The organism is Marinobacter sp. (assembly GCF_041690615.1).
Classification (GTDB): Bacteria; Pseudomonadota; Gammaproteobacteria; order Pseudomonadales; family Oleiphilaceae; genus Marinobacter.
In genome coordinates this window covers 1-56,590 of sequence record NZ_JAWLGY010000013.1, presented here as the reverse complement: position 1 = coordinate 56,590, position 56,590 = coordinate 1, and the positions used below count along the sequence as shown (strand labels likewise).

Sequence of the window (56,590 nt, the reverse complement as noted above, 5' to 3'; positions counted from 1 at the left end):
TGAACGGCGCCAGTCTGACCATTGGCGATGTAGACGGTAACCGGTTTAATGTTCATCTGATCCCGGAAACCCTGCGGGCCACCACCTTCTCCAATATCCGCGAGGGCGAGCGGGTAAACATCGAGGTGGACAGCCAGACCCAGACCATCGTCGACACCCTGGCCAGGATGGGCTACGACCGCCCACCAGCCTGACGAGGGCCTGCACACCGGAACACCACAAAGCGTGGGGACGCATGCAACTGCTCCACCTCCGTGAACGAAGCGCGCAGGCTGTGGTGGTACCCCAAATGACGGTTACCCACCACCAGCAGTTCGCCATCGGCGGACAGCTCCCGGGACGCCTCCCGGAACAGCCGCAGGGCAATGTGATCCCCCACGGCGCCACCCTCATGGAAAGGCGGGTTCAGCAGGGCCAGTCGGAAAGGTCCTGACCCGGCCGGTACCCCGTCGGAGTGGTAATAGCGACACCGCCCGGAAACCGCGGCCAGCCCGGTGGCGGCCACATTGGCCCGGGTGCTGATCATGGCCTGGGATGAAATATCCGCAAAGCTGACAGCCAGGTCCGGGCGCACAGCCAGGGCTGTCAGGCCGAGCAGGCCATTGCCGCAGGCCAGGTCCAGTACGTTCGCCTCCCCGGGCAGGGATGAAACGGCCTGCTCGATGAAGGGCAACAGCTCGAGGCTGCCAATATCCAGGCGCTCCCGGGCAAAAACCGCGGGCAACCCCTGTACCGGCGCTGCCCGTCCCGGAACGCTGTAGCCCCGCCACAACCGGTCCCAGCCCGTCAGGGTTGCGGTTCCAGGCCGGCACAGTACCAGGCGGGCCTTTTTCTTTGCCGGCAGTACGGCTTCAGTTTCCACCAGCTCCTGATAGACGCGGACAGCCTGGTCCGGCAGGTGTTTGATCATGCCCCCGGTCAGCAGCCAGCCACCGGGCCGGAGCACCTGGTTGCACCATCGCAACAGGAATGCCAGGTATTCCAGTTGTCGGGGCACCTTGAGAATCACCGCGTCATAATCGCCCGTCCCCGGCGCGGAACCGCTTTCAGATTGATGGGCTTCCAGTACCGATTGCCAGCTGATAACGGCAGGTACCGGCAGGCCGTTGGCCCTGGCATTAACGGCCAGTCCCTCCGCCAGTGCCGCACTGTCAGCCACCACGTCCGGCTCAAGGCTCGCGAGTCCCAGTGCCAGCGCACCGAAACTGTCATCCACCACGGCAACCCGTTGCCCGGGTTCGAGCCTGGACAGGGCTTCGGCAACCAGCTGTTCATCGGCAGCGTCCCAGGCTCTGAGACTTCGGCCGCCGCCATGGGGCCGGCTCAGGGACAGCTGCCTGTTGCCTGCCGGAAACCCGGCGCCGTTGTCATCAGGACGTGTCAACGCGCCCTCCCCCGGGCAGTTTTTTCCCGAAAAGCCTGGTAAACGGTAAAGCGCCTGTCTTCGGACAGTACCTCACAGGGCCCGATGTGCGCCCTGATCAGCTCCCGATAAGGCAGGAACCGGTTGGCCACCAGCCGCAACTCTCCGCCTGGCTGCAGATGACGCCGCACCTGCCGCAGAAAGGTCTCGGTCATGGACGTATCAGTCCGGACACCACTGTGGAAGGGCGGATTGGTGACAATCGTCTGATAAAGCCCCAGTTCTTCCGGCAGGCCATCGCTTGCGACGATGCGGCCGCCTGCCCGGTTGCGGTCGTAGGTCTGTCGGGCGCAGAACACGGCCTGGGCCTGGACATCAACACCATCCACGGGCCCGCAATCGGCGAACCGGGACTGAAGCCAGGCGCCGATGACGCCGGCGCCACAGGCAAAGTCGAGCACCGGCCCCCTGACGGGGATCTCCGCCAGGGTCTCCAGCAGCCGGGCCGTGCCCTCATCCAGGCGACCATCACTGAAGATGCCCGGCATACCGGCAACAGCGACCTGAGTGCCTGCACAGGCAACGTCATGCCAGCGCACCCATTGCCGGACATCAAAGGATTCCTCCGCCACCGGCAGCCGGGCTGTCCACACCTGGCAATGACGGGCACTGTCCACTTTTTCCGCCGCCGGAGCCAGCGCCTGCAGCTGGCGGGCGGCGCCGGCAATACCTTCGCGTTTTTCTCCGACCAGTATCACCAGCCCCTGCTCCACCAGCAGGTGGCTGGCCAGGGCCAGCTGCATGGTCAGGGCTTCACGGGCCTTGGGCACGAAAATCACCAGTGTATCGAGCGAGCGCCGGTCCGCCTCTGGCAGCTGGTAGCCAAACTGCACCCGGCAACCGCCTTGATGCTCCAGCGCAGAAGCCACGCCGGCATGCTCGGTGATCACCAGCGGTGGGGCAGCGGATGGCACGGCGGGCAGCACGGGGAGCGACAAACCCAGCAATCCGGTACGACCCCTGAGCAGGTTGGCGTTTCGCTCCAGCGCCGCCAGGGCGTTCACCCCTGGGGACTGGTCCCGGTTGGATGCCTTTCTTGCCGTCATGTGCTTCCCTCAGCCTGTGACTCTGGAAGTCAGCGCGACATGACGCCTGGCCGACCTCCGGGTGGGGCGAATTGAACGGCATTCATGGCAGAATCGCAACACCCGGAAGTACCACCGCGGCCCGGCAGCCACAGGAACGGCATGCGGGCTCAGTCGGTCAGGGGCGCGTGTATGCTGCTTTGCGCCAGGTCCAGCAGCTCCCGCAGGGCCACCGAAAACATGGCATACTCCGGCTGCCGCGCACTCTTGAGCTCGGCCAGCATGGTTTTCCAGCGGCGGACCATGGTCTCGTGCTGGGTCATCCAGCTTTCCACGCATTCGTCCACCTTGTGGTGGTCGTCCGCCATCCTCAGCACCCCGGTGGTCAGGGCCCGCTGCTGCCAGTCCAGGTCTTCCCGGAAGCTTTCACGGGCCAGGGCCTGCCAGTGGGACTGGGGCTTGAGGTTGGCGATGGCGGCGGCGAACCAGTTCAGGTCCAGGCGCTCCCCCAGCGTATAGTAAAGATTGGCCACGGTCTTGAGGGGCACGCCGGCCGACTCCTGGGCCTCGATTATCCCCAGGGCGGAGTATAGGTACGAACTACCCGATACCACCGCCGCCAGGTCAGCGGGAACGCCCTGTTTTTCCAGTTTTTCCAGCTCGCCTTTCCAGTCCTTTTCGGCCCCCTGTCCCAGGTAGTCCGGCAGGTTGGCAGAAATTCTGGCAATACTGTCGGTAAACCGGTCCAGGTGTGACTGGATATTGAGTTCACTGCGACGGTTGCGCAGCAGCCAGCGAACCGCCCGGCGCACCAGACGCATCAGGTCGTTCATCAGGCTGATCTGCAGGCTGGCCGGCACCTGATAATCCAGCTCCTCGATCTTGCGCCACCAGGTGTCCAGGCTGAAGACGTCCCGGGCGATGATCCAGGCCAGGGCGATGGCCGGGGCATCGGCGCCCGTGGACTGGGTGAGCCGGTCCACAAAGGTGATGCCCATGTGATTGATCATATCGTTGGCAATCTGGGTGGCGATGATCTCACGCCGCAACTGGTGGGCCTCCAGCTCTTTGGGGAATTTTTCCACCATGGGCCGGGGGAAGACCTTGTACATCTCTGATACCAGCAGCGGGTCGTCCGGCAGGTCACTGTCCACCAGGGTCTGCTTCAGGTCGCCTTTCACGTAGGATATCAGCACAGACAGTTCCGGCCGGGTCAGCCCCTTGCCAGCGGCCTTGCGCTCCTCCAGGGCCTCGTCATCCGGCAGGAACTCCAGTTCCCGGTTAAGCTTGCCCTCGGCTTCCAGGCCATTGATCAGGCGCCGGTACTCTTCCATGCGGCTGGCAACTTCATCATTCGCCACACTCAGTGCCTGGGTCTGACGGTAGTTATTGGCCAGGACCAGGTCGGCGACTTCTTCCGTCATGTCCTCAAGCATGCGGTTACGCTGTTTTTCCGTCAGGTCGCCGGCAGCCACCACCCGGTTGAGCAGGATCTTCATGTTGACTTCATGGTCAGAGCAATCCACGCCGCCGGAGTTATCAATGAAGTCCGTGTTCAGGCGGCCGCCGTTGAGGGCGAATTCAATGCGCCCCAGCTGGGTCATGCCCAGGTTGCCCCCCTCGCCGATAATACGGCAGCGCAGGTCGCGGCCGTTGATCCTCAGGCCATCATTGGCCTTGTCCCCCACTTCAGCGTTGGATTCGTGGGCCGACTTGACGTAGGTGCCGATGCCACCAATCCACAACAGGTCCGCCCGGGCCTTGAGAATGTGACCGATAAGCATGTTCGGCGGTACCCGGTCCGATTTGATGTCCAGCAGTTTTTTCATCTGGGGACTCACCGGAATCGACTTGGCGTTACGGCTGAACACGCCGCCGCCTTCGGAAATCAGGGACTCGTCATAGTCAGACCAGGCCGACCGCGGCATTTCGAACAGACGCTTGCGCTCGGCAAAGCTTTTCGCCGGGTCCGGATCCGGGTCCACAAAGATGTGCATATGGTTGAAAGCGGCCACCAGGCGTGCCTTGTCGGAACGCAGCAGGCCGTTGCCGAACACATCACCGCCCATGTCACCGATACCAATCACCGAGAACGTATCATTGGCCGGGTTGATGCCCAGCTCCCGGAAGTGTCGTTCCACCGACACCCAGGCACCCCGGGCGGTAATGCCCATTTTCTTGTGGTCATAGCCGTGGCTGCCCCCGGATGCGAAGGCATCACCCATCCAGAAGCCGTATTCCGCCGCCAGACCGTTGGCGATATCGGAGAAGGTGGCCGTGCCCTTGTCAGCGGCCACCACCAGGTAGTGGTCATCACCGTCGCGGCGAACCACGTCCTGCGGCGGCTGTATGCCGTTATCCACCAGGTTGTCAGTAATGTCCAGCAAGCCGCGGATAAAGGTCTTGTAGGCCTCGATACCCTCTGCCTGGAAGGCCTCACGGTCGGACGGGTCAGGCAACCGCTTGGCCACGAAGCCCCCCTTGGCGCCCACCGGCACGATGACCGCGTTTTTCACCTGCTGCGCCTTCACCAGGCCCAGTATTTCAGTGCGGTAGTCCTCAAAACGGTCCGACCAGCGCAGACCGCCCCGGGCCACCTTGCCACCCCGCAGGTGGACCCCCTCCACCCGGGGGGAATAGACAAAAATCTCGAACATTGGCAACGGCAGCGGCATGTCCGGAATTTTCGTGGGGTCCAGCTTGACGCTGATATAGGATTTGGGCTGACCATTGCCGTCCCGCTGGAAAAAGCTGGTGCGCAGGGTGGCCCGGATCAGGTCCAGGTAGAGCCGCAGCACCCGGTCTTCACTCAGGTTGTCCACCTCGTCCAGTCCGGCGTTGAATTCCAGTTCCAGTTTCTGCTGAGCTGCATCGCTTTTCGCCTGGCTTTGCTGGCGCGCCGGGTTGAAGCGGGTGTCGAACATCTGCAGCACCAGGTTGGCCAGCTCCACATGGTTGACCAGGGTATTGGCGATAAAGGTCTGACTGTTACTGAAGCGAATCTGCCGCATGTAACGGGCATAGGTACGAAGGATGGCAATGTCCCGCCAGCCCAGGTAGGCCGACAGCAACAGCTTGTTGAACGCATCGTTTTCCGCTTCGCCGAACCAGACCCGCTCGAAAAGCTCCTCGAAAATCGGCCGGATGCGATGAATATCCACCACTGTCCCGGCCCGGGCCTGTAACGAGAAGTCGTGGATCCACACCACGTTCCCTTCATGGTCCTGGATCTCGAAAGGGTGCTCGCCGATTACCCGGAATCCCAGGTTCTCGAAGATCGGCATGACATCGGAGAGGGGCAACTGCTCGGTGGGATTGAACAACTTGAAGTGTACCGTGCTTTCATCCTCTTCCAGCGCCCGATAGAAGCTCATAGCCAGGGGACGCCCCTCGGAGACCGCACAGATGTGTTCCAGGTCGATGGCCGCCCGCCGGGGTGAGAACATGTCCTGGTAGCTGGCCGGGAAGGCCGACGCATAGCACCGCATCAGCTCATTGCCACGCTCTTCGCCCCAGGTCTCGTGGAGCGCCTCGGACAGGCCATCACGCCAGGACTGGGCCAGTTCGATCACCCGCTCCTGGATTTCCGCAACCGGCAAACGCCGGTTACCGGCCCTGGGCACACGGATCGTGAACTGGACCCGGGCCAGCACGGATTCGGAAAAGTGGGTGACAAAACTGATGTCTTCAGCCTCAAGACGCTCACACAACACCTCCTCAACGCGCAACCGCAACTCGGTGTTGTAGATGTCACGGGGGAAGAAGGCCAGGCAGGTGACAAACTGACCGTACACGTCTTCACGCATGAACAGCCGGATCTGACGCCGTTCCTGGATGTAGAGAATGTCCAGGGCGGTCTGGTATAACTCGTCCCGTTCGATCTGGAACAGCTCATCCCGGGGGTAGACCGTCAGTATCTGGTCCAGCTCCTTGCCGGCGTAGTCATCTTTCAGGAAGCCGGAGCGTTCCACCACCGCCTTTACCTTGCGACGCAACAACGGGATATCTTCCGGCCGACCACTGTAGGCGCGGGAGGTATACAGCCCCAGGAAGCGGCGTTCACCCACCACCTGCCCCTTGCTGTTGAATTTCTTTACCGCGATATAGTCGGGGTAGGCGGGACGATGTACCCGGGACCGCTGGGCGGATTTGGCAAAGATAAACAGCTCATCGGTGCGGGTCATCTGGCTGCGGGTACGCCGTGGCAGTTCACGCATGGCCACCTTGGCACTGCGTTCATTGTTGACCCGCAGAATGCCCAGTTCCGAGTTTTCCACCCGGCATACGTTGGTGCCTTTCTTGTCGCTGACGAAATCGTACTCGTCGTAACCCAGGAAGGTGAAGTGATCGTCAATCAGCCAATCTACGAAGGCCCTGGCCTCCTGCACATCGTCCGGTGTGATATCCGCCGGGGAACTGTCCAGCTCACCGGCGATTTCCAGGGCTTTTTGCTTCATGGCATCAAAGTCTGACACCACAATGCGAACCTCATGCAGTACCTCCTGCAGAAGGTGCTCCAGGTTGGTCAGGTCCTGCTGGTCGCTGTGCCGGTCAATCTCCAGTACGATAAAGGCTTCGTGGCGGGCCTCGTCGTTTTCACCCGGTGCCGCCAGCGACACCAGCGCACCGTCGCTGTCCCGTTCTACCGCCAGAATCGAGTGATGAATGGTATGGGTGCCAATATCCCGCCGGTTGATGGCCATGCGAACCGAGTCAATGAGAAACGGGATGTTCGGGTGCAGAATAAAGATGACGGTGTGTGTGGACTGCCAGCCATCGCTTTCGAGATCAGGATTGAAGACGCTGACCGGGGTCTTGCCCTCCGGTCGCTTCTGCAGGAACTGCCAAGCTGCGAGCACCGCACCGTAGGTATCGTGGAAGGTCCGGCTGAGCAGCTCGTCCAGGGGCAGATGCATCAGGTGCTGACGACTGAAGTGCCCGATCCGTTCCGCTTCCTTCTTCGGCAGCTTGCGGACTAATTCCTCATCCAGTTGCTCAAGGAACTGTTCCTTGCTGGTTACGGTCAGGGTATTCATCAATCACCTCTGTGGTCCGGGTGCCCGGCTCTGGATGCCGGCACTGATGTGAACGAATGGTAAGTCCAGCATAGTCAAACCCTTGATAATTTGCTGTAAATTGGCGAAAACTTCATACGGTAAAACCGAGACAGCACCACTTCCGGAGTAGCCCGATCCATGTCCTCCCTGCAACAGATTTTTGGCGAACTCAAACAGCACCTCACGGAACAGATCATTGGTCAGCACGCCCTCGTCGAGCGCCTGCTGATCACCCTTCTGGCGGACGGTCACCTGCTGGTCGAGGGAGCGCCGGGACTGGCCAAGACCACCGCCATCAAGGCCCTGGCCGGCCACCTCACCGGCGACTTCCACCGGATACAGTTCACCCCGGACCTGCTGCCATCCGACGTCACCGGCAGCGAGATCTTCCGCCCTGAAACCGGTCAGTTCGAATTCCAGCCCGGCCCGGTGTTCCACAACCTGGTGCTGGCGGACGAAATCAACCGGGCCCCGGCCAAGGTACAGTCGGCCCTGCTGGAAGCCATGGGCGAGCGTCAGGTAAGTGTGGGCATGCGTACTTTCCCGTTGCCGGAGCCGTTCATGGTGATGGCCACCCAGAACCCCATCGAACAGGAAGGCACCTACCCATTGCCGGAAGCCCAACTGGACCGCTTTCTGATGCATGTCACCATCGGTTATCCGGAACCGTCCGCCGAGCGGAAAATTCTCCACCTTGTGCGTCAGCAGACGAGGGAGCCCCAGACCTCCACTCCCACGCCGGTAACAGCTGAACAGGTCAGCGAAGCCCGCTCAGCGGTAAGTGATGTTTTCATGGCGGATGCGGTGGAAGACTATTTGCTGGCGCTGGTACTGGCAACCCGTGATCCCCTGGCCCTGGACGACGACCTGGATCGCTGGCTGTCGTTCGGCGTCAGCCCCCGGGGCACCATCGCGCTGGATCGTTGCAGCCGAGCGCTGGCGTGGCTGGACGGCCGTGACTATGTGACGCCGGACGACGTCCGGGCGGTCGCACCGGATGTCATGCGTCACCGCCTGATACTCACGTTCGAGGCGGAAGCCGCCGGCATCACCCCGGACCAGGTGGTTCAGCGCCTGCTGGAACGGGTTCCGGTGACTGCCTGAGGTGTACAGACAGCCATGAGTACCCATACCCCCGCCCAGCAGCAGGCTGACCGGAACCTGGCCTATATCGGGCTGGACGACCTGCTTCGCCTGCAGGCCCAGGCGCGCACCCTGCAATTGCCCGCTGCCCGCCGCGCCATCCGCCAGCGGCGGGGTGGCCATCAGTCCGTACTGCGTGGCAGGGGCATGTCGCTGGCCGAGGTCAGACCCTATCAGCCGGGGGATGACGTACGCCGTATCGACTGGCGGGTTACCGCCCGCCGCCAGCAACCCCACACGCGGGTCTATGAAGAAGAGCGGGAGCGTCCGGTGCTGGTGCTCTGCGACCTCGGTCCTACCCTGTTCTACGCCAGTGAGGGCAGTTACAAGCAGGTCCGTGCCGCCGAGCTGGCGACATTGCTGGCCTGGGTTGCCCACGGCTCCGGAGACCAGGCCGGGGGCATTGTGTTCGGTGGGCCCCGTACGGCCATAGTCCGCCCCTCCCGGCGTCGCCGCTCGGTCCTGCAACTGCTTGACGCCCTGGCTGCCAATCAGCGCCGGCAGCCAGCCACAGACAGCGCCCCCAGCAAGCTGAACGAAGCCCTGACGGAAGCCCGGCGCATCGCCCATACCGGCAGCCGGGTGTTCATTATCAGCGATTTCCTCGGCGCCGGTGAAAACACCCGTGCCCTGCTGGCGGGACTGGCCATGCACAACCAGGTAACGGCCGTGGTACTGACCGATCCGCTGGATGACCACCTGCCGGCCCAGGGTGATTACGCCGTCTCCGGTCCGGCCGGCACACTCTGGTTTAACGGATCCGACCGTGCCCTTCAGCGGGCCTGGCAGGAACAGGCCCGGGCCCGGAATTCAGCCCTGCGGCACCTGTTCCGGCAGGCCGGCGTCAACGGCCTTGCGCTGGATACCGGGGAAGACCCGGTCGGCCTCATGCATGGGCTGACCTCGGTGGGAGGACGACTGTTGTGATTCCTGAGGAGGTACTGTCACAACTCCGCGACATCGAAACACCACCACCAGCTGGCCTCTGGCCGCCGGCACCAGGCTGGTGGATAGTGGGCGCACTGGCCCTGCTGATCCTGATTGCGGGCACATACATGGTATGGCGTCGCCACCATCGCAGGGCGCCCCGACGGGAAGCCCTGGCAAGGCTCGCTGCCTTTGGCATTCCGGAACAGGCCGGAACAGACTGGTATGCGGCTCTCAACCGACTGCTGAAACAGGCGGCTTCGAACCTGTACCCCGATGATCGCCCGGCGGCTCTCAGTGGCGACCAGTGGCGGGACTTTCTGGCACGCACCTCCGACACGCCCGGCCACACCTGGCAGCAACTGGTGAGCGCCTGCTATCGACCCGACAGCAACATAACACCCGGGCAGGCGCACCAGCTGGTGGAGCAATGGATACGGAGGCAGCCATGGTAACCCTGGCCTGGCCCTGGCTGCTGGTACTGCTGCCCCTGCCCTGGCTGGTAAGGCGGCTTTGGCCGGCCGCCACCTCCGAAGATGCCGTGATCGCCCCGGCCCTGCCGATACAATCCCGCCTGAGCGGCATGCCCGGGGTTGGCCGCCGGGGTGGTGCGGGACGCCGCTGGCTGAACCTGCTGTTCGCCCTTGCCTGGGCACTGTTGGTGCTTGCCCTGGCACGCCCCCAGCATGTGGGTGAGAATACGCAGGTGCCGGTGACAGGCCGCGACCTCATGCTGGCCGTGGACATATCTCCCAGCATGGAAGAACGGGACATGGTGCTGCAGGGTCGGGCCATGAACCGGCTGGAGGCACTGAAGGTGGTGCTGGATGATTTTATTGTCCACCGGGAAGGTGACCGCCTGGGACTGTTGCTGTTCGGTACCGAACCCTATATCCAGGCACCGTTGACCTTTGACCATGACACCCTGCGGACCCTGTTGTTCGAGGCCGGCCTGGGCATGGCCGGACGGGCCACTGCCATCGGGGATGCCATCGGCCTGGCGGTGAAACGCCTGCGGGAGCGCCCCCAGGAGCACCGGGTGCTGATCCTGCTGACCGATGGTGCCAATACCGCCGGCAACCTTTCTCCCCGGAAAGCCAGGGACATCGCCGCTGACAGCAACGTACGTATCCACACCATCGGTATCGGCGCTGAAACCGCTGTGCGCCAGGGCCTGTTTGGCCGTCGCCGGGTCAACCCGTCCAGCGACCTGGACGAGGCACTGCTTCGGGACATATCTGCTGCCACCGGGGGTCAGTACTTCCGGGCCCGCAGCATCGAGGAGCTCCAGGGCGTCTATCAGGAGATCGACCGCCTGGAGCCAATGGAACTGGAAGGCAGAAGCTGGCGGCCTGTAACCGAACTCTACGCCTGGCCGGGGGCTGCGTCCCTGGCCCTGTGGCTTGCCGGTTTTGCCTTTATCAGAACGCCGGGGCTGAACAGGATGGGGCCAGGCCTGTGGCGGAGGCTGCCATGATGGATTTCCAGTTCCTGCGCCCCCTCTGGCTGCTGGCCCTGTTGCTGATACCTCTGCTGGTCTGGCTGCAGTATCAGGCCGGCTCCGGCCAGAGCCAGTGGCATCGGGTTATTCCCCGGGCACTGTTGCAACCGCTGTTGCCTGCCGGAACCGGCAGCCCGTACTCCGCCACCAGGACCCGGCTGGTGGCTCCGGTGCTGCTGGCAGTAGCTGCGATAGCCCTGGCCGGGCCATCGTTCCGTTCGGCACCCTCTCCTCTCCAGCAGCAGGATGACTCTCTGGTGGTAGTGCTCGACCTGTCTCTGTCCATGCTGGCCACCGATGTGGAGCCGGACCGGCTGACCCGGGCCACCCGCAAGATACGCGATCTGCTCACTACCCGGGAGGGCGCCTTTACCGGCCTGGTGGTATACGCCGCCGATGGCCATGTGGTCTCCCCGCTGACCGATGACCGACGCACGGTTGAAGGAATGCTGGGCGCCCTTGACCCGGTCATCATGCCCGCCGCTGGCAACCGGGCAGACCTGGGCATCGCCCGGGCAGTGGAACTGCTGGAACAGGGGTCGCCCGGACGCGGTCGTATTCTGCTGATTACTGACAGCCTGAACCCCCGCTACGCAGAACACATTCGCCAGCAACTGGCGGATACGCCCTGGCAACTGAACGGCCTGATGGTGGGTACCGAAAACGGCGCGCCCATCCCGCTGCCGGAGCGGGGCTTCATTCGTGACGGTGACCAGGTGGTCATTGCCCGGGCCAGTATCGACGAATTGGCTGAGGCGGCGTCGGCCACCGGTGGCAGCGCCCTGACCATCACCACCACAGACCAGGACATTGCCCGGCTGGGACTGCGGGCCCAGGACCATGACCAATGGCGGCAGGCTGCCCGGGAACGTACGACCGAGCGCCGCCAGGACGACGGTTACTGGCTACTCTGGCTGGCATTGCCCCTCGCCCTGTTCGGCTGGCGCCGGGGCGTGCTGGCGCTGGTGGCCTGCACCCTTTGGTTGGGTCCCACCGGGCCCGCCCAGGCTGCCGACTGGAGCCGGCAATGGCAGAGCCTGTGGCAGACCCCTGAACAAAGGGCACCGGAGCTGATCGAGGACGATCCCGCCAGCGCAGCCAGCCAGCTGGACGACCCCATTTGGCGGGGCACCGCCCTTTACCGGGACGGCCAGTACGAAGGGGCGGCGGACGCCTTTGCCCGGGACGATTCCGCTACTGCCCACTACAACCGGGGCAACGCCCTGGCCCGGGCCGGCAAGCCGGAGGCGGCGCTGGACGCCTGGCAGCAGGCCCTGGCGCGGAACCCGGACCACGAGGGTGCGCAACAGAACCAGCAAATTGTCAGGCGATACCTGGAACAACAGAAACAGAAGCAGCCATCCGGCGATCACCAGCAAGGCGATTCCGACGGCGAGGGCCAGGGTGAGCAGGGAGCAGAGGGCGAGGGCGAAGGCGCCCCGCCCTTTTCCCCGGGCAGCCAGCGGGATAACGGGCGGTCAGGGACCGGAGCGCAGGGCTACCAGGACGATCCAGGCGAGAGTCGCCCACCTCCGGCCGACACCGGCGAACCGGGGGACCAGCGGCCCTCCGGCCGGCCAGCGGGCTCCGGTAAACCTCAACCGGGTGACCAGCCCGCTGACAGCAACGAGGCCCAGGGCGATGATTCAGGCGAAACCCGGGCTGATGCACTGGGTCAGTCACAGGAACAGTGGCTGCGGCAAATACCGGATAATCCGGGAGGATTGCTGCAGCGGAAGTTCCTGCAGCAATCCCGCAGCCGCAACGTACAACCGGACGAGAACGACACGCCATGGTAATACCCACCGACTGCCTGAGGCACCGCCTGCTGGTGACGCTGTTCGCCTGCCTCCCGCTGCTGGCCTTCGCCCAGCAGGAGGAAGACCGGCAGGCCTTCATCGAATTGTCGGCCAGTGACGACGAGCTCTATGTTCAACAGCAGCTGCATTTGCGGGTCAGACTCTATTACACCAACAACGTGATCCAGGGCCACCTGAAAGACCCGGAGCACCCGGATGTGATGATCGAGCAGCTCGGGGAGCAAAAGCAGTATCGTGAGCTTCTGGATGGCGAGCGCTACCGGGTGGTGGAACGCAACTTCGTGCTGTTTCCGCAAAAGCCCGGCGAGCTGCAGTTGCCGCCCATTGATTTTCAGGGCACCGCCCGCCACCCCCGGGGCCATCAGTACCGTATTACGGATTCGGCCACCCTGTTCCCGCTGAAGGTCCGGGATATACCGGACAGTTTCAGTGGCAGCACCTGGCTGCCCGCCAGGTCGGTTGAACTCAGCGAGCAGGGACTCGACCAGAGCAACCCGGTGGCGCCCGGCGAGAACCTCACCCGCACCCTGACCCTGACGGCGGACGGCCTGCCCGCCACTACCCTGCCCGACCCGGCACCGGTCTATCCGGATGCCCTGCGGGCCTACCCGGAGCCGGCCCAGCGGCAGTCTTCCGCCAGCGAAGAGGGGGTCAGCGGACAGCTGCAACAGACCGTGGCCCTGGTGCCGGTACCTGCACACGGCGGCGAGATTACCCTGCCGGAGGTCCGGATACCCTGGTGGGATGTGGATGAGGACCGGGAAAGGGTGGCGGTATTACCGGCGCGGACGCTGCAGGTCGCCGGCCCCGTTCGCATCGCTGATGCCGAACCGGAGCAATCCCGGACTGACGAATCCCGGGACTCCCTTACCCCGCCCGGGGACGGCGACAACTCAGGAGAAGTCCACTGGGTATGGCCACTGCTGGCCGCCATATTTGCCCTGGGCTGGCTTACCACGGCAGTCGCCTGGTGGTTGCGGACGCATCGGAACCAGGTCGGCTCAGGCGCCGGTACCGCAGCCGGGAAAACCGGCGAGCCAGCCCGATTTGCCAGGGTTTGTGAACAGGCCAGGAAGCTGGATCCAGCCTTCTTCAGCGAGTTTCCCACATGGACCGGGGAACTGACCGGCCGCAGCTGTACAACCGTCGAAGGTGCCCTGGAACAACTGGATGACGAGGCACTGCGACAGGCGGTCACTGAGTGGCAAAGGTATCTTTTCGGAAGAAATGGTGTTCAGCCCCCCGACGGACCTGCCCTCGCAGGCACCCTCAAGGACACCCGCAAGGCCTGGCGGCAGAGCAGGCGGAACACCGGCCAGGGAAGCCCGCTACCGGACTTCTATCCGGAAGGCATCAGGCCCTGAGGGGCCTGCAGGGCAGCATACGGGGGAGTCAGTGCGCGCCCGACCGATGAAGCCGTATGCCGGGCGCCCTTGCATCAGTGCAGCTGTTCGTCGATGGTCAGCACCACCGGGTCGCTGTCGCCGCTGACTACCGGTACTGGCTCATCCCGGATCCCCTGGAAATCTCCGGGCTGTGGGGTAGCAGAGCCCGAGGGGCTGATCCGGGCCGCGATCACCACTTCGTCGGCGCCGGAGATTCTTGACTGGGGCGCCATGGCAAGGCGGTCATCCAGCCTGAGTTCGGTGGGCAACTCTCCGGCCTGAAGCCTGGCGACGGCAAGCGGCGCTGACTGCAGATCCGGCGTGCGGGCATAGACAAACAGGGTGGTCTCCGGGTCCACCTGATCGGTAAATGCGTCGTCCAGTTCCACCCGCACCGTAACCCCGCGGTCGGACAACTGCTCGCCACCCGCGGCCGGTTCACCACGAATCTCCTCCGGCACGTCCATGCCCAGTTGCTGGTAGGCCCGGGCCACACCCTCACGTATCGAAGGCAGCTGCGGGTGATCCGGCGCCACCTCGATGATCTTCTCCCAGTGGCGGATAGCCTCCTCGAAGTTACGCTGCTCAAAGGCGTGGATGCCCAGCAGGCCCAGGGTGTTCACTTCATTGGGGTTGTACTCCCGCGCACGGTCCATGGCGCGGGTGACCTCGTCGGTCATGGCGCCCTGGCTTTCAAAGAACCAGGCCTGGGCCGAGAGGCCCCAGGCAACGGCCTTGTCAGCATCGCGACCGGCCACGTCAGCCAGCCTTTCAAAGGCCTGCGCCGCGTCCGGATAGCGCTCCATCCGCATGTAGCTGCGCCCAAGCATGGCCCAGCCATCCGGGTTATCGGGGTCAGCTTCCAGTCGATCAGACAGTTGGCGGGTCAGATCCGTCATCTGAGCCATACGGTCCCCCCCTTGCTGCTGCAGCTCCTGCATGGCCTGGTATTGTTCCACCTTGCCCAGGGCACCCCACTCCTGGTAGAGCAGAAACACACCTGCCGGCAGCAGCACGACGGCCACTACCACAACCGCCCAGGTGCTGCGGCGCCGGTGATCCATTCTCAGGTCGGTCGCCCGCACTTCTGCAGCCGGCCGCTCCTCACCCACGTCATCCAGCATGGCTCCGGCAAGTTCCTCCCGTAGCATGCGGAAGTTTTCCTCGTCGATATTGCCCTGCTGATATTCCTCCTCAAGTTCTGACAGACGCGTACGGTAGGCCAGCAGGTTCTGGTTACGAATGTCTGACGATACGCGTTTCTCAGGACGGGAGAAAAACAGGGGGTAAAGTACAAACAGAAAGGCCATGACGATCAATATCGCCGTGATGATCCAGAAGGTATTGGTCATAAAATTCAGTCAGTTGAATCCGCAAGTGGGTTCATGTGCCAGTCACTGGCGCCGTAAAAGCTCATCCGCCTGGCGGCGCTGTTCATCGGTCAGGCCCGCGCCATCATCGTCACCGCCATTGCCGGAGCGACGCACGATCACCACGATCACCACCAGACCGATCAGGATCACTATGGCCGGTAACAGCCACAGGAGGGCGGTACGGGCATCAAACGCCGGCTTGTAATGCACAAATTCACCGAAGCGATCCACCATGGAGTCGACCACGGTCTGTTCATCCGCGCCTTCTTTTACCATGCGGTAGACTTCCTCCCGCATGTCTTCCGCAATGGGCGCATCAGAGTCGGCAATGTTCTGGTTCTGGCACTTCGGACACCGCAACTCGTCCAGCAGGCGGTCAAACCGCTGCCGTTCCGCCTCCGACGCCAGCGGATAGATGTCCTGGGCCGAAGCCGACGACTCTTCCGACTGGGCCAGTGCGAGGGGTGCGACCAGCGCCAACAGTAAAGCGATCAGCCAGTGCTTCATGAGCCCTCCTGCTGGTAACGACGAACCACCGGCCCCAGTTTCTCTTCCCAAACTTCGGGGTTGACCACCCCGACATGGCGATAGCGAACGATGCCCTGCTTGTCGATCACGTAGGTTTCCGGCGCACCGTAAACGCCTAGGTCGAACCCGAGTTTGCCCTGGGGATCGAACAGGGTGATCTGATAGGGGTCGCCCAGGTCCTGCAACCAGCGCAGGGCCTGGTCGCGGTTGTCCTTGTAGTTCAGGCCAATCACCGGAATGCCTTTCTCCTCCGCCAGCCAGATGAGATCGTCGTGCTCGTCGCGGCAGGCCGGGCACCAGGTGCCCCAGACGTTGAGCAATGACACCTGGCCCTGAAACACCTCCGGCGTCAGGGTCCGGTCCGGATGCTTCAGGTTCGCCAGCTCAAACGCCGGCACCGGTTTGCCAATCAGGGCCGAATCCAGTTCCTGTGGATCCTTGCCCAGACCGGTATACAGAAAGATGCCGAAGGCCACGGCGATAACCACGGGCAAAAACAGCAACGCACGCTTCATGCCCCCGCCTCCACTGGCCGGCCACCTGCGCCGGTGCTGCCACTGACCGCAGCCTTGCGGAGCTCGGTTGCCTCGTCCTTGATACGATAGCGACGATCAGCAATTGCCAGGAACCCCCCCAGGGCCATCAACAGGGCACCCAGCCAGGTCCACCGAACCAGCGGCTTGTATTGCAGTCGAACGGCCCAGGCGTCGCTGGACACCGGCTCCGCCATGGCAACAAAAATATCCCTCAGGAAGCCCGCATCGATGCCCGCCTCGGTCATCACATTGCGCTGCACCACGTAACGACGGCGTTCCGGATACAGTGTGGCCACTGGCTTGCCATCCCGGGTGATTTCGAAGGTCCCCACCACCGCAGTGAAATTGGCCCCCTCACGCTCGCCCACAGAGGCAAAACGAAACTGGTAGGCACCCGCGGTGGCAGTGTCACCGGGGCCCATGCGCACGTTGCGCTCGATGCCGTAGTTATTCACCACCGTGGCCCCGGCAATGACCATCGCCAGGCCAAGATGACCCAGCACCATGCCGTAAAAGCTGCGGGACTGGCGACGAAGGCCATGCAACCGGCCGTGGCGTGAGCCGGACTTGTTCCAGACGTCCTGCAGGGTGGCTACCGCACACCAGCTGGCTGACAACACGCCAAAAAATGCCCACAGACTGAAGTTGCTCCAGAAACCGGTGCCCCTGGGCGCCATGGTGTTGCCCAGGATCAGCACCACGGCAAAGGCGATGACCAGGCTGGCCACGGTGGGCACGATCATTTTGCGCAGCAGGTAGCCCTCATCGGTCTTCTTCCAGCGGGAAAAGATACCCACGCCCAACAGGAGGCCCACCAGCACGGCAATGGGGCTGAATGTCAGGTTGAAGAAGGGCTCGCCGATGGAGATATTGCCCAGCTCGAAATAGTCCGCGATCAGGGGGAAGATGGTTCCGACGAGGACCAGCAGCATGGCCGCCATCAGCAGCACATTGTTCATCAGCAAGAACACTTCCCGGGACAGGGGGCCGAACTTGGCCCGGGTATGTACCACCGGCGCCCGAAATGCGTACAGGGTCAGGCTGGCGATCACGCTGATGGCCAGCAGCATCAGCAGGAAGGCACCACGGGTCGGGTCGGAGGCGAAGGAATGCACCGACGTGATGACCCCGGAGCGCACCAGGAAGGCCCCCAACAGGCTTAGCGCGAACGTGAGGATCGCCAGCAATACCGTCCAGCTCTTGAACACACCCCGTTTCTCGGTCACCGCCAGGGAATGCATCAGTGCGGTACCGGAAATCCAGGGCAGCAGGGACGCGTTTTCCACCGGATCCCAGAACCACCAGCCGCCCCAGCCAAGCTCGTAGTAGGCCCACCAGCTGCCCAGGGCGATACCCAGGGTCAGGAAACCCCAGGCAACCGTGGTCCAGGGTCGGGACCACCGCGCCCAGGCGGCATCCAGACGACCGTTGATCAGCGCTGCGATGGCGAAGGCGAAGGCCACCGAGAAGCCAACGTATCCCATGTAAAGCATGGGTGGGTGCACGATCAGGCCGAAATCCTGCAACAGCGGATTCAGGTCAGCCCCGTCTGCTGGCACATTTGGGAGGGTGCGATCAAAAGGATTGGAAGTCATCAGGATGAACAGCAGAAAGCCCACTGCCACCATACCCATAACGGAGAGCACTTGGGACACCATCACCGACGGCAACCGGCGACTGAAGGTGGCAACCGCCAGGGTCCAGCCACTGAGCATCAGAATCCACAGCAGCAGCGACCCCTCGTGACCACCCCAGACGGCGCTGAATTTGTAGTACCACGGCATCAGGCTGTTGCTGTGGTTGGCCACATAGGCCACGGAAAAGTCATCCACCATGAAGGCGTTGGTGAGAATGCCGAAGGCAATGGCGATGAACACAAACTGCCCGGCCGACAGCGGCCGGGCGAAGGCCTGCAGACTGTCCCGGGCCGTCAGCGACCCGTACAGGGGTACGACGGCGAGCAGCACTGACATCAGCAGCGCGATAATAAGGGTGACTTGTCCGAGTTCGGGAAACATGGTTCTCTCCGTTCTGGAGTCGGGTAAATGGCTTCAGGTGATCAGTACTGGGGCATTTCCCGGCCCTCTTCCCGGGCACGGGCCGCAGAGCGTTCCAGGGCCTCACTGACTTCCGGCGGCATATACTGCTCATCGTGCTTGGCCAGTACCTCACTGGCGACAAACTCCCGGTTCTCGTTGAGCTGTCCGGTGGCCACTACGCCCTGTCCCTCAGCGAACAGGTCCGGCAAGATGCCCTCGTAGCGCACGGTCACCGAGGATGAGTAATCCGTCACCCGGAACTGTACGTTGAGACTGTCCGGATCCCGTTTTACCGAACCTTCTTCCACCATACCGCCCGCACGGATACGGACGTTGACAGGGGCCTCGCCCTCGGCAATCTGGCTGGGATCGTAAAACAGGTTGATGTTCTGCCTGAATGCATAGGTCGTCAGGCCCACGGCGACGGCCACCCCCGCCAACAGAAACAGGACAATGGTGAGTTTGCGTTTGCGTACTGGGTTCATGACTTGCTGGTCGACTCGCTTTGGGTAGTTGGAATTCGCTGGAAACCGCCGGTGCGGTCCCGGGTGCTGGCGGAAACCCCGGGAGAAGTTGCCCTGGCCTGCTCCTGCTGTTGGCTGAGCACCACCCGGCGACGGTCCCTCACGGACAACCAGGCGATCACGGCAACCAGCAGGAAAAACACCCCGTAACAGGTCCAGACGTAGGGACCATGGCCCTCCATCAGGATAAAGGCATTGAAGGAATCAAACGCCATGGTCTCAGGCTCCTCCCGATTTCAGGTGTGAATGGCCACCCGCGGCAATGACATCACGAACCCAGCGGGTCCGGTGCTCCCGTCTCAGAACCTCAGTCTGCATGCGGTAAAGGGCTACCCAGCCGAAAAGCAGGTAGGTTCCCAGTACGGCCAGCAACAGAGGCACCCACATCTCCGGCACCATGGTGGGCTTTTCCGTCAGTTTGAAAGTGGCCGGCTGGTGCAGGGTGTTCCACCACTCCACCGAGTACTTGATGATGGGAATGTTCACCACCCCCACCACGGCCAGTACGGCGACCGCCCTTGCGGCGGTCTTTTCGTCCGAATAGGCGTGGCTGAGGCCGATAATACCCAGGTACAGGAACAGCAGGATCAGCATGGACGTCAGCCGCGCATCCCAGATCCACCAGGTGCCCCAGGTGGGTTTGCCCCAGACCGCCCCGGTAAACAGGGCCAGCACGGTCAGAATGGCGCCAACCGGTGCCGCCGCCCGCACGAAGACGTCCGCCAGTTTCATCTTCCACACCAGGGTGATCACCCCGGCCACGGCCATCATCATGTACACCGACTGAGCCAGAAACGCGGTAGGCACGTGGATAAAGATGATCCGGTAGCTGTTACCCTGCAGATAATCCTGGGGGGCGAATGCCAGCCCCCAGACAATACCTGCCAGGGACAGCACCAGCCCGAGCCCCAGCAGCCAGGGCATGAAGCGGCCGGCGATGCCATAGAACCACTTCGGTGATCCCAGCTTGTGAAAGAATTGCCACATCGGGAATATCCCCTGATTGTATACCTGTGAGCGCCGTAAGCCTGCGTGCTGAATGGTCGCAGTCAGGACGCCGATAAACTGATTTTCAGTGCCACCGCCGCTGCCAGCGGCGCCAGGATCACCGCCAGCACCAGTATGGCGGCCATCAGGGCCAGGTGCCCGGACACATCCGAGCCGCCGGCCGCAGCCATGACGGTTCCGGTGCCAAAAATCAGCACCGGAATATACAGAGGGATCACCAGCAGCGACAAGAGTACGCCGCCGGCCCGCAATCCCACGGTCAGCGCTGCTCCCACCGAGCCGATCAGGCTCAGTACCGGCGTTCCGATCAGCAGCGTTAGACACAGAACGGCAACAGAGTTCCCGTCCAGGAACAACATCATCCCCAGCATGGGGGTGAGAATCACCAGCGGAAGGCCGGTAACCAGCCAGTGGGCCAGGGTCTTGGCCAGCACCAGCACAAAAAGTGGTTGTGGCTGCAAGGCCATCTGCTCCAGGGTGCCGTCTTCGTAATCGAACCGGAACAGGTGGTCCAGGGACAACAGCGTGGCCAGGAGGGCACCGACCCACAGAATGCCGGCCCCGGCTTCCCTCAGGAACTCCGACTCGGGGCTGACCCCCAGCGGGAACAGCGCCACCACCATCACAAAGAACAGCAACGGGTTCAGCAGATCCTGTTTCTGGCGCACACTCAGGCGCAGATCCCGCCGCAGCACCGCAACCATTGACTGCCACAGGCCAGGTGACGTGGTGACCGGATCCAGTACCGGTACCGACAGGGGTTGCTGCTGTCCCATTCAGCTCGCCTCCCCTGCCACCCGCGCAACCGGTTCCGGCTCGCCGGCGCTACCCAGGCGGATGCGACGCATACCCTGCATCGCCGGTTCGTGGTGCGTGGTCATGACTACCGCCCCGCCCTGACGTACCCGGTCCTCCAGCAGTCCCTCAACGGCCGCGACCGCGTCCACATCCAGGGCCGTGAAGGCTTCATCCAGCAGCCATACCGGCTCATCGGCGAACAGTAACCTGGCCAGTGCCACCCGGCGTTTCTGGCCAGCGGACAACTGACCACAGGGCACGTGGGTCCAGGGCCCGAGACCCACCTGATCCAGCGCCTGGACCAGAACCGTCTCAGACACAGCCTGGCGGCCGGCCACCAGGGCCTGGAGATTTTCCAGCGGCGTCAGCAGCATCTTGATACCGGGGCGGTGACCCAGATAGAGCACGTTACGGCGCACCTGGTCCCACTGTTTCTGTCGGGGTTCCCCGCACCAGAAGACCTGTCCGGACCAGTTGTCGTTAAGGCCCGCCAGGATGCGCAACAGGGTTGTCTTGCCGGAACCATTGGGGCCCTCGACACGGGTGAGGGTTCCCGGCACTATGGAGAAACTCAGGTCACTGAAGAGCATCCGGCCGTCGCGCTCGCATTCCAGGCCCTCGGCCCTCAGCAAGTGGTCAGCGTGTTGCAGCGGCTCAGTCATCAAGGCCCCGGGGGTATGAGGGGCAGCAACGGCTACCCGGATAATGCGTTTTGCCGGTTTTTCCGACTGTTACCGGGTGAACTCCCGGTGCGGTGGCTATTATATCGAAACGGGTCATTGATTACTCTTGCCTGACATCAAAACCACACGTTGTACTTAACAAAAGCCATGAAATTACCGCACGGTAACCCGATCCCCCCCCAGCCGTCGAACCGGCCGGCCACCGCACCGGCCGGTGCCCGGCAGGACCCGGTGCAGCAACTCAGGCAATTGCAGCTGGAGAACCGCCAGGCCGTGGTCGCCCGGGTCGCCGAATTGCTGACCCAGAGAGGCAGCCAACAGGCGGTACTGGACGTGCGCGGACAGCGGGTCACCGTGGAGTTGCCCGTCAACGGCCCCGAGCTGAAAGCCGGTGACCTCATCCGCCTCATGCGCGAAGGCCAGTCCCTCACCCTGCTGGACAAACTGCCGGCCACCGCAGAGACCCGGCTGGGGCAAGCACTGCTTCGTCACCTGCCCTGGCAGCAGAACCTGGACAGCGGTCTGACCCGGCTGCTGGCTGCCCTGAGCGGCGGCATGAAAGGTGCTCCGGCGACGGGCCTGCCAGGAACCAGCGAGTCCCTGCCGGCCCCGGTCCGGGAAGCCCTGCAGGCGATCGCCCGACTGATGCCGGGCGCATCCACTGACCACGGGTTACCGTCGTTCAGACCGGTCGCCGGCCAGCCCCTGACCAGTTCCGGTTCCGGCGCCGCCGCCACGGGCCAGGGGGCGCCACTGAACAGCGCCCTGGATGCGACCGCTGTCAAGCAGTGGCTTGCCTCCAGCGGCGTGCTTGCCGAAGCCGGCCTGGCCCGGGGCATGGACCAGGTCGGCCCCACTGACCTTAAACTCGCCCTTGGCCGGCTGGCCTTGACCCTGTTACAGCACCAGAACCTTGGCAGCGACCAGTTTACCCGCTTCACACCCATGCCCAGCCAGGAGCTGATTACAGCCCCCCTGCAGTTTCCCTCGCCGTCCACCCCGCCCGTCACCATGGCCGAGGCCCGGGAACCGGTTTCGCCCGGCCAGATGCTGAGGCTGCTTGCCGGCATGCTGAACCGGATCACCGTCAATCAGCTGCACAGCCAGCTGCTGACCACCCGGGCCGGCGGCGATGCCGGTACGCCCGCCAGCACCCTGATTACTGACCTGCCCTGGATGGCGCCCGGGGGCGAGGTCAAAACCGCCCAGCTGCGCATCGACCACGAAAAGCCTGACCAACAGGGGCCCTCCAGCCCCCGCAAAACCGGTGTGGCCGAATGGCGCCTGTCGCTGGCCATGGACCTGGACGAGGCAGGCAGGGTGTTCTTTGACGTGGCCCTGCGCCAGAGCGCGGTATCAGCCCGGGTATGGGCAGAACAGCAGGACACCGCCAGGCTGGTCACCCGGCAACTGGGGGATCTGCGCACACGCCTGACAGAGCTGGGACTGGAAGTCTCGGAACTGGAATGTCGACGGGGCCAGCCGCCGGTCACACCGACCCGACTGGAACACCGGCTGCTGGATACCCGGGCATGAGTCACGACAAGGGGTTGGCAGCATGACTGAGCAGAGCAAACCGGGCCGGGAAACCGCCGTGGCCCTGAAATACGACGGCAAGCGGGCGCCCACCGTCGCGGCCAGTGGCCTGGATGAGGTGGCGGAGGAGATTATCCGTATCGCCCGGGAGCACGACGTGCCTCTTTATGAGAACGCGGAGCTCGCCGGTATCCTGGCGCGGCTCGACCTGGACGAGGAAATTCCGGAAACCCTGTACCGGGTCATTGCCGAAATCCTGGCGTTTGCCTTCCACCTGCAGGGCAAGACGCCAGGTGACGCAGGCTGAGCCGGTCGTTTATGCCGCCCGCTGCTGGCGTCGGCGCAGGGCTGAGACCAGTTCCGCCTCGGGACGGGAAATACCGCAGGTATTCATCAGGTCATCCACGTCCGCACCCAGGTCCACCAGGCGGGAGGCTTCATCGTAGGAGACTCGCAGCGGGTCATTCTGGCGCATCTCGTCGAACTGGGCACGCAGCTCATGGAGCTGCCGCTCGCAGGCAATCACCCGGTTGCCCACCCCGATGCTGCCACTGCTGGTGGCATGGAGCTCACGCACCAGGTTTTCGCTGTTGTCCCGCAACTGCTGACGCAGGCGCGCAATTCGCCGGGCATTAATCAGCCCCTGCACGCCCAGCAGAAGTAACGCCAGAACGGTCAGGGCCCAGGGAGCCAGGGTGGTCCAGTCGGTGGTCATCATCACTCAGTCCTCGTCAGGTGGTGATCACGCCAGGCGGTGGACCGGCCCTGACCGCTGTTTTCAACCGCCTTTCCGAGGGAAAGGCGATCATGCTCAGGGTCAGAGTGCGGCTATTTCCGCCCACTCGTGATCAGACAGCATCTTGTCAAATTCCACAAGAATGATCAGTTCACCATTCTTGTTACAGACACCCTGGATGAACTTGGCGCTTTCCTCGTTCCCCACGTTGGGTGCTGTCTCGATCTCACTGGCCTTCAGGTACACCACCTCAGCAACGGAATCCACCAGGATACCCATCACCTGGCTGTCAGACTCCATCACCACGATGCGGGTGGCATCCGTCACCTCCGCATCCGCCAGGCCGAACCGGCGGCGGGTGTCAATCACCGTTACCACGTTACCGCGCAGGTTGATGATGCCCAGCACGTAGTCCGGGGCACCGGGAACCGGCGCGATCTCGGTGTAGCGCAGCACTTCCTGGATCTGCATTACATCGATGCCGTAGGTCTCGTCATCCAGACGGAAGGTGACGTACTGAAGAACCTTGTCGTCTCGGGCCTGACTGTTCTGTCCGTTATCGGATGCCATAGTGCCTCATCTCCTGGCAGGCCATCCGTCAACGGGACAGCCTGATGTCAAAAAACCATCGTCAGTGCCCCATACTATAGTCAGGGGCATAAACCGTGCCAGAGTGGTACGGTTTCATTTGGTAACTGCCGGCGGGTGTGGTTATGCCGGTCTGAGGTGGGTATCGGCCGGCGTCGGAGAAAACTTGAGGATTCCCCTGGAATGCATGGGATATTCGGCTACTCCAGGTCCAGCCTCTGTTCTTTCTCCGCCCTCGCCAGCATCCGGGCCATGGCCCCCACGTCAATCAGGGCGCACATATGCTGCACCACCGTACCTGCCAGCCAGGGGCGTTTGCTACGGGAAGTACGCCAGCGTACCTGATCCGGATCGAGGGTGAAGGACTCCGCCACTTCGTCACAGGCCAGTGACCAGTCGCTGTCATCCAGCCGGATCACAAACCGGTATCCATCCCGGGCGTCCGCCGGCGCTCGGTCGGGCATGATCCAACGGGCTGAGTCCACCACCTTCAGGTTCACCCCCCGGTCCGGCAGCATGCCCATGTACCAGGGCGGGCGCCCGGGAATCGGTTTGATCCGGTCTTCAATCCGGTGGATGGCGCCCAGCAGCACCAGGGGTACCGCCAGCTGCAGGCCCGCCACCCGGAATATCAGGCATTCGAACGGCCGTTCTGCCCAGTCCGGGCGCCCTTCCGGCAGGGCTTCAGGCTCGGGCTCAACCGGGGCTTGTGTCTGTTCGTGGACAACCGGTTCGGCAACCGGCACTGGCGCCACCGGCGCAGCGACCCGGGGCCCGGGGTCCGGCGTGGCCGGGGGGATATCCGGCACAACCGCCTCATCGGGCCGGGTTACCGGGGGTGACGGGTCAGCTTCCGGCCTGGCATCGGGCACCTCTTCCAGGGCCGTCGACGTTGCCGTATGTAGCAGGTCATCGAGATAACTGGCCAGCGCCGCGGAAGGATCTGCCAGGTCGGCCTGCCTGCGTTGCTTACGTTCAGCCGACATGGTACCTCCCGCCGGGAATCAGACCCGGCGCCGGAAATTCGTCACCGGGATACCTGGGCAGCAGAGGGTTGCAGAGGCCTAGTTGTGCTGCCATGAGGTAGTACCCTCCTGCAGGTCCTGCAACAGCCGCCGGTAGGCCCGTACGCCCTGGGTATCCGGATCCAGCCTTGACGGCACCACGCCCGCCTGGCTGGCATCCCGAAACCGGGTATCCACGGGAATCATGAAACGCCACAGCTCTTCCGGATAGGTACGGCGCAGTTCGTTCAGGCTCTTCACCGATGCCTGGGTACGTTTGTCATAGAGTGTCGGCACGATGGTGTATTCCAGCCGGTTCTTCTGGGAGCGCATGATCATCTGCAGGGTATGGAGCATGCGTTCCAGCCCCTTGAGCGCGAGGAATTCTGTCTGCACCGGGACAATCAGGTGCTGGGCGGCGGCCAGGGCATTGACCATGAGCACCCCCAGCGAAGGCGTGTTATCCAGCAGCACATAGTCAAAGTCGTCCCACAGCCGGGCCAGTGCGCGGGACACAGTCAGCCCCATCCCCTCGACGCCCACCATCTTGCGCTCCAGGGTGGCCAGGGCTGTACTGGCCGGCAGCAGTGACAGGTTCTCACAGCTGGTCTCGGTGACCAGCTGCGCCGGCAGGTCCTCGGGCACCTTGCCGCCATGCTGGAACAGGTCAAACACGCTGTGGGCAAGGCGGTCCGGATCATAGCCGAACCAGCTGGTCAGGGAGCCGTGGGGGTCCAGGTCCGCCACCAGTACACGGTGCCCCTGCTCGGCCAGCAGGCCACCGAGGGTTACCACTGACGTGGTCTTGCCCACGCCGCCTTTCTGATTCGCTACTGCCCAGATCCGCACAAACGCTTCTCCTGCTCAGGCTTCCCGGCGGGAAAACCCTTCTTGCCTGAATATTTTCTCCGGGCCCGGGAGGCTGCCGACGGCAATCGATTGCCGGCCCGGGCCGGTTCCGGGGTCTTGTCCAACCTTTTCAGAGAGTAATACAGATATCATGCCACCCTTGTCGGCTCACCCTGACCCGGCCAGTCACGGTGAGCGCACCACGCCCCTGATCGCGGCATCCCGGGAAATCAGCAACACCACCCGCCGGTTACGGCGGCGGCCCTCTTCCGTATCATTGCGGGCCACCGGCTGGTAGGCACCGTAGCCGATGGCCGCCATTCGTGACGGATCAACGCCTTCCCCCGCCAGCATACGAACCACCGCAGCGGCCCGGGCCGACGACAATTCCCAGTTCGAGGGGTAACGACTGGTGCGGATAGGCCGGTCATCGGTGAAACCTTCCACCCGGATGGCGTTGTCCTCACCCCGCACAATACCAGCAATCCGCTCCATCACCGGGAAGGCATCATAATGGGGTTCTGCCTCGCCGCTGCCGAACAGCAGGCTGTCCCGCATGCTCAGCTCGATCCACTTGTCACTGCTGTGCAGGCTCACCACACCCTGGTCGATCAGGCTGTCGAATTCCAGGGCAAACCGGTTGGCCATGCTCTGCAGTGTCTCACTGCGCTGCGCCTGCTCCCGGAGGGTGGTGGACGGCTCTCGCGAGGGCGCCGGCTCCGGGGCCACCGGTGGAGGGATCACCTGGTCGCGGGCGGGCTCCACCAGGCCGGGCTGTTCGCCCACGGGAATGGGTGTTATCGACCTCTGGGGCGCATTGAACACCCCGGTAAGGGTTTCCGAAAGCACCTTGTACTTGCCTTCGTTGACGGAAGACACCGAGTACATCACCACGAAGAAACCGAACAGCAGGGTGATGAAATCCGCGTAGGAAATCAGCCACCGCTCCCGGTTCTGGGCCACCTCAGCCCGCCTGGATCGACGCCTCATGGGTTCCCCCTGCGCAAAGGCTCATGGTTGCACAAACCCTCGCAAACGCATCTCGATGGAGCGAGGATTCTCACCCTCGGCGATGGCGATGATGCCATCAATCATCATGTCCTCGTACCGGCTGCGGCGGCGCACGATCTCCCGCATCTTGTTGGCAATGGGAAAGAACAGCAGGTTGGCCAGTGCCACGCCGTAGATGGTGGCCACGAACGCCGTCGCAATGCCGGCACCCAGGGTGGACGGGTCGGTCAGATTGGTCATGACCTGGATCAGCCCCATCACCGCCCCGATAATGCCGATAGTGGGAGAATAGCCCCCCATGGCCTCGAATACCTGGGCCGCCTCCAGGTCACGCTGCTCCCGGGATTCCAGGTCCACCTCCAGCACGCTGCGGATGGTCTCGGTTTCGGCACCATCCACCAGGAGTTGCAGGCCCTTGCGGGCAAAGGGCTCGGGCTCTTTCTCGGCAATACCTTCCAGACCGAGCAGGCCCTGCTTGCGGGCCTTGACACTCCAGTCCATCACCTTGCCCACCCCATCTTCCAGCCCGATATAAGGCGGGAAAAACACCCAGCGAGCCTGGCTGAAGGCGCGGCGCAGAAGGCCGGCGGAGGTCTGCAGGATGGTAGCCGCCAGGGTACCGCCGATTACGATCAGCCCCGCCGGCAGATTGAACAGCGAGGCCAGGCTGCCCCCTTCCAGCATATTCCCCCCCAGCAGCGCGGCGAAGGCGAGGATAATGCCCAGCAGGCTGAGGATATCCATCAGTGCACCCCTTCAACCAGGCGCGGCCCGACCTCGTCCAGGGACAGGATTTCATCACTCAGGCCGGCCCGGGCAACGGCCATGGGCATGCCGTAGATAACCGACGATTTCTCGTCCTGGGACCAGATCACCGAGCCGGTCTGCTTCATCATCCGGCAACCTTCCTTGCCGTCGGCCCCCATCCCGGTGAGGATCACGCCCAGGGTCTTGCCGGGAAAACTGCGGGCCAGGGAGCCAAAGGTGACATCCACACTGGGTTTGTAGTTGAGCCGGTCATCGCCGGGAAGGATACGCACACGGCCCTGACCACCACGGTTCTCGACCATCATCTGCTTGCCACCGGGGGCCAGCAGGGCAAGGCCGGGGCGCAGCATGTCACCGTCCTCCGCCTGGCGCACCTGGATACGGCAAAGCTTGTTCAGTCGTTCTGCGAAGGCCGGCGTAAAGCTGCCAGGCATATGCTGTATCAGTACCAGTGGCGCCGGGAAATTGGCAGGCAGGTTCACCAGCACCTTTTGCAGGGCGATAGGCCCGCCGGTGGAAGTGCCGATGGCCACCACATCATAGTGTCGGCTGGCCGTCCGCCGGCGACTGATCCGGGCGGGAGACTCCGGCTCCTGGCGGGGCGCACGGGCATCGGCCGGTGCCGGACGCGGCGTTACCGGGGGCGGTTCCTGACGGGAAGCGGCCGGGGCGGCCGGGCGCGGACCGGCCAATGCGCGCTGGGGCGCCGCTGGCGCCGAGCCGCCCCGGCCGGCCCGAGGGCTGCTGCGGGCCACGTCCAGAATGCGCTCCCGCAGGATGCGCTGCAGCTCCGAGCCATCTTTTGCAATGTCTTCAAAGTTCTTGGGCAGGAAGTCGACGGCCCCGGCCTCCAGTGCATCCAGGGTCACCCGGGCGCCTTCGTAGGTCAGGGAGGAGAACATCAGCACCGGGGTCGGGCAGCGGCGCATGATCTCCTTCACCGCCGCGATGCCATTCATCACCGGCATTTCATAGTCCATGGTGATGACGTCCGGCCGCAGCTTTTCCGCCATTTCCACGCCTTCACGGCCGTTAGTGGCAGCGCCCACTACCTTGATGGTGCCGGAAGCGTTGAGAATTTCCGTCAGTCGCTTGCGGAAGAACCCGGAATCATCAACGACCAGGACAGAAACCGTCATTCACTCCCCCTCTTCAAGGCCCGCCGGCTCAGCCGTAATGCTGCAACAGGCTGGGCACATCAATGATCAGCGCAATGCGACCATCGCCGGTAATCGTGGCGCCCGCCATACCCGGTGTGCCCTGCAGGGCCCGGCCCAGAGGCTTGATAACCACCTCTTCCTGGCCGATCAGCTGGTCCACTACAAAGCCCACCTGGCGGGTCCCCATGGCCACGATGACCACATGGGCATTCTCAGGTTCAGCAGTACCTGTGTCCGAGGGCACCAGCCAGCGCTTGATGTGGAACAGCGGGAACACCTTGTCCCGCACCACGATGCATTCGCGGCCATCCACCACGTTCTTCTTGCTCAGGTCCAGGTGGAAAATCTCCACCACGTTGACCAGCGGCAAGGCGAACGACTGGTTGCCCAGCATGATCATCAGCGTCGGCATGATGGCCAGCGTCAGCGGCACCTTGATGCGGATCGCGGTGCCCTTGCCCGGCTTTGACTCCACGTGGACCTGGCCGTTGAGCTGGCTGATCTTGGTTTTCACCACGTCCATGCCCACGCCGCGGCCGGACACGTCCGAGATCTGGTCCTTGGTGGAGAAACCGGCGGCAAAGATCAGGTTGAAACACTCGCTGTCGGTAAGGCGGTCCGCCGCATCCTGGTCGTAGATGCCCTTCTCCACCGCCTTGCGGCGCAGTTTGTCCGGGTCCATACCACCGCCATCGTCTTCGATGGACAGCAGGATGTGGTCCCCTTCCTGCTCGGCAGACAGGGTAACCGTCCCCTGACGGGGCTTGCCGGCCTGCTCGCGCACATCGGGCATCTCGATGCCATGATCCACGGAGTTGCGCACCAGGTGCACCAGCGGGTCCGCGAGGGCTTCCACCAGGTTCTTGTCCAGGTCTGTGTCTTCCCCGTGCATCACCAGGTTGATTTCTTTCTTCAGGTTGCGGGCCAGGTCCCGCACCACCCGTGGGAAGCGACCGAAGACTTTCTTGATGGGCTGCATCCGGGTAGCCATGACGGCCGCCTGCAGATCGGTCGTGACCACATCCAGGTTGGACACCGCCTTGTGCATTTCGCTGTCTTCACTTTCCGAGCCCAGGCGCTGCAGGCGGTTACGGACCAGCACCAGTTCACCCACCATGTTCATGATGTCATCCAGGCGCCTGGTGTCCACACGCACAGAGGTTTCCGCCGGCGCCTGGTTGTCCCGGGCCGGGGTGGACGCTTTTGCGGCAGCTGCCGGTCGGGCGTCTTCCGCAGGCTGCGGGTCTGGCTCCGGCTTCTTCGCCGCCGGTTTGTCGCTGGCGGGCTCTGCCGCCGGACCTGTGGCCTTTGCCTCACCCGCAGAGTGGGCCGGGCTCTTGCCCTTGCCATGGAGTTCGTCCAGCAGGCGCTCAAATTCGTCGTCGGTGATCAGGTCACTGTTACTGCCGCCGGCTTCGCTGCCGTCTGCGGTGGCGGGCTTTTCACTCTCCGTCTGATTATCCGCATCCGGGTCCGGCACCTCAGTGGAAGCCACCTCACCGGTGAACCGGCCCTTGCCATGGAGCTGGTCCAGCAAGTCCTCGAATTCGTCATCACTGATTTCGTCACTGTCCGACGGGCCGCCGCTTTCGCTGGTGCCGGCGTTGCTGCCAGCGCTGTCGGCGGCCTTGCCCTTGCCGTCCTCCAGGGCGTCCAGCAGTTGCTCGAATTCCTCGTCGGTGATATCGCCGTGGTCTTCCCCGGCAGCGGCGGCCGGGGCATCATCTGCGGGCCGGGCCGGCGAGCCCCCCTGTCCGTCCACCGGGGACGTACCCTCCGGCAGGGCGTACTGGTCCAGGGTTGCAATCAGTGACTGGGGCGCGGGGGTAGGCTCTTCCCGGTTGCGGACCTCGTCAAACATGGCATTGACGTTATCCAGCGCCTGCAGCACCACGTCCATCAGGTCCGAGGTAACCGTGCGCTTGTGGTTGCGCAGGGTATCGAACACGTTCTCGGCGGAGTGACAGCAGTTCACCAGCGCTTCAAGCTGCAGAAAACCGGCGCCGCCCTTGACAGTATGAAAGCCACGGAAGATGGCATTGAGCAGATCACTGTCTTCCGGATGCTGTTCCAGGTCCACCAGTTGTTCAGAGAGCTGTTCCAGGATTTCCCCGGCCTCCACCAGAAAGTCCTGGAGAATCTCTTCGTCTGCATCAAATGCCATGCAACTACCTCACTTAAAAGCCGAGACTGGACAGCAGGTCGTCAACGTCGTCCTGTCCGGATACAACGTCAGACCGCTCTGCGGCGCGCATCTGGGGTCCTTCCCCCTTGATCGAGGCTTCCTTTTCCTTGAGTTCGTGGACGGTTCCGGTTAGCTGGTCCACATGACTGGCCATAACCACCAGGCTCAGCAGGTTCTCTTCCACTTCCTTCACCAGGGCGGTGACTTTCTGGATCACCTGGCCGGTGAGGTCCTGGAAATCCTGGGCCAGCAGGATTTCCGACAGGTCGGTGTACATCTTCTCGGCGTCGTCCGCGAGGCTCTCGAAGAACCGGTCAATGCGACCATACAGCTCACGGAACTCCGACGGCTCCATTTCGCGGCGACGCAAGCGCTGCCAGTCATCCCGCAATGAGCGGGCCTGTTCACACATTGCGTTGGCACGGGGCATGGCGTCTTCCACCAGATCCATGGTGCGGTTGGCGGCCTTGCCAGTCATTTCAACCACATATTGCAGCCGGTCCGAGGCATCGGACATCTTGGACAGGGCTTCCTGCTGTTCGGCGTTCTGGGGCTGGATCTGGAAATTGCGGATTGCCTCATGGAGGCTGCGGGTCAGGCGGCCCACTTCCCGGTACAGACTCTGGTCCCTCACCTCGCTCAGGTCGTTGATCAGGGTCATGGCCCGGGCATAGTCACCGGCATTGACCTGCTCAACCAGCTCCTGGGCCTGCTCCTTGAGCTTGCTGGTGATTTCCGGGTCCAGGCCGGGGCCGTTCTGTTTGTCTTCGCTCATGGGAGCACATCCGGACAGTCAGTTCAGGGTTCAAGACACCAACGGCGCCTTACTGGATTCGCTCGAAGATCTTCTCGATCTTCTCCTTGAGTACAGCGGCCGTGAACGGCTTGACCACGTATCCGTTAACGCCGGCCTGGGCCGCCGCCACGATCTGGTCACGCTTGGCCTCGGCTGTCACCATCAGGATCGGCAGATCCTTCAGGTTCTCGTCAGCCCGTACCGCCTTGAGCAAATCAAACCCGGACATGCCCGGCATGTTCCAGTCAGTCACCAGGAAGTCGTACTTGCCCGTTTTCAGCATGGGCAGGGCGGTGTTGCCGTCATCCGCCTCGTCGGTGTTAGTGAATCCGAGATCACGGAGCAGGTTCTTGATGATCCGTCGCATTGTGGAAAAGTCGTCCACAATGAGAATTTTCATGTTCTTGTCCAATGGGACCTCCAGTTGGTCTTCGCCGGAATTATGACCTGGCCCTTTCGCAGGCCCCGGACAGACGCACGGCGTCTGCCCGCACTGCTGTCAGATCCTCAGCTGTGGCGTCATTCTATCAGTCTGAGCGATGCATACCGTTTCAATGTGTTATCGAACGATTCTGCTGCAAACACAGTTTTAACCGGGGCTCAGGAAGCATTCCCGTCCCCGGCCTGCCAGTCGGCCAGCCGGCCCCGCAACCGCAGCGCGGCCTGGCTGTGTATCTGGCTCACCCGGCTTTCGCTGACGCCGAGTACCGCGCCGATTTCCTTCAGGTTCAGTTCTTCCTGGTAGTACAGGCCCAGCACCAGTTTCTCCCGCTCCGGCAGGTCATTGATCGCCGCGGCCAGATTCTGGCGGAATGCCGCTCCGGACACATCATCCAGCGGATTATCCGACGCTTCCTGTTCCTGTATCGGCAGCTCGCCGGTTTCATTGAGCTCATCGAGGGAAAAAAGTCGGCCGGAGCTGGCATCGCTGAGACACGAATGGTACTCGGACAGGGTCATACCCAGCTCATCGGCCACTTCCTGATCCTGGGCTTCGCGCCCTTCCCGATCCTCCACCGCCTTGATGGCGGCCGAGACCCGGCGGGCGTTGCGATGGACCGACCGGGGTACCCAGTCACCCTTGCGGATCTCATCCACAATGGCGCCACGAATACGGATACCGGCGTAGGTTTCAAAGGAGGCGCCGCGGTCAGACTGATACTTGGCCGCGGCTTCCAGCAGACCGACCATTCCGGCCTGGATCAGGTCATCCAGCTGCACCGAGTCCGGCAGCCTGGCCATCATGTGCAGGGCGATTTTCTTGACCAGCGGCGCATGCTGTTCCACCAGTTGATGGGCGCTGCCCCGTCCGGTCTGATGGTAGATTCCGAGTCTTCTGGCCAAAGTCATGTATCCGGTTAACCCGTACCTCAGGAATGGATCAGGCGTTGCTGCCCACCAGGCGCTCCACGAAAAATTCCAGATGGCCCCGGGGCGATGTGGGCAGGGGCCAGTTGTCCACCTGCTCAGCCAGGGCCTTGATGGCGAGAGAGGCCTTGGCCCGGGGATAGGCATCCAGTACCGCCCGCTGGCGCTGTACCGCCTTGCGCACGGCCTCGTCGTAAGGAACCATGCCCACGTATTGTAGTGCAACATCCAGGAACCGTTCGGTGACCCGGGTCAGTTTACCGAACAGATGCTGGCCTTCCTGTTCGTTACGCACCTGGTTGGCGAGGATGCGGAAACGGTTGATGCCGTAGTCGCGGTTCATCAGCTTGATCAGGGCGTAGGCATCGGTAATGGAGGTAGGCTCATCGCAGACCACCAGCAGCAGTTCCTGGGCTGCCCGCAGAAAGCTGACCACGCTCTCGGAAATGCCGGCGGCGGTATCCACGATCAGCACATCCACCTGATCGCCCAGTTCGCTGAACGCAGTGATCAGGCCGGCATGCTCCATGGGGGAAAGCTGGGTCATGCGCTGGGTGCCGGAGGACGCCGGCACGATCTTGAGTCCCCCCGGACCATTGATCAGGACATCCCGGAGGTCGCATTCGCCGGACAGCACGTCCGCGAGATTGCGCCTGGCACTTATCCCCAGCAGGACATCAATATTGGCCAGGCCCAGGTCGGCATCCAGCAGGATGACCCGGCGACCCATCTGTGACAGGGCAATGCCCAGATTGACCGAGACGTTGCTCTTGCCCACGCCACCCTTGCCACCGGTGACTGCGATTACCTGAACCGGATGTGGTCTGCTCATAGTGGTTGTCTGTTTCCGCCGAGGTTGTTCTCATTCACACAGTATGTCTGCAGGGTGCCGACCACGTCCGGTTCCCGGCCTGCAGCGGCCGTTCAGGCACCTTCTGCCATGGCCTGCTGCTTGCGCACGTCCCGCAGACGCTCCACGCCCAGACGCACCAGCGATGCAGCATTAGCCGGATGCAGGTCCTGCGGGATTTTCTGGCCATCCGTAATCCAGGCCACCGGCAGGGCGGTTTCCAGGGCAAAGCCCAGAACCTCGCCGAGGGTGAGCGCTTCATCCAGCTTGGTCATGATGCAGCCTGCAAGACCCGCCATCTTATAGCAATGCCACATGGATTTCATGATCCGCGACTGACTGGTGGCCGGCACCACCAGATGGGGGCTGACCCGGTGGCGGCTGCTGGCCAGCTCAGACAGTTGTTCCTGGCAACCGGGATCGGCGCCGGACAGACCCGCGGTGTCAATCAGCACCAGGTGCCTGTCTTCCAGCTCGTCCAGCACCTCGTCGAGGCTGTGGCTGTCATCCACCACCCGCACCGGTACGTTCAGGATACGGCCGAACACGAAAAGCTGCTCATGGGCCGCTACCCGGTAGCGGTCGGTGGTAACCAGCGCCAGCGAGTCGGCACCGTGCTCCAGCACATACTGGGCGGCAATCTTGCCAATGGTCGTGGTTTTGCCGGAGCCGGTCGGGCCAACCAGTGCGTAGATGCCACCACGGGTGGCCCAGTCGCCGCCTCCGGTTTTCAGACCCGCCGCCAGGGTACGCAGGGCACGCTTCCAGTTATCCTCCAGCTTGCCACGACCGCCCTGACGGGCCAGGCTGGCCGCCAGGGTGCCGCTCAGACCGAACTCTTCCAGGCGCTCCGCCAGTCGCTTGCGCACCGCATCCAGGGTCTCCTGCGGGTCGGCCTGCAAACCGGCGAGAGGCGCACTCCTGCGGGCACTGCCCTGCTCACTGATCATGGCCCGCAGCGAGTCGAGCTCCCGGCGCATCGCCGCCAGCTCATCGCCGCCGGCGGCGGGCCCGGCTGGTGTCATTGATGCCCGGAGCGCTTCCGGCTCACGGGTTTCAGACAGCGATGGCAGGTTCTCGGTATCGAGGCGTTCACGTACCTCTTCACTGCGCTGCCGGGGCTCGTAGCCACCGCGCTGCTCCCGTAACTGACGGATACGACTGCGGGAGCGGCCAAGTTCTTCCTGTAGCCGGAGGTGTTGTTCCGCCTGAAGTTCAGCAAGACGGCCATCGCTGGTAGCATCCGCCGCAGCCTCGCCAAGTTTCTGACGGGCCATGTTCTCGTCGTAGTCCAGCGCTGTGACAATCTCCACACCGTCATCAATCCGCCGGCTGGACAGGATGACCGCATCATCCCCCATGGACTCGCGGACCTGCCTGAGGGCGGCGGACATGGTTGCCGCAAAGAACCGTTTTACCTTCATCTGTCTCTACCTCCCGGTGGGTCGTTACTGGCCGACCGACGCCACGATGGTGATCTGCTTGTTATCCGGCACTTCCTGGTACGACAGCACGTGCAGGCGCTCTACCCCGTAGCTGGCGAACTTCGCCAGCACCGGCCGCAGGGGTGCTGACACCAGCAGGATGGCGGGTTTGCCCATCATTTCCTGGCGCTGGGCGCTTTCCTGCAACGACCGCTGCAGTTTCTCCACCATGCCCGGTTCAAGGACCAGGCCGATATCGTCACCGCCGCCGGATTGTTGACTCTGTTGCTGACTCTTCAGCAATAATTGTTCCAGTTCCGGATCCAGGGTGATCACCGGTATCTCTTTCTCATTGCCACAAATACTCTGCACGATCATCCGGCGCAGCGCCTGACGGGCCGCCGTGGTGAGCACTTTCGGGTCCTGGCTCTTGGGATGGACGTTGACGATAGCCTCGGCAATGGAGCGCATATCGCGAATAGGCACCTCTTCCTGCAGCAGGCTCTGCAGCACTTTCAGCAGGATGGAGATGGACACGGTGGTGGGCACCAGCTCTTCCGCCAGTTTGGGCGAGACCTTTTCCAGCTGATCCAGCCACTTCTGCACTTCCTCGTGACCCAGCAGTTCGTGGGCGTGGCTCTGCAGGATCTGGTTCAGGTGGGTGGCCACCACGGTGCTGGCGTCCACCACCGTGTAGCCAAGCGTCTGTGCATTGTCTTTCTGGTCCGGCTCAATCCAGATGGCATCCAGGCCGAAAGCGGGGTCCTTGCCGGCAATGCCCTCCACCTTGCCGAACACCTGTCCCGGGTCGATGGCCAGTTCCCGCTCCGGGTGAATTTCCGCCTCGGCGATGGTCACTCCCATCAGGGTGATGCGATAGACGTTGGGCATCAGGTCCAGGTTGTCACGGATATGCACGGAGGGCATCAGGAAGCCCATATCCTGGGACAGCTTCTTGCGAACGCCCTTGATACGACTGAGCAGCTGCCCCCCCTGGGACTTGTCCACCAGGGGAATCAGGCGGTAGCCGACCTCCAGGCCAACGATGTCCACCGTGGCCACGTCGTCCCAGCCCAGCTCTTTATTTTCCGGTGGCGCCGGCAGGCCCTGCCCCTGGTCACCGGCTTCCGGCCGGACACCGCCGGAGGCCGCCACCTGGCTGCCACCACTGCGGGAGGTCGTTGGCCAGCTGCTGCCGCCGTCTTCCTCAACAGCCTGGCGCCCCTGCTTCCAGATCCACCAGGCGGCACCGGCGGCCAGCAGGCCCAGCCCCAGGAATGCCACGTGAGGCATACCTGGAACCAGGCCCAGCATAATCAGAATGGCGGCGGCAATCGCCAGGGCCTTGGGGGCGTCAAACATCTGCTTGAGAATCTGACCGCCCATATCCTGGCTGCTGGTTACCCGGGTCACCATGATGGCGGCAGACGTGGACAACAGCAGTGACGGAATCTGGGCCACCAGACCGTCACCGATGGTCAGCAGGGCGTAGTTCTGGGTGGCGGTGCCAAAATCCAGACCGTGCTGGAGCATGCCGATGCCAATACCGCCGATCAGGTTGATGAACAGGATCAGCAGGCCGGCGACCGCATCGCCCTTCACGAACTTGCTGGCGCCGTCCATGGAGCCGTAGAAGTCGGCTTCCTGGGCAATCTCTTCCCGGCGGTGCCTGGCGTCGTCCTGGTTGATCAGGCCGGCGTTGAGGTCGGCGTCGATGGCCATCTGTTTGCCGGGCATGGCGTCGAGGGTAAAACGGGCACTTACTTCGGACACCCGGCCGGCGCCCTTGGTGACCACCAGGAAGTTGATGATCATGAGGATGGCAAACACCACCAGGCCCACCGCATAGTTGCCGCCGATCAGTACCGCACCGAAAGACTCGATCACCTTACCGGCAGCGTCGCCACCTTCGTGCCCGTTGAGCAGAACAATCCGGGTGGACGCCACGTTCAGGGCCAGGCGCAGCAGGGTGGCAACCAGCAGAACGGTGGGAAAGGCCGCGAACTCCATGGGACGCAGCGCGTACACACACACCAGCAGGATGGTGATGGACAGGGCAATATTGAAGGTGAACAGCACATCCAGCAGGAACGCCGGCATGGGCAGGATCATCATGCCCAGCAGTGCCACGAGCATAATGGGAATGCCCAGGTTTCCCCGCGTCAGGGATTTGACGTTATTCAGGACAAGGGCCCGGTCCATGTTGACGGATATCTCCACAATGGTCGTTCTTGCTGCAAAGGCCAGGGCCGTTTTTTTGACGCCCGGGCCGGCTTACCGGGACTAGCGGCAAGATCCATACCATTTCTTACATTTTCTCCAGAATCCCCCCTGACTGAGCCGCTTCGATACGGTATCCTTGCGCAAATCCCACCCGACCAGCTGACAGGTGAACCATGCCCATTCACGAAGTCAAACACCCCCTTATCCAGCACAAGCTCGGCCTGATGCGCCGTGCCGACATCAGCACCAAGAATTTCAGAGAGCTTGCCCAGGAAGTGGCGTCGTTGCTGACCTATGAGGCCACCAAGGATTTCACCCTGAGCAAACACACCATTGACGGCTGGGCAGGTCCGGTGGAGGTGGAGCAGATCGGCGGCAAGAAAGTCACCATTGTGCCCATCCTGCGGGCCGGGCTGGGGATGCTGGATGGTGTTCTCAGCCTGATTCCGGTGGCCCGGGTCAGTGTTGTGGGTCAGATCCGCAACGAGGAAACCCTGGAAGCCTCCACCTACCTGGAAAAACTGGTGGGTGAGCTGGACCAGCGCATGGCACTGATCGTCGACCCCATGCTGGCCACTGGCGGCTCACTGATCTCCACCATCGACCTGCTGAAAAAGGCGGGCAGCACAGAAATCCGGGCCCTGGTACTGGTCGCGGCGCCGGAAGGTGTAGAGAAGGTGCTGGAGAAGCACCCGGATGTCTCCATCTATACCGCGTCGGTAGACGAGCGCCTGAACGAGAAAGGCTACATCCTTCCCGGCCTGGGTGATGCCGGTGACAAGATCTTCGGCACCAAGCAGAAGGATGTCTGATATGCAGGACGCTGATCACACCACCTCCCTGCGGGAGGACTACGCCGGCGAGCCGGTCTGGCGCCAGGCCCTGGCTGGTTCCCAGATGCTGCTGGTGGCTTTTGGTGCCCTGGTGCTGATGCCCCTGCTCACGGGCTTGGACCCGAGCGTGGCGCTGTTTACCGCCGGCCTCGGCACGTTGATTTTCCATATCGTCACCGGCGGCAAAGTGCCGGTCTTCCTGGCATCTTCCTTCGCGTTTATCGCGCCGATCATGGCGGCGAAGAGCCAGTTCTCCATTCCCGAGATTCTCGGCGGCCTGGTGGCAGCCGGTGTGCTTTACATCCTGCTGAGTGGCGCCGTGCGCCTGCGGGGCACCGGTTTCATCAACCGGCTGCTGCCGCCGGTAGTCATCGGCCCGGTGATCATGGTGATCGGCCTGGGGCTGGCTCCGGTTGCGGTAAACATGGCCACCGGCCATACCGGTGATGGCTCGGCCGAACTGGTGCCCTACAAGCCTGCCGTTGTCATCGCCATGATTTCCCTGCTGGTAACCATTGTGGTTTCCGTGTGGGCGAAGGGCATCTTCCGGCTGATTCCCATTATGGTCGGTATTATCGTTGGCTACCTGCTCACCTGGATTGCGGGAATAACCGGTATTACGCCGGTGATCGTGGACTTTTCTCCGATTGCGGAAGCCGCCTGGTTTTCCATGCCGGCCTTCCAGGCGCCCGCGTTCAGTTGGGGGGCGATTCTGTTCATGATTCCTGTGGCCATCGCCCCGGCTATTGAACATATCGGTGATGTGCTGGCGATCAGTAACGTCACTGGCAAGAACTTCCTCAAAAAACCGGGCCTGCACCGTACCCTACTGGGTGACGGCCTGGCCACCAGCTCCGCCGCGTTCCTGGGCGGGCCGCCCAACACGACTTATTCCGAGGTGACCGGTGCGGTCATGCTGACGAAGAACTTTAATCCGCGGGTAATGCTGTGGGCGGCGGGCGTGGCAATTGTACTGGCCTTTGTGGGCAAGTTCGGGGCGGCCCTGCAGACGATTCCCGTTCCGGTGATGGGGGGCATCCTGTGCCTGCTGTTCGGTTCGATTGCGGTAGTGGGCCTGAACAGCCTGATCCGCAACCAGGTGGACCTGTCCCAGGCCCGCAACCTGGTCATCGTGGGTGTGACGCTGGTATTCGGTATTGGCGGTATGGCGATTTTCGGGGTGGAGGGTATCGCCCTGTGTGGCATCGTTGCCATTCTGCTGAACCTGGTTTTGCCGGGTTCTGACAGTGCCTGGGGGGAGCGTATCCACCACGAGCACTGAATTCGGGCTTTGAGCCTGGCCGCCTCCACCTAGCCTGTCGGCGCGCGGAGAGGCGGCAACCAGGGGGGAGGCTTGCCCGGCGCCACGAGTCGCTGAGCATGAACCTATATATCCCGCCGCATATCCTTGGGAATCGGGAAATTGGGCATAGTCGGCCTGGGTGCATGCCCCTTGCGGAACTGCCGTAGCTGGAAGATATAGGCCAACACCTGGGCCACCGCCATGTACAGGCCGTCGGGGATCTCCTCCCCCACCTTGGTGTTGTGGTAAACCGCACGGGTCAGGGGCGGCGTACGCAGCAGCTCTACCTTGTTCTCCCGGGCGATTTCCATAATCTTGAAGGCCACCTCATCGGCCCCCTTGGCCACCACCACCGGCGCCCCCATGGACTTCTGGTCGTACTTCAACGCCACCGCATAGTGAGTCGGGTTGGTGATAACCACATCCGCCGTCGGCACATCCGCCATCATCCGCCGCTGGGCCATCTCCCGCTGCAGCTGACGAATCTTGCCCTTCACCTCCGGCTTGCCTTCCGTGTCCTTGTACTCGTCCTTCACCTCCTGCTTCGTCATCCGCAGTTTTTTCTGGTGATCATAGATCTGAAACGGCACGTCGATGACGGCAATAACGATGGTGGCACAGGCCAGGAAGAAAAAACTCCATGCCATGGTCCAGACCACATGGGCCATGGCCGGCACCACGGGTTCCTCGGCGATGCTCAGCAGATCCTCGGTACGCAGGTTCAGGATCAAAATGGCAACCGCCAGCACCAGGCTGACCTTCAGAATCGCCTTCACCAGCTCCACCAGCGACCGGGCAGAAAACATCCGCTTCAGGCCCTTGATGGGATCCATACGGTTCAGCTTGGGGGCAATGGCCTTTCCGCTGAACAGCAAACCACCGATACCGATGGGGCCTGCGATAGACGCAATCAATAGCAACAACAGCAACGGGCCAAGGGCCACGGTCGCTTCCCACGCGGAACCAATCAGCTGGGTGCTCATAAAGCGGGTATCAAAGATCTCCCCCCGCTCCAGCACAAACGCGCCACGCATGATCTGCTCCATGGACATGGCCAGACTCTTGCCAAACACCAGCAACCCACCGGCCCCGGCCAGCAGCACGGCCATGGTCGCCAGCTCCTTGGAACGGGCGGTCTGGCCGTCCTCCCGGGCCTTCTCAAGGCGTCGTGGCGTCGGCTCTTCCGTTTTCTCCTGACTGTTATCGTTCTCTTCGGCCATAGTAAGCGTCTAAAAGCGTGTGTAGGCGCGGCACCTTGCCAATGGGCCGTGGCCTTTCGCCCAAACCTGTAGGCAAAGCCTTGAAGCTAAGCCAGGGAAACGTTTGTCACCGATTCAGGATTACCCCTGAAGCCGTCTCATAAACTCAAAAGTCTCACGAGTATACTGCTCAAAGTGCGGCAGAAAATTGGCATGCAGCACCCATATGGCAAACAATCCAAAAATCAGGCCAATCGGGAAACCCAGGGCAAAAATGTTCATCTGCGGCGCCGCCCGCGTCATCACCCCGAACGAAATGTTCACGATGAACACTGCTGTCACTGCCGGCAGCGCCAGCAGCAAGGCCGACGCAAACATCCACGTGATACGGTGCGCCAGCTGCCAGACCCCCGCCTGCCCCAGCCCCTCAAGACCAATGGGCAGCGTACGGAAGCTCTCCAGAAACACCTCGATGGCCACCAGGTGACCGTTCATCGCCAGGTACAAAAGGGTGATCGTAATGGTGTAGATCTGGGAGAGAACCGTGACATTAACCCCGTGGGACGGGTCGTTCATGGAGGCAAACCCCAGACCCATCTGCATGGCAATCATCTGACCGGCAATAACGAACAGCTGGAACAACGCCGTCAGAGCAAAGCCCATACCCACACCGATCAGAATCTGCTGCAGGGTGATAATCACCGCCTCGGCACTGAGGGCCTCCACCTGGGGCACCGGCGGCAACATGGGCACCACCAGAATGGTCGTCAGCAACGCCAGCCCCAGGCGAACCCTGGCCGGTACCAGCTGGGTACCGATAAACGGGATCACCATGAAAAAACTGCCAATGCGAAACAACGGCCACAGGTGCTGCCCTACCCACTGACTGATCACATCCGCGCTGAGGTCGGCGGGAATCATACCCACCTCATCCGATCAGATAGGGGATGCTGCCAATCAGCCCCTCGGCGTGGTCAATCAGCTGGGTCAGCATCCAGGGGCCAGCGAAGATGATCACCAGCAGGGTCACCAGCAACCTTGGCAGGAAGCTCAGGGTCTGCTCGTTGATCTGGGTAGCCGCCTGGAAGGTACTCACTACCAGGCCGATGACCAGACCCGGGCCGATGATAAAGGCCGACAGCATTACGATCATCCAGAGGGCTTCACGCATGATGTCGATGGCGGTTTCCGGCGTCATGGCAGGCCTCCCTATATCCCATAGCTGGCAGCCAGCGTGCCCATGATCAGGGCCCAGCCGTCCACCAGCACAAACAGCATGATCTTGAACGGCAGCGAGATAATGATCGGCGACAGCATCATCATACCCATGGCCATCAGAACACTGGCCACCACCATGTCGATAATCAGAAACGGGATGAACAGGATAAAGCCGATCTGGAACGCGGTTTTCAGCTCGCTGGTTACAAAGGCCGGCATCAGCACCCAGAAGGACACGTCTTCAGGGGTGTCGTACTCCTCGTCGGCAATGCGCATGAAAAGCCCCAGGTCACTCTCCCGGGTCTGGGACAGCATGAACTGACGGAAGGGCACACTGGCAGCCTCCACCGCCTCCAGGGACGTCATCTCCTCCGCCAGGTAAGGCTGCAGCCCTACCCGGTTGGCCTCCTCGAACACCGGCTTCATGATGAAAATGCTCAGGAACAGTGCCAGCCCCAGCAAAATCTGGTTGGACGGCGTGGACTGAAGCCCCAGGGCCTGACGCAGGATGGCGAACACCACAATAATGCGGGTGAATGAGGTCATCATCATCAGCATGGCGGGCAGGAAGGTCAGCGCCGTCATGAAGGCCAGGATCTGCAGGGTGACGGAATACTCCTCCCCCTGCTCCCCCGGTATCACGGTGACCGCAGGAATACCCGGAATGCCACCGACCCCTTCCTGGGCAAACACATCCGGAGCCAGCGCCAGCCCCGCCAGGATCAACAACCACCGCATCAGTCCGCATCCCCCTTGCGGCCGGCGTCCCCCGGCTTCCATTGCCGTCCCATCAGACTGTGCAGCTTCCTGGCAAAGTCACCGCTTACCGGCTGACCGGGCGCCACCACCGGTTCGTCAAAGACATGGAGCGTGCGGATGGAACTCGGGGTAATACCCACCAGAATCTGGGTCCCCGCCACATCGATCAGGGCGATACGCTCCCGGGCCCCCAGGGCCATGACCGAGACAACCTTCATGGCACCGCTGTTCATGCCGGTCAGGCCATTCATGCGGCGGATCAGCCAGGCGCAGCCGAAGATCAGTGCCACCACCACCAGCAGACCAATACCCATGGTCGCCAGGGTAGCGACCGCGTCACTCTGGCTGCTGGTGCGCTCCGGGGCTTCCCGGACGGCTTCATCCTGCGCCAGGGTCAAGGCGGGCACCAGCAGCCAGGCTGCCAGGCTACCTGTGCGTCGCAATGCCCTCATTTCTGCAGGCGCTTGATGCGCTCACCGGGGCTGATCACGTCGGTCAGGCGGATACCGAACTTCTCGTTCACCATCACCACCTCACCGTGAGCGATCAGGGTACCGTTAACCAGCACATCCAGCGGTTCACCGGCCAGGCGATCCAGCTCGATCACCGACCCCTGGTTGAGCTGCAGCAGGTTGCGGATGGGAATCTGGGTATTGCCCACTTCCATGGAAATGGTTACCGGAATATCGAGAATGACATCCAGGTCCGGCTCGGCTCCCGGCGCAGCCCTGGACTCGGGCTGCTCGCCGAAATCCTCCATGGGAGCGGCTCTGACCTGCTTGCCGCTGTCATCATCGGAGCCTTCCGCCTCCGCCATGGCCGCAGCCCACTCGTCGGCCCGGTCTTCACCACCCTGGTCGTCACCGGATTCCCCCATGGCCGCTTCCCACTCGGCAGCCAGCTTTTCGTCTTCGCTGAGCTCGCGGTCGTCTTTGTTGTCATCAGCCATGTTTACCTACCTTCAGTTGTTTCTTCACCTTCGGAAGCCTGGTGCGTTCCTTGATTCGCAATGCCATCTTGCCATCCCGGGTCCCCAGGGTGGCCTTGTAGATGGGAATGCCGTTGGCGGTCATGTCCAGCGTCTCGGGCATTTCGATCGGAATCACATCCCCCGCCTTGAACCTGGCCACCTCGCGTAACGAGATCCGGCGCCGGCACACCGTGGCGTTGACCGGTACCTGCACTTCCTTGATGTCTTCCTGCAGGGCGTTGACCCAGCGTTCGTCGACATCGTCGATATCACTCTGAACCCCGGCATCCAGGACTTCCCGGATGGGCTCGATCATTGAATAGGGCAGCGCCATGTGCAGTTCGCCGCCACCGCCGTCGAGCTCCACATGAAAGGTACTGATGACCACCACTTCACTGGGACTGACGATGTTGGCCATCGCCGGATTCACTTCCGAGCTCAGGTACTCGAAATCCACCTTGAGTACCGCATGCCAGGCTTCCCGCATGTCCACAAAAACCTGGTCGAGTACCATCTGCACAATGCGGGTTTCCGTGGGCGTGAACTCCCGGCCCTCAATCTTGGCGTGCCGGCCCTCGCCTCCGAAGAAATTATCCACCAGCTTGAATACCAGCTTGGCATCGAGAATGAACAGCCCCGTGCCCCGCAGTGGCCGCACCTTGACCAGGTTGAGGCTGGTCGGCACGTAGAGGGTGTGAATGTACTCCCCGAACTTCATGATCTGGATGCCGCCGGTGGACACGTCGGCGTTGCGGCGCAACAGGTTGAACAGGCTGATGCGGGTATAGCGGGCAAACCGCTCATTGACCATTTCCAGGGTCGGCATGCGGCCCCGGACAATACGGTCCTGGCTGGCGAGGTCATATTGCTTGACCCCTTCTTCCTCGGCCTCGTCATAGGTATCGATGTCACCGTCGTCCACCCCGTGGAGCAGCGCATCGATTTCATCCTGTGAGAGTAAGTCCTGCATCGTTATCAGCCTCTGACTGCCTGCAGCCCGGGTGAATGCCGGTCACGAACCCCGGCACCTGGCCCCGGTATGTTTTTACTGGACAACAAAATTACGTAACAGCACCCGATCCAGGACGGGCTCCCCTTCCGCCGCCAGCGTCTCGTTGACTGCCACCAGCAGGCGATCGGGCAGCCCCTGGCGTCCTTCCGGCGTCTGCAATTCCATGAAGTCCAGCTGCCCCAGCTCAGCGATCAGCGCATTACGCAGCAGCGGCAGGTGCTTCTGCGCTGCGGCCAGGGCCGGAGCCTCGGTTGACTCAAAGGCCAGATACACCTGGATATAGCGCTGGCGGCCCGGGTCACGAATGGTGGTGACCAGCGGCCGGTCCATCACCATGTACTCCGCGGGCAGAAAGGCGTCCTCCTCCGCCGTGGCTGATTCATCCTCCGCCACGCCGCTACTACCCTTGGAGAGGAACCAGAACGTGCCCGCCACGGACAGGCCCACTGCCAGAACCAGGATGATCACCAGCAGCAGTATGGTTTTGAGCTTGCCTTTCCTGGGTGGCCCTGCCACCGCATTGTCTTCCGCCATTCCGGGGTCCGTCATTTTTTTGCCGTTTCTGGCCAGAGATCGCCTTACAGGGATTTCAAGCAATCCCTGCGCCAATCCCGACCAAACCAGATAATATGCCGCCCGAGTGTAACTCTAACGGCCTGCGAACCGAAATCCCGGCCCGCAAACAGAAACGCCAGCCTGATGGCTGGCGTTTCTGTTACAGCTGATCAGAGTGTAACCCCTGACCCTCCCTCTGGCGAATACTTTGGCAGGTCTGGCATCAGGCGTAGAGGTCCACTTCACCACGCCAGGACAGGTCCAGTGATCCGGCGGCCAGGTTATCGGCCTCGGCGCCGTCCAGTTCTCCGGCCCGCGGGCCGGTGCCAGGCTCTCTGTGCCCCTCGCCATCGCCTTGCTGGTCGGCGGTTTCACGCCCGGAGGAATCGCTCACATCAAAACCCTCCAGGCTGAGCCCCTGTTCGCTGAGCATGTCCCGCAACCGGTGGCCATGCAGTTCCAGCTGCTCCCTAACCGCAGGCGTTGTGGCATGAACCGTTACCGTGGCCTGGTCGTTCTGCACCTGCACCCGCACATCCAGGGGCCCCAGCTCCGGCGGGGTAATATGGATCTCCGCCACTGACATCTGACTGGCGGTCAGCCAGGCCAGTTTGCCCATGACTTTCTCTCCCCATTCGCTCTCGCCGACGGGGGCATCGACGCTGGTGCTGTAACTGCGCATCAGGGCCTGGGCTTCCTGCCCCCTCAGGGTGGCAGCCTGGTTCAGCGACTGGGTCAGTTCCGGCGCGGACATACGGGTCATCAGGGTATCGGCAAGCTTGCCGGATGACTCACTGACGTTCTGCAGTCCCGCCAGCAAATCTCCGCCCCTGGGGGCAGATTCCTTACCGCCTTGCATTATGGCGGCAAAGAGTTTGCCTACGGTGGACGCCCCCCCGGGCTGTTGCCCCAGGGACAGCCCCGGTGCCAGCAATCCGGCCGCCGGGGCACCTTTCAGGCTTCCCGTCGCGCCATTGGGCACCAGCCCGTTGACCCCAGTCGCAACCGGCACTTCAGCCTCATCCACCAACTCGAGCAATCCGGCGACCTGGCCATCCAGAGGCAGGCCTTCGAGAGCCTGATCATCCACAGACGACCTGGCAACCTGGCTCTCCGCTTCTGTCTTCTGTCCGGCGTCGGCAGCATGGTCTCCGCCACTGGTTTCCTTCCTGCGGGCGGCGGGCTTGCTGTCATCCGGCGTTTCAGGGCGGTCCTGTCTTGCCGTTTTTCCGGCATCCTTACGGTCATCGGCATCCCCGGCGCGGGCTGAACGCCCGTCATTGCCCTTTTCGGCAACGTCCGCGCGGCGCGATTCCGTCTGACGCTCCTGCGCCATGGTCCGCTCCCGGGCACGGTCATCGGCACGTCGTTGCTCCAGGCGTTTCTCCTGCTGGCGCATAATCTCGTCATACCGGCTGGGCCCCTTGTCAGCCGCACTCTGGCTGTCCTGGGCTTTGCCGGTGTTTTTTCGGTCAACGCCCGAATCGGGGTTAAGTAACTGGGTCAGTACCATTGAGGACATGGCAACCTCTTGCCGCTGAATCTCTGAAATTCGCCGGAAAGGCGGGGTTTCCAGGGATACTGCAAACGGGATGCCAGAGAGGGAAAGAGCCGGTAAAACCGGCCCGGATACTGGTATGGCGGCCTGCGAGCCGCAGGCTCAGGCCAGGAGGGATTCTTCCATCAGACGGCGAACGGTGGCGAACTCGGCCTCCAGCTCCACCATGGACTGGCGCGCCGTGTCCAGGTCGCCTTCCCGGCCGGCCTTTTCAATCTGCATACAGAGATCCCCCAGGCGGGAAGCTCCAATATTGATACTGCTACCCTTGAAACTGTGAGCGGTCTTGGCGAAGGCATCCGGATCATTGTCGGACAGGGCCTGATGAAGCGCCTGGATTCGTTCACGGGAGTCGCTGATGTACGTCTGGATGAGGATATCGAATTCATCCTCCATCACATCCCGCAGTTCCGCGAGAGCTTCTTCATCAAGGTGTGGCTTGTTGATCATAACCAACCTCATGGGAGCCACCGGTCAGGCGTGGCTCTTGATGTGTTTGTCTATCATAATCCGGGCAGTTGGTGAAATTACAACCCGGTGACCCGGCAGCAATCCCGACAGACTTCAGGTATGTCCGCTCCCGTTTTCGGTCAGTTCCCAATCATATACTACTTCGGCCTGATTTCCTTGTTTGTTGTAGCTCAGGCCACTGGACAAGCGGCGGATCAGTGTGAGCCCGCGACCCGAATAGACGGTTCCGCCATTGTCATTGGCGAGAGTGTCCGGATCGAACCCCCGGCCGGAATCCAGACACCGGATAACCAGCCGGCCGCCGTTATCCCGCAGACAATGCTCCAGTTCAAAGCGGATATAGTGGCCATCCACCCTGGTCAGGCGCCGCTCCCGTTCGGCGTAGTAGCGGGCAAAGCCTTGCGGCCCGTCTTTCCAGCCGGAGGGCAACTCCAGCACGCCGTGCTCCAGGGCATTGTTGTACAGCTCCGCCAGCAGGGTGTAGATCTCTCCGCTATGCTGTCGCAGGCCCGCCACCGCCATGCACACGTGGAGCAACAACGGCAACGGGTTGAACTGCCCAAGGGTCTCCCCCTCCACCTGGTAACTGCAGCGCCAGAAGGCCGGGCCGGTCAGGGCCGACTGGGTGGCGGCCACGGAACGGATGGCCACCGGATCCTGGCCAGTCACCCGCAGCCCAAGCAGGGTCAGGTCGTCGCTCTCCTGTGCGCTGCCGGCAAAGGTCTGTACCGCTTCAACCAGGTGATCCACAGGCGATGCGTGGAGTGGCCGCGTGGCCAGCGTTTCCGCCAGCCGCTGCTCACCAAAGTGGCGCCCTCCGGCGTCGGCCGCCTCCAGCACCCCGTCGGTCATCAACAGAAGCTGGTCCCCGGGATGCACCGGGTATTCCTCCATGGGGGCGGCGAACCGTTCCGGCGCCAGGACACCCAGTGGCAGGTGTCGTGACCTCAGGGCGTTACAGGAACCATCCGTCCGTAACAGGTAGCCATCCGGCAGGCCGCCATTCCAGACGCTGATGATACCCTGACGAAAATCCACCTCGGCAAATGCCGCGCAACAGAACATTCCGATGGGCAGGATCCGCACCAGCTTCTGGTTCAGCTCCCGCAGCACATCCGGACCACTGAATCCCTTGCTGGTCATGCCGTAGAAAATCTCCGCCACCGGCAGGGCGCCAATGGCCGCCGGCAGACCATGGCCAGTGAAGTCACCTACCAGCAGGTGCATGCCCCCGGCGGGTCGTGGACAGGCGAACAGGATATCGCCATTGAACACGGACATGGGTGAGGCGTGATACCGGATATTGGGCGCATCCAGGCAGCCGGTATGGGCGATGTTGTCGAATACCCGGCGGGCGGTGACCTGTTCATTCAGCAGTTGGTCGTTGCGGGCCCGGATCAGGTCCCGCTGCCGGCTCAGGGTTTCGTGCATTCGCCGCATACGGTCAAAGGCACCCAGCTTGGCCTGGATGATGACCGGGTTGTAGGGCTTGGGCAGGAAGTCATCACCACCGGCGTCCAGGCACTGGGCAAGAGACCCTGCGTCGGACAGGGAAGTCAGAAAGATCACCGGCACCATGGTCTCCCCGGCCAGGGCCTTTATCTGCCGGGCTGCCTCCACACCGTCCATGCGCGGCATCATCACATCCAGCAACACCATGTCCGGTTGCCAACGCTCAAAGAGTTGCAGGGCGGCCTGGCCATCCTCAGCGGCCTCGACCTCGTGCCCCTGGCGGCGCAGTATCGCCTTGAGGATCAGTCGGTCGGTGCTGCTGTCGTCAGCGATCAGCAAACGTAGCGGTCTGGGATTCTCGGGGTCTGTCACGGGTGCGTCCTCTCACCCCGGAGGTCATTGCCGTCGCTGGCACAAAGCCCCCGCTGGTACAGTCAGCGAATGGAAAACAGCTGCTCGAAGTTGGAAATGGCCAGGATACGGCGGACATCGGCATTGCAGTTCTCAATGTGGATGCTGGCATTGTCACCACCGGCAAAATCCCGCAGCAACAGCAGCATGCCCAGCGCAGAGCTGTCCAGATAGCTCGTATCGGACATGTCGATCACCCAGTGGCGAACTCCCTGGGAGTCCTTTTCGTAGGCGTCACGGAAGGCCTGGTGGGTGCTGAAATCAAACCGCCCCTCAATGGCAATGGTGCGGGTTTCACCGTCGTCGCTTTGTCGGGTGTGCACAGGCATCGTCTTTCCCTCCGCTGACCGGGGCCGGATGTCACCTCCGGCTGTTGGGTAATCCTGCCGTTGATCGAACGCCACTGCAAGGCGGTCATCAGCGGTACACGGGGATTACGCCCTTCAGGATAGCCAATAGCACCGGGTTTGTATTCCGCAGCCCCGTGAACCGCTCAGCGCCGGCGGGAAAACTGGCGGGCGGCGGCTTCGTCGGCCTGTTTCTGTTCGGCCAGGTCCCGGGCCCGTTGTTCCTGGGTGCGGCAGGTTTCGATGTATCGCTCCATCCCCCGCCGTCGCTCCCAGGCCTGTTGCCACTGCTGACGTGCCTGTTCAACCCGCTGCCCGGCCTGCCCGGTCCGGGTCTGCTGCTCGCCAATAAGCAGGTCCAGCCGGGCGATAAAATTCTGCCACCCCTGCAGGCGGGCAACCGGGACCGTGCCCTGCTGCTGTTGCCGCATCTGCTGGTGGTACTCCTGCTGATAACGCTGCAGTTCCTCCAGGCGGTCCTGCTCTGCCTGCCACTGGCGGCGAACCTCGTTCATGCGGTCCAGGGCCTGTTGCTCCTTGCGTTCCTCCAGCTGAAGTACTACCTGAAGACGCTCCGAACGTACCGTCATTCACGGCCTCCGGCCTGATTCTTCTCCGGGCTCTGGGGTCTGGCGGGCTTTTCGGGCAACAATGCCAGCAACTGCTCTACCGACTGTTCGAACGGTGCCGCTTCATTCAGGCCCTGCTGCAGGAAGTCCCCCATGGCATCAATGTAGCGGATGGCGAAGTCGGTTTCCGGATCGGAGCCCTTCACATAGGCTCCCACGCTGATCAGATCCCGCGCCTGCTGGTAGCGGGAATACACCTGTTTGAAGCGCTGGGCCCGGGCAAAGTGATCCGGCGCCGTCACATGGGGCATCACCCGGCTGACGGAAGCTTCCACATCAATGGCGGGGTAATGGCCCTCTTCCGCCAGGCGACGGGAGAGTACGATATGGCCATCGAGGATGGCCCGGGCGGAGTCCGCCACCGGATCCTGCTGGTCATCCCCTTCGGTGAGTACCGTATAAAACGCGGTAATGGAGCCACCACCGGGCTTGCCGTTGCCGGTGCGCTCGACCAGCTGCGGCAGCTTGGCGAACACCGAAGGCGGATAACCCTTGGTCGCGGGGGGTTCTCCCACCGCCAAGGCAATTTCCCGCTGGGCCTGGGCGTAGCGGGTCAGCGAATCCATCAGCAACAGCACGCGCTTGCCCTGGTCCCGGTAGTATTCCGCAATACGGGTGGTCAGCATGGCGGCCCGCAGGCGCATCATGGGCGAGTCATCCGCTGGCGATGCCACTACCACCGAGCGGGACAGCCCTTCCTCACCGAGAATGTCATCGATGAACTCCTTGACCTCCCGGCCCCGCTCGCCGATCAGGCCCACAACGGTAATATCGGCGTCGGTAAACCGGGTCATCATGCCCAGCAGCATACTCTTGCCCACACCGCTGCCCGCAAACAGACCCAGGCGCTGGCCCTGGCCCACAGTCAGCAGGCTGTTGATAGCACGGATACCCACATCCATGGAGGTGCGCACGGGCGCCCGGTGCAGGGGGTTGATGATTTCGCCGGAGAGCGGCACCCTGGCCTCGGCCTGCAGCGGACCGTGGCTATCCAGGGGCTCGCCGTTGCCATTGACCACACGACCCAGCAGACCCTCACCCACAGGCACCTTGCTGGCCGCAGACAGGGGCACCACCCGGGCGCCGGGGCGCAGGCCGTCGATAGCCGTCAGGGGCATCAGGTAGACCCGGTCATCCTCGAAGCCGACAACCTCGGCCTCCACTGTCGCGTCGCCATGCCCGAGTATCAGGCAGCGATCCCCCACAACCATGGGGCAGCCAACGCACTCCAGGGTGAGGCCGACCATTCGGGTCAGGCGTCCGGACAGCTCCGGTGCAGGTTCAGAGGGAATATTGGCACTCAGTTGAAGCAGGCGCTCAGCCAGGCTGCTGGTCATCGTCGGACTCCCCCAGCTCGTCAAGCACATCCCGGTGGAAATCGGACAGGTCACCCATCACCGACTCCAGCTGCTCACTTTCGCCGGCGGAGGCGTTACCGATCTGTTTCTCCAGCATGGCCTGGACGGCTTTCTGGAAACGCTTTTCAACGGTGTAGTCCACCAGCGAATGCCGGGTTTCCACCTTGCAGCCACCTGCAAGGATCGTCTCATCGCCGATGACCGCCACCTCCGCATCAAGCCGGCCGGCCACGGCCTTTACCCAGTCTACATCGGAGGGATGAACCCGGACGCGCACATTCTCACGGGTCGATGGCAAGCTGTTGACGGCGTCGGTGACCACCTGCCCGACCTGCGACGAGTCCAGGGACAACTCCCGGTGAATGACCGCCCGGGCCAGCACCGTGGCCAGGTTGACCAGGGCCGATTCCAGCTCGTCCTGGTGCCGCTCGATAGGGGCAACGAGTTCGGCCATGACGTTTTCCAGGCGCGCCAGTTTTTCGTCGATGGCACTGCGGGCGTTCTGTTCGGCCTTCTCACGACCTTCCCTTTCGCCGGTGTCCCGGCCCTCCCGGTAGCCCTGCTCACGGCCTTCCTCCGCACCCTTCCTGAAACCTTCCTCATAGCCTGTAGCGCGGCCCTCTTCCCGGCCTTCTTCCCAGGCGGAGTTGCGAATGGCCTCGATATCCGCAGCGGTGAGCGGCTTGACGTCGACTTCTTCCTCGCGGGGCACCTCGTTGCCATGCTCGTCCAGCAGGGGCAGCTCCCACCGCTCCCAGGCACTGAGTTCTTCGGGGGGGACATTGGCGCGGCGACGGGAGTCCTTCATCACATCATTTCTTCGCCGGCGCCGCCCAGGGTGATTTCACCCGCTTCGGCCATGCGACGGGCAATCGTGATAATGTCTTTCTGGGCCGTTTCCACTTCACTAACACGGACCGGGCCCTTGGCCTCCAGATCATCCTGCAGCAGCTCGGCCGCACGTTTGGACATGTTGCGGAAGATCTTGTCCTTGACGGCATCGTCGGCACCCTTGAGGGCCACGACAAGAACCTCGGAGGATACCTCACGCAACAGGGCCTGGATGCCCCGGTCGTCCACTTCCACCAGGTTATCGAATACGAACATAAGATCCTCGATAGTGGAGGCCAGGTCCGGATCCATGTCCTTGATGGAGTCCATCAGACCCCCCTCGATGGAGCGTTCCATGAAGTTCATGATGTCGGCGGCCCGCTTGACGCCGCCGATGCGACTGGTCTGGGCGCCGGATCCCCCGGAGAACTGCTTCTCGAGAATATCGTTAAGTTCCTGCAGGGCCTGGGGCTGAATGCTTTCCAGCGCAGCCACCCGCATCATCACGTCCAGCCGCACCTTGTCGTCCAGGGTGGCAAGAATCTCTGCCGCCTGGTCCGGATCCAGGTAGGAAATGACAATGGCCTGAATCTGCGGGTGTTCGTACCGGATGATGTCACCCACCGCCCTGGGCTCCATCCATTTGAGAGTGTCCAGGCCGGTGGTATTGCCACCAATCAGAATGCGGTCGATCAGGCTGGCGGCCTTGTCGTCACCAAGGGCCTGGGTCAGCATGGCGCGGATGTATTCGTCGTTGCCCACACCCAGGCCGGTCTGGCCACCAACCGCATCGACGAACTCGTTCAGCACGTAGGACACCTCATCCTTGCTCACGTCCTTCATCTGGGCCATGGCCACACCTACCCGCTGGACCTCCTTGGGGCCCATATGCCGCAGGATTTCAGCCGCATCGGACTCACCCAGGGACATCAGCAGGATAGCGGCCTGTTCCACCCGCGGAATCTTGCGACGCAGCTGCTTTCTGTCCTCGTCCTGGCGATTTTCTTCACTCATCGACGTTCACCCACTGGCGCATTACCTGGGCGACCCGGGCCGGGTCCTCGGCAATCAGCCCCTTCAAAGCGTTCAGGTGCCTATCATAACTGTCAGCAGCACCAGGCAAAAGCAGCTCGTCCTGACCACCCATGGCATCCGCAAGGGCCTTGTCGGCGCCCATACCAAGGTCATCGTAGGCGCTCCCGCCGGCGTCGAGATCATCTTCCCGGTCACGGCGGCCACCACCGGAGATGGACTTGAGCACCGGGCGCAACAGGCCCAGTACCAGCGCAAGGATGACCACACCGGCGAGCACCTGCTTCATCAGGTTCCAGAACCAGGGTTGCTCCCAGAACGATGGCTCCACGTATTCCACCGGTTCCTCCGGGGCAAAGGCAGTGTTCATCACCGTTACGCTATCACCCCGGGCAGCGGAGTAGCCAACCGCGTCGCGGACCAGCATGTTGATCCGTTGAAGCTCCTGCTCTTCCCAGGGCTGGTAGGTGACCTCACCTGTATCCGGGTTCACCACCCGCTTGTCATCCACGGCCAGGGCAACCGTCAGGCGCTTGAGCCCCCCCTGGGCCTGGCGGATGTAGCTGACGGTGCGATCCACCTCGTAGTTGCGGGTGGACTCCCGGCGGACATCCACCGGCTGCGCCTGGTCTTCCTCCTCTTCATCCTGGTTACCTGCGCCAGCCTGCTCAGGCACCTCGGCCTGGCCCGGCGGCTGATTCGACAAGGCGCCGGGGACACCACCCTGGGCACCGGCGGATCGCTGCTCGGACATTTCCCGCTCGCTGCGAATGGCCTGCTGTTCCGGATTGAACAGCTCTTCGGCCTGCTCCAGAGAGGAGAAGTCCAGGTCGGCACTGACCTCCGCCCGGAAGCGACTGTCACCAACGATGGGAGCAATCATGGAAGCCACCCGGCGGGTCAGTCGTTCCTCCACCCGCTCGGTGTATTCATACTGTTCCTGCATGTCCCGGCGATTCTCGTCCTCTTCACGGCCCGTCAGCAGGTTGCCGTTCTGATCCACCACGGTCACCTGTTCGCGACTCATTTCCGGCACACTGCCAGCCACCAGGTTGACGATTGCCCGGATCTGTTCCTGCTCCACCCGACGACCGGCAAACACATTCAGGAATACCGACGCGGTGGGCTTGCGGGCATCACGAACAAAGACTGAACGCTCGGGAATGGCCAGGTGTACCCGGGCGGATTTGACGCTGCGCATACTGCTGATGGTCCGGGCCAGCTCCCCTTCCAGCCCCCGACGGAAGCTGACGGTTTCCATGAACTGGGACGTACCAAGCCCCTGATCCTGGTCCAGTAACTCGTACCCGATGGTGTCCCGGTCAGTCACGCCCTCGGCCGCCAGCTTGAGGCGAGCGTTATAGACATCGTCGGCGGCCACCAGCAGGGCACCGGAGCGACCGTCCATACGGTACTCGATGCCACTCTGGTCCAGGATGCGGGAGACGTCTTCCGGGTTGTAGCTGGACAGATCACCCAGCACCGGCTGGTAGTTGGGCTCCTGGGCCCACAGCACCACCGCCACGCCCAGCGCCACGCTGGCCGCCAGCCCCACCATGAGACCGATCTGCCGCAGCAGGTTCAGGCGATTGAAACCGAACAGCAGATCACTGCGGCTTTCGCTTTCGGTGTCCGAGCCGGTGGTGGAAAGCTCGGTGGAGGTGGCGTCTGCAGGTACACTGGCCATGGATTTGCTCCGCTGCTAACTCGTTATACCGGCCGTCAGATCGGCATGTTCATGATGTCTTCATACGCCTTGACCACCCGGTTACGAACCTGGGACAAGGCATCAAAGGCGACCGACGATTTCTGGGAGGCAATCATCACCCGGGTGATATCCACGTTCGGGTCGCCCTGCTCATAGGCGGTTCGAAGTTCGCCGGTGGTCGACTGCAGGTCATTAACCTTGTTCACGGCCTGGTTGAGCATGTCGCCGAAGCCCTGGGTTTCGTTGACCTTTTCCGGACCCGACGGCTTGTCCACCTGGCCACGTATCGCCAGGTCGTTGTCCATGCGCTGGTTCTGCATCATCTGCGCCCGCAGATTGCGCATCTCAGAGAGGACGTTATTGATGTCGGCTCGCTGGACCATTGCTCGTCTCCCGGTTCCAAAAGCTCTTTCCTGGCCCGCGCCATGGCGTCAGGCTGAACAGATTCACCAGCCGTAATGCAAAGTCCTGACCAACTCAAAATTAACCAATAATTACAAAGAATTAAAAAGAATAGATGGTAGGGACCAGGGGGCCACGTCGGGAAATTGACAGGTACAAACCGGGCTGACGGGAGCAGAATCGAGTAGGAGGGGGAGTTGCCTCCCCCGTCCTCTCACACCACCGGGCATACGGTTCCGTACCACGGCGGTTCATGATTGGCTCTGAAGCCGAA

55 protein-coding genes (1 of these 55 cut by a window edge) are annotated in these 56,590 nt (G+C 62.5%); 11 read left to right on the top strand and 44 right to left on the bottom strand.

Going from position 1 to position 56,590, the window contains the following annotated elements; translation table 11 throughout:
* Positions 1-194, top strand: partial view of a riboflavin synthase subunit alpha gene (locus ACESMZ_RS10730; RefSeq protein WP_372956315.1) — the 3' portion only. The gene continues 421 nt to the left of window position 1, outside the view; the window shows 194 of its 615 coding nt (coding positions 422-615); its start codon lies off the left edge, out of view; it ends in the stop codon at positions 192-194.
* Here the strand turns inward: ACESMZ_RS10730 and ACESMZ_RS10725 are convergent.
* The 3 genes from ACESMZ_RS10725 to ACESMZ_RS10715 all read right to left on the bottom strand — a co-directional run bounded on the left by ACESMZ_RS10725 (position 173) and on the right by ACESMZ_RS10715 (position 7,484).
* Positions 173-1,384, bottom strand: coding sequence for a methyltransferase (locus ACESMZ_RS10725; RefSeq protein WP_372956314.1), 1,212 nt, complete (start codon positions 1,382-1,384; stop codon positions 173-175). The two genes, ACESMZ_RS10730 and ACESMZ_RS10725, sit on opposite strands and share 22 nt — an antisense overlap.
* A complete protein-coding gene (locus ACESMZ_RS10720) occupies positions 1,381-2,469 on the bottom strand; it encodes a methyltransferase (RefSeq protein ID WP_372956313.1) in 1,089 nt (362 codons plus the stop codon). Before ACESMZ_RS10720 ends, ACESMZ_RS10725 begins: the two co-directional genes overlap by 4 nt.
* A 149-nt stretch (positions 2,470-2,618) precedes the next feature.
* Entirely contained in the window at positions 2,619-7,484 is a 4,866-nt protein-coding gene (locus ACESMZ_RS10715; protein WP_372956312.1) for an NAD-glutamate dehydrogenase, read from the bottom strand.
* Positions 7,485-7,643: 159 nt separating this feature from the next.
* Here ACESMZ_RS10715 and ACESMZ_RS10710 point away from each other — a divergent pair, with 159 nt between their 5' ends.
* The 6 genes from ACESMZ_RS10710 to ACESMZ_RS10685 are packed head-to-tail and all read left to right on the top strand — an operon-like array spanning position 7,644 to position 14,260.
* The gene (locus ACESMZ_RS10710; protein ID WP_372956311.1) at positions 7,644-8,609 is read left to right on the top strand and encodes an AAA family ATPase; all 966 of its coding nucleotides are present in this window, start codon (positions 7,644-7,646) and stop codon (positions 8,607-8,609) included.
* A 15-nt stretch (positions 8,610-8,624) separates the two neighbouring features.
* Positions 8,625-9,575 (top strand): DUF58 domain-containing protein, encoded by a 951-nt coding sequence (locus tag ACESMZ_RS10705; protein ID WP_372956310.1) that lies wholly within the window; start codon positions 8,625-8,627, stop codon positions 9,573-9,575.
* On the top strand, positions 9,572-10,030 hold the full coding sequence (locus tag ACESMZ_RS10700) for a DUF4381 domain-containing protein (protein WP_372956309.1): 459 nt from the start codon (positions 9,572-9,574) through the stop codon (positions 10,028-10,030). The genes ACESMZ_RS10705 and ACESMZ_RS10700 overlap by 4 nt, the downstream gene beginning before the upstream one ends.
* Positions 10,024-11,052 (top strand): VWA domain-containing protein, encoded by a 1,029-nt coding sequence (locus ACESMZ_RS10695; RefSeq protein ID WP_372956473.1) that lies wholly within the window; start codon positions 10,024-10,026, stop codon positions 11,050-11,052. Before ACESMZ_RS10700 ends, ACESMZ_RS10695 begins: the two co-directional genes overlap by 7 nt.
* A complete protein-coding gene (locus ACESMZ_RS10690; protein WP_372956308.1) occupies positions 11,049-12,875 on the top strand; it encodes a VWA domain-containing protein in 1,827 nt (608 codons plus the stop codon). Before ACESMZ_RS10695 ends, ACESMZ_RS10690 begins: the two co-directional genes overlap by 4 nt.
* Complete coding sequence (locus tag ACESMZ_RS10685; protein ID WP_372956307.1) at positions 12,869-14,260, top strand: protein BatD; 1,392 nt, start codon at positions 12,869-12,871, stop codon at positions 14,258-14,260. Before ACESMZ_RS10690 ends, ACESMZ_RS10685 begins: the two co-directional genes overlap by 7 nt.
* A gap of 74 nt (positions 14,261-14,334) precedes the next feature.
* Here the strand turns inward: ACESMZ_RS10685 and ccmI are convergent, their stop codons facing one another.
* The 9 genes from ccmI to ccmA all read right to left on the bottom strand — a co-directional run bounded on the left by ccmI (position 14,335) and on the right by ccmA (position 21,749).
* On the bottom strand, positions 14,335-15,633 hold the full coding sequence (gene ccmI / locus ACESMZ_RS10680) for a c-type cytochrome biogenesis protein CcmI (protein WP_372956306.1): 1,299 nt from the start codon (positions 15,631-15,633) through the stop codon (positions 14,335-14,337).
* 42 nt (positions 15,634-15,675) lie between these two features.
* Positions 15,676-16,161 (bottom strand): cytochrome c-type biogenesis protein, encoded by a 486-nt coding sequence (locus ACESMZ_RS10675; protein WP_372956305.1) that lies wholly within the window; start codon positions 16,159-16,161, stop codon positions 15,676-15,678.
* The gene (locus tag ACESMZ_RS10670; protein ID WP_372956304.1) at positions 16,158-16,697 is read right to left on the bottom strand and encodes a DsbE family thiol:disulfide interchange protein; all 540 of its coding nucleotides are present in this window, start codon (positions 16,695-16,697) and stop codon (positions 16,158-16,160) included. Before ACESMZ_RS10670 ends, ACESMZ_RS10675 begins: the two co-directional genes overlap by 4 nt.
* Entirely contained in the window at positions 16,694-18,736 is a 2,043-nt protein-coding gene (locus ACESMZ_RS10665) for a heme lyase CcmF/NrfE family subunit (RefSeq protein ID WP_372956303.1), read from the bottom strand. The genes ACESMZ_RS10670 and ACESMZ_RS10665 overlap by 4 nt, the downstream gene beginning before the upstream one ends.
* Positions 18,737-18,777: 41 nt before the next feature.
* Positions 18,778-19,242, bottom strand: a complete 465-nt coding sequence (gene ccmE, locus ACESMZ_RS10660; protein WP_372956302.1) for a cytochrome c maturation protein CcmE — start codon at positions 19,240-19,242, stop codon at positions 18,778-18,780.
* Positions 19,239-19,496 carry a heme exporter protein CcmD gene (gene ccmD, locus ACESMZ_RS10655; RefSeq protein WP_372956301.1) on the bottom strand — a complete coding sequence of 86 codons (258 nt, stop codon included), beginning with the start codon at positions 19,494-19,496 and terminating at the stop codon, positions 19,239-19,241. Before ccmD ends, ccmE begins: the two co-directional genes overlap by 4 nt.
* A 4-nt stretch (positions 19,497-19,500) precedes the next feature.
* Positions 19,501-20,268: a heme ABC transporter permease gene (locus tag ACESMZ_RS10650; protein WP_372956300.1), complete on the bottom strand. Its 768-nt coding sequence runs from the start codon at positions 20,266-20,268 to the stop codon at positions 19,501-19,503.
* 62 nt (positions 20,269-20,330) lie between these two features.
* Positions 20,331-20,993 (bottom strand): heme exporter protein CcmB, encoded by a 663-nt coding sequence (gene ccmB / locus ACESMZ_RS10645; protein WP_372956472.1) that lies wholly within the window; start codon positions 20,991-20,993, stop codon positions 20,331-20,333.
* Positions 20,994-21,065: 72 nt separating this feature from the next.
* Complete coding sequence (gene ccmA / locus ACESMZ_RS10640; RefSeq protein ID WP_372956299.1) at positions 21,066-21,749, bottom strand: cytochrome c biogenesis heme-transporting ATPase CcmA; 684 nt, start codon at positions 21,747-21,749, stop codon at positions 21,066-21,068.
* Between the two features lie 168 nt (positions 21,750-21,917).
* On the opposite strand from ccmA, the gene ACESMZ_RS10635 reads away from it, so the two are divergent.
* Positions 21,918-23,306: a flagellar hook-length control protein FliK gene (locus ACESMZ_RS10635; protein ID WP_372956298.1), complete on the top strand. Its 1,389-nt coding sequence runs from the start codon at positions 21,918-21,920 to the stop codon at positions 23,304-23,306.
* Between the two features lie 22 nt (positions 23,307-23,328).
* The gene (locus tag ACESMZ_RS10630; protein ID WP_372956297.1) at positions 23,329-23,613 is read left to right on the top strand and encodes an EscU/YscU/HrcU family type III secretion system export apparatus switch protein; all 285 of its coding nucleotides are present in this window, start codon (positions 23,329-23,331) and stop codon (positions 23,611-23,613) included.
* A gap of 9 nt (positions 23,614-23,622) precedes the next feature.
* Here the strand turns inward: ACESMZ_RS10630 and ACESMZ_RS10625 are convergent, their stop codons facing one another.
* From ACESMZ_RS10625 to flhA, 14 genes are all read right to left on the bottom strand, one after another.
* Positions 23,623-24,021, bottom strand: coding sequence for a DUF2802 domain-containing protein (locus ACESMZ_RS10625; RefSeq protein WP_372956471.1), 399 nt, complete (start codon positions 24,019-24,021; stop codon positions 23,623-23,625).
* 102 nt (positions 24,022-24,123) lie between these two features.
* Positions 24,124-24,612: a chemotaxis protein CheW gene (locus ACESMZ_RS10620; protein WP_091848569.1), complete on the bottom strand. Its 489-nt coding sequence runs from the start codon at positions 24,610-24,612 to the stop codon at positions 24,124-24,126.
* Between the two features lie 218 nt (positions 24,613-24,830).
* Positions 24,831-25,616: a CheW domain-containing protein gene (locus ACESMZ_RS10615; protein WP_372956296.1), complete on the bottom strand. Its 786-nt coding sequence runs from the start codon at positions 25,614-25,616 to the stop codon at positions 24,831-24,833.
* A gap of 78 nt (positions 25,617-25,694) precedes the next feature.
* The gene (locus tag ACESMZ_RS10610; RefSeq protein WP_372972598.1) at positions 25,695-26,483 is read right to left on the bottom strand and encodes a ParA family protein; all 789 of its coding nucleotides are present in this window, start codon (positions 26,481-26,483) and stop codon (positions 25,695-25,697) included.
* Between the two features lie 186 nt (positions 26,484-26,669).
* Positions 26,670-27,473, bottom strand: a complete 804-nt coding sequence (gene motD / locus ACESMZ_RS10605; protein WP_372956294.1) for a flagellar motor protein MotD — start codon at positions 27,471-27,473, stop codon at positions 26,670-26,672.
* Between the two features lie 21 nt (positions 27,474-27,494).
* Positions 27,495-28,238 carry a flagellar motor protein gene (locus ACESMZ_RS10600; RefSeq protein WP_372956293.1) on the bottom strand — a complete coding sequence of 248 codons (744 nt, stop codon included), beginning with the start codon at positions 28,236-28,238 and terminating at the stop codon, positions 27,495-27,497.
* Positions 28,238-29,401 (bottom strand): chemotaxis response regulator protein-glutamate methylesterase, encoded by a 1,164-nt coding sequence (locus tag ACESMZ_RS10595; RefSeq protein ID WP_372956292.1) that lies wholly within the window; start codon positions 29,399-29,401, stop codon positions 28,238-28,240. The genes ACESMZ_RS10600 and ACESMZ_RS10595 overlap by 1 nt, the downstream gene beginning before the upstream one ends.
* Positions 29,402-29,429: 28 nt before the next feature.
* Positions 29,430-31,586 (bottom strand): chemotaxis protein CheW, encoded by a 2,157-nt coding sequence (locus tag ACESMZ_RS10590; protein WP_372956291.1) that lies wholly within the window; start codon positions 31,584-31,586, stop codon positions 29,430-29,432.
* A 13-nt stretch (positions 31,587-31,599) separates the two neighbouring features.
* Positions 31,600-32,382, bottom strand: a complete 783-nt coding sequence (locus tag ACESMZ_RS10585; RefSeq protein ID WP_372956290.1) for a protein phosphatase CheZ — start codon at positions 32,380-32,382, stop codon at positions 31,600-31,602.
* 49 nt (positions 32,383-32,431) lie between these two features.
* A complete protein-coding gene (cheY, locus tag ACESMZ_RS10580) occupies positions 32,432-32,815 on the bottom strand; it encodes a chemotaxis response regulator CheY (RefSeq protein ID WP_091848577.1) in 384 nt (127 codons plus the stop codon).
* Positions 32,816-33,003: 188 nt separating this feature from the next.
* Positions 33,004-33,753, bottom strand: coding sequence for an RNA polymerase sigma factor FliA (locus tag ACESMZ_RS10575; RefSeq protein ID WP_372956289.1), 750 nt, complete (start codon positions 33,751-33,753; stop codon positions 33,004-33,006).
* A gap of 31 nt (positions 33,754-33,784) precedes the next feature.
* Positions 33,785-34,603 (bottom strand): MinD/ParA family protein, encoded by an 819-nt coding sequence (locus ACESMZ_RS10570; RefSeq protein ID WP_372956288.1) that lies wholly within the window; start codon positions 34,601-34,603, stop codon positions 33,785-33,787.
* 92 nt (positions 34,604-34,695) lie between these two features.
* Positions 34,696-36,045: a flagellar biosynthesis protein FlhF gene (gene flhF / locus ACESMZ_RS10565; RefSeq protein ID WP_372972597.1), complete on the bottom strand. Its 1,350-nt coding sequence runs from the start codon at positions 36,043-36,045 to the stop codon at positions 34,696-34,698.
* A gap of 24 nt (positions 36,046-36,069) precedes the next feature.
* Entirely contained in the window at positions 36,070-38,247 is a 2,178-nt protein-coding gene (flhA, locus tag ACESMZ_RS10560) for a flagellar biosynthesis protein FlhA (protein ID WP_372956470.1), read from the bottom strand.
* A 194-nt stretch (positions 38,248-38,441) separates the two neighbouring features.
* Between flhA and upp the strand changes: the two genes are divergently transcribed.
* The gene (gene upp / locus ACESMZ_RS10555) at positions 38,442-39,080 is read left to right on the top strand and encodes a uracil phosphoribosyltransferase (protein ID WP_372956286.1); all 639 of its coding nucleotides are present in this window, start codon (positions 38,442-38,444) and stop codon (positions 39,078-39,080) included.
* A gap of 1 nt (position 39,081) precedes the next feature.
* Positions 39,082-40,383 carry a uracil-xanthine permease family protein gene (locus ACESMZ_RS10550; RefSeq protein WP_372956285.1) on the top strand — a complete coding sequence of 434 codons (1,302 nt, stop codon included), beginning with the start codon at positions 39,082-39,084 and terminating at the stop codon, positions 40,381-40,383.
* A gap of 104 nt (positions 40,384-40,487) precedes the next feature.
* Here the strand turns inward: ACESMZ_RS10550 and flhB are convergent, their stop codons facing one another.
* The 18 genes from flhB to fliE all read right to left on the bottom strand — a co-directional run bounded on the left by flhB (position 40,488) and on the right by fliE (position 56,297).
* Complete coding sequence (gene flhB, locus ACESMZ_RS10545) at positions 40,488-41,624, bottom strand: flagellar biosynthesis protein FlhB (protein ID WP_372956284.1); 1,137 nt, start codon at positions 41,622-41,624, stop codon at positions 40,488-40,490.
* Positions 41,625-41,744: 120 nt separating this feature from the next.
* Complete coding sequence (fliR, locus tag ACESMZ_RS10540) at positions 41,745-42,524, bottom strand: flagellar biosynthetic protein FliR (RefSeq protein WP_372956283.1); 780 nt, start codon at positions 42,522-42,524, stop codon at positions 41,745-41,747.
* 7 nt (positions 42,525-42,531) lie between these two features.
* On the bottom strand, positions 42,532-42,801 hold the full coding sequence (fliQ, locus tag ACESMZ_RS10535) for a flagellar biosynthesis protein FliQ (protein ID WP_091848585.1): 270 nt from the start codon (positions 42,799-42,801) through the stop codon (positions 42,532-42,534).
* Between the two features lie 11 nt (positions 42,802-42,812).
* Complete coding sequence (fliP, locus tag ACESMZ_RS10530; protein WP_372956282.1) at positions 42,813-43,601, bottom strand: flagellar type III secretion system pore protein FliP; 789 nt, start codon at positions 43,599-43,601, stop codon at positions 42,813-42,815.
* Positions 43,559-44,023 carry a flagellar biosynthetic protein FliO gene (gene fliO, locus ACESMZ_RS10525; RefSeq protein WP_372956281.1) on the bottom strand — a complete coding sequence of 155 codons (465 nt, stop codon included), beginning with the start codon at positions 44,021-44,023 and terminating at the stop codon, positions 43,559-43,561. Before fliO ends, fliP begins: the two co-directional genes overlap by 43 nt.
* 5 nt (positions 44,024-44,028) lie before the next feature.
* Positions 44,029-44,529 (bottom strand): flagellar motor switch protein FliN, encoded by a 501-nt coding sequence (gene fliN, locus ACESMZ_RS10520; protein ID WP_372956280.1) that lies wholly within the window; start codon positions 44,527-44,529, stop codon positions 44,029-44,031.
* Entirely contained in the window at positions 44,522-45,520 is a 999-nt protein-coding gene (gene fliM / locus ACESMZ_RS10515; protein ID WP_372956279.1) for a flagellar motor switch protein FliM, read from the bottom strand. The genes fliN and fliM overlap by 8 nt, the downstream gene beginning before the upstream one ends.
* Before the next feature lie 75 nt (positions 45,521-45,595).
* Positions 45,596-46,111: a flagellar basal body-associated protein FliL gene (gene fliL / locus ACESMZ_RS10510; RefSeq protein ID WP_372972596.1), complete on the bottom strand. Its 516-nt coding sequence runs from the start codon at positions 46,109-46,111 to the stop codon at positions 45,596-45,598.
* Positions 46,112-46,340: 229 nt separating this feature from the next.
* Positions 46,341-47,639 carry a flagellar hook-length control protein FliK gene (locus ACESMZ_RS10505; protein ID WP_372956277.1) on the bottom strand — a complete coding sequence of 433 codons (1,299 nt, stop codon included), beginning with the start codon at positions 47,637-47,639 and terminating at the stop codon, positions 46,341-46,343.
* Between the two features lie 138 nt (positions 47,640-47,777).
* Entirely contained in the window at positions 47,778-48,125 is a 348-nt protein-coding gene (locus ACESMZ_RS10500) for an Hpt domain-containing protein (protein ID WP_372956276.1), read from the bottom strand.
* A gap of 114 nt (positions 48,126-48,239) precedes the next feature.
* Positions 48,240-49,970 carry a SpoIIE family protein phosphatase gene (locus ACESMZ_RS10495; RefSeq protein ID WP_372956275.1) on the bottom strand — a complete coding sequence of 577 codons (1,731 nt, stop codon included), beginning with the start codon at positions 49,968-49,970 and terminating at the stop codon, positions 48,240-48,242.
* A 62-nt stretch (positions 49,971-50,032) separates the two neighbouring features.
* Complete coding sequence (locus ACESMZ_RS10490) at positions 50,033-50,338, bottom strand: STAS domain-containing protein (protein ID WP_372956274.1); 306 nt, start codon at positions 50,336-50,338, stop codon at positions 50,033-50,035.
* A 164-nt stretch (positions 50,339-50,502) separates the two neighbouring features.
* Positions 50,503-50,946 (bottom strand): flagellar export protein FliJ, encoded by a 444-nt coding sequence (fliJ, locus tag ACESMZ_RS10485; protein WP_372956273.1) that lies wholly within the window; start codon positions 50,944-50,946, stop codon positions 50,503-50,505.
* The gene (gene fliI, locus ACESMZ_RS10480) at positions 50,943-52,322 is read right to left on the bottom strand and encodes a flagellar protein export ATPase FliI (RefSeq protein WP_372972595.1); all 1,380 of its coding nucleotides are present in this window, start codon (positions 52,320-52,322) and stop codon (positions 50,943-50,945) included. The genes fliJ and fliI overlap by 4 nt, the downstream gene beginning before the upstream one ends.
* Positions 52,303-53,151 carry a flagellar assembly protein FliH gene (locus ACESMZ_RS10475; RefSeq protein WP_372972594.1) on the bottom strand — a complete coding sequence of 283 codons (849 nt, stop codon included), beginning with the start codon at positions 53,149-53,151 and terminating at the stop codon, positions 52,303-52,305. The genes fliI and ACESMZ_RS10475 overlap by 20 nt, the downstream gene beginning before the upstream one ends.
* The gene (gene fliG / locus ACESMZ_RS10470; protein WP_372972593.1) at positions 53,151-54,188 is read right to left on the bottom strand and encodes a flagellar motor switch protein FliG; all 1,038 of its coding nucleotides are present in this window, start codon (positions 54,186-54,188) and stop codon (positions 53,151-53,153) included. Before fliG ends, ACESMZ_RS10475 begins: the two co-directional genes overlap by 1 nt.
* Positions 54,181-55,893, bottom strand: coding sequence for a flagellar basal-body MS-ring/collar protein FliF (gene fliF, locus ACESMZ_RS10465; RefSeq protein ID WP_372972592.1), 1,713 nt, complete (start codon positions 55,891-55,893; stop codon positions 54,181-54,183). The genes fliG and fliF overlap by 8 nt, the downstream gene beginning before the upstream one ends.
* Before the next feature lie 35 nt (positions 55,894-55,928).
* Positions 55,929-56,297 carry a flagellar hook-basal body complex protein FliE gene (fliE, locus tag ACESMZ_RS10460; protein ID WP_372956268.1) on the bottom strand — a complete coding sequence of 123 codons (369 nt, stop codon included), beginning with the start codon at positions 56,295-56,297 and terminating at the stop codon, positions 55,929-55,931.
* Positions 56,298-56,590: the final 293 nt, after the last annotated feature.

Excerpts from the sequence above, each read along its gene's own strand:
- ccmD (WP_372956301.1), bottom strand. The coding sequence starts at position 19,496 with ATGGCGTTTGATTCCTTCAATGCCTTTATCCTGATGGAGGGCCATGGT.
- ACESMZ_RS10475 (WP_372972594.1), bottom strand. The coding sequence starts at position 53,151 with ATGAAGGACTCCCGTCGCCGCGCCAATGTCCCCCCCGAAGAACTCAGT.
- ACESMZ_RS10595 (WP_372956292.1), bottom strand. The coding sequence starts at position 29,401 with ATGACGGTTTCTGTCCTGGTCGTTGATGATTCCGGGTTCTTCCGCAAG.
- ccmI (WP_372956306.1), bottom strand. The coding sequence starts at position 15,633 with ATGACCAATACCTTCTGGATCATCACGGCGATATTGATCGTCATGGCC.
- ACESMZ_RS10590 (WP_372956291.1), bottom strand. The coding sequence starts at position 31,586 with ATGGCATTTGATGCAGACGAAGAGATTCTCCAGGACTTTCTGGTGGAG.
- ACESMZ_RS10570 (WP_372956288.1), bottom strand. The coding sequence starts at position 34,603 with ATGAGCAGACCACATCCGGTTCAGGTAATCGCAGTCACCGGTGGCAAG.
- ACESMZ_RS10705 (WP_372956310.1), top strand. The coding sequence starts at position 8,625 with ATGAGTACCCATACCCCCGCCCAGCAGCAGGCTGACCGGAACCTGGCC.
- ACESMZ_RS10620 (WP_091848569.1), bottom strand. The coding sequence starts at position 24,612 with ATGGCATCCGATAACGGACAGAACAGTCAGGCCCGAGACGACAAGGTT.
- motD (WP_372956294.1), bottom strand. The coding sequence starts at position 27,473 with ATGAGGCGTCGATCCAGGCGGGCTGAGGTGGCCCAGAACCGGGAGCGG.
- ACESMZ_RS10505 (WP_372956277.1), bottom strand. The coding sequence starts at position 47,639 with ATGTCCTCAATGGTACTGACCCAGTTACTTAACCCCGATTCGGGCGTT.
- flhF (WP_372972597.1), bottom strand. The coding sequence starts at position 36,045 with ATGAAGGTAAAACGGTTCTTTGCGGCAACCATGTCCGCCGCCCTCAGG.
- ACESMZ_RS10710 (WP_372956311.1), top strand. The coding sequence starts at position 7,644 with ATGTCCTCCCTGCAACAGATTTTTGGCGAACTCAAACAGCACCTCACG.
- ACESMZ_RS10575 (WP_372956289.1), bottom strand. The coding sequence starts at position 33,753 with ATGACTTTGGCCAGAAGACTCGGAATCTACCATCAGACCGGACGGGGC.
- ACESMZ_RS10550 (WP_372956285.1), top strand. The coding sequence starts at position 39,082 with ATGCAGGACGCTGATCACACCACCTCCCTGCGGGAGGACTACGCCGGC.
- flhB (WP_372956284.1), bottom strand. The coding sequence starts at position 41,624 with ATGGCCGAAGAGAACGATAACAGTCAGGAGAAAACGGAAGAGCCGACG.
- ACESMZ_RS10635 (WP_372956298.1), top strand. The coding sequence starts at position 21,918 with ATGAAATTACCGCACGGTAACCCGATCCCCCCCCAGCCGTCGAACCGG.
- fliE (WP_372956268.1), bottom strand. The coding sequence starts at position 56,297 with ATGGTCCAGCGAGCCGACATCAATAACGTCCTCTCTGAGATGCGCAAT.
- fliN (WP_372956280.1), bottom strand. The coding sequence starts at position 44,529 with ATGGCTGATGACAACAAAGACGACCGCGAGCTCAGCGAAGACGAAAAG.
- ccmA (WP_372956299.1), bottom strand. The coding sequence starts at position 21,749 with ATGACTGAGCCGCTGCAACACGCTGACCACTTGCTGAGGGCCGAGGGC.
- ccmB (WP_372956472.1), bottom strand. The coding sequence starts at position 20,993 with ATGGTTGCGGTGCTGCGGCGGGATCTGCGCCTGAGTGTGCGCCAGAAA.
- ACESMZ_RS10490 (WP_372956274.1), bottom strand. The coding sequence starts at position 50,338 with ATGCCTGTGCACACCCGACAAAGCGACGACGGTGAAACCCGCACCATT.
- fliM (WP_372956279.1), bottom strand. The coding sequence starts at position 45,520 with ATGCAGGACTTACTCTCACAGGATGAAATCGATGCGCTGCTCCACGGG.
- ACESMZ_RS10690 (WP_372956308.1), top strand. The coding sequence starts at position 11,049 with ATGATGGATTTCCAGTTCCTGCGCCCCCTCTGGCTGCTGGCCCTGTTG.
- fliF (WP_372972592.1), bottom strand. The coding sequence starts at position 55,893 with ATGGCCAGTGTACCTGCAGACGCCACCTCCACCGAGCTTTCCACCACC.
- fliL (WP_372972596.1), bottom strand. The coding sequence starts at position 46,111 with ATGACGGACCCCGGAATGGCGGAAGACAATGCGGTGGCAGGGCCACCC.
- flhA (WP_372956470.1), bottom strand. The coding sequence starts at position 38,247 with ATGGACCGGGCCCTTGTCCTGAATAACGTCAAATCCCTGACGCGGGGA.
- upp (WP_372956286.1), top strand. The coding sequence starts at position 38,442 with ATGCCCATTCACGAAGTCAAACACCCCCTTATCCAGCACAAGCTCGGC.
- ACESMZ_RS10685 (WP_372956307.1), top strand. The coding sequence starts at position 12,869 with ATGGTAATACCCACCGACTGCCTGAGGCACCGCCTGCTGGTGACGCTG.
- ACESMZ_RS10720 (WP_372956313.1), bottom strand. The coding sequence starts at position 2,469 with ATGACGGCAAGAAAGGCATCCAACCGGGACCAGTCCCCAGGGGTGAAC.
- fliQ (WP_091848585.1), bottom strand. The coding sequence starts at position 42,801 with ATGACGCCGGAAACCGCCATCGACATCATGCGTGAAGCCCTCTGGATG.
- ACESMZ_RS10600 (WP_372956293.1), bottom strand. The coding sequence starts at position 28,238 with ATGGATATCCTCAGCCTGCTGGGCATTATCCTCGCCTTCGCCGCGCTG.
- ACESMZ_RS10615 (WP_372956296.1), bottom strand. The coding sequence starts at position 25,616 with ATGTCGGCTGAACGTAAGCAACGCAGGCAGGCCGACCTGGCAGATCCT.
- ACESMZ_RS10665 (WP_372956303.1), bottom strand. The coding sequence starts at position 18,736 with ATGTTTCCCGAACTCGGACAAGTCACCCTTATTATCGCGCTGCTGATG.
- ACESMZ_RS10675 (WP_372956305.1), bottom strand. The coding sequence starts at position 16,161 with ATGAAGCACTGGCTGATCGCTTTACTGTTGGCGCTGGTCGCACCCCTC.
- fliI (WP_372972595.1), bottom strand. The coding sequence starts at position 52,322 with ATGACCAGCAGCCTGGCTGAGCGCCTGCTTCAACTGAGTGCCAATATT.
- fliG (WP_372972593.1), bottom strand. The coding sequence starts at position 54,188 with ATGAGTGAAGAAAATCGCCAGGACGAGGACAGAAAGCAGCTGCGTCGC.
- fliP (WP_372956282.1), bottom strand. The coding sequence starts at position 43,601 with ATGGAAGCCGGGGGACGCCGGCCGCAAGGGGGATGCGGACTGATGCGG.
- ACESMZ_RS10625 (WP_372956471.1), bottom strand. The coding sequence starts at position 24,021 with ATGACCACCGACTGGACCACCCTGGCTCCCTGGGCCCTGACCGTTCTG.
- fliR (WP_372956283.1), bottom strand. The coding sequence starts at position 42,524 with ATGATTCCCGCCGACCTCAGCGCGGATGTGATCAGTCAGTGGGTAGGG.
- ACESMZ_RS10715 (WP_372956312.1), bottom strand. The coding sequence starts at position 7,484 with ATGAATACCCTGACCGTAACCAGCAAGGAACAGTTCCTTGAGCAACTG.
- ACESMZ_RS10695 (WP_372956473.1), top strand. The coding sequence starts at position 10,024 with ATGGTAACCCTGGCCTGGCCCTGGCTGCTGGTACTGCTGCCCCTGCCC.
- ccmE (WP_372956302.1), bottom strand. The coding sequence starts at position 19,242 with ATGAACCCAGTACGCAAACGCAAACTCACCATTGTCCTGTTTCTGTTG.
- fliJ (WP_372956273.1), bottom strand. The coding sequence starts at position 50,946 with ATGACGGTACGTTCGGAGCGTCTTCAGGTAGTACTTCAGCTGGAGGAA.
- ACESMZ_RS10670 (WP_372956304.1), bottom strand. The coding sequence starts at position 16,697 with ATGAAGCGTGCGTTGCTGTTTTTGCCCGTGGTTATCGCCGTGGCCTTC.
- ACESMZ_RS10630 (WP_372956297.1), top strand. The coding sequence starts at position 23,329 with ATGACTGAGCAGAGCAAACCGGGCCGGGAAACCGCCGTGGCCCTGAAA.
- ACESMZ_RS10500 (WP_372956276.1), bottom strand. The coding sequence starts at position 48,125 with ATGATCAACAAGCCACACCTTGATGAAGAAGCTCTCGCGGAACTGCGG.
- ACESMZ_RS10650 (WP_372956300.1), bottom strand. The coding sequence starts at position 20,268 with ATGTGGCAATTCTTTCACAAGCTGGGATCACCGAAGTGGTTCTATGGC.
- ACESMZ_RS10585 (WP_372956290.1), bottom strand. The coding sequence starts at position 32,382 with ATGAGCGAAGACAAACAGAACGGCCCCGGCCTGGACCCGGAAATCACC.